56 protein-coding genes are annotated in these 54,532 nt (G+C 30.6%); 17 read left to right on the top strand and 39 right to left on the bottom strand.

The window, feature by feature from the left end; all coding sequences use genetic code 11:
* Nucleotides 1-145: 145 nt before the first annotated feature.
* From tsaB to Q0662_RS11310, 14 genes are all read right to left on the bottom strand, one after another.
* Nucleotides 146-832 carry a tRNA (adenosine(37)-N6)-threonylcarbamoyltransferase complex dimerization subunit type 1 TsaB gene (gene tsaB / locus Q0662_RS11375; RefSeq protein ID WP_298949850.1) on the bottom strand — a complete coding sequence of 229 codons (687 nt, stop codon included), beginning with the start codon at nt 830-832 and terminating at the stop codon, nt 146-148.
* A 92-nt stretch (nt 833-924) separates the two neighbouring features.
* Nucleotides 925-2,256, bottom strand: a complete 1,332-nt coding sequence (locus Q0662_RS11370; protein ID WP_298949847.1) for a TolC family protein — start codon at nt 2,254-2,256, stop codon at nt 925-927.
* A gap of 183 nt (nt 2,257-2,439) precedes the next feature.
* Nucleotides 2,440-2,661, bottom strand: coding sequence for a hypothetical protein (locus Q0662_RS11365; protein ID WP_298949845.1), 222 nt, complete (start codon nt 2,659-2,661; stop codon nt 2,440-2,442).
* The gene (locus Q0662_RS11360) at nt 2,654-3,217 is read right to left on the bottom strand and encodes a DUF420 domain-containing protein (protein WP_298949842.1); all 564 of its coding nucleotides are present in this window, start codon (nt 3,215-3,217) and stop codon (nt 2,654-2,656) included. Before Q0662_RS11360 ends, Q0662_RS11365 begins: the two co-directional genes overlap by 8 nt.
* On the bottom strand, nt 3,210-3,857 hold the full coding sequence (locus tag Q0662_RS11355) for an SCO family protein (protein WP_298949839.1): 648 nt from the start codon (nt 3,855-3,857) through the stop codon (nt 3,210-3,212). Before Q0662_RS11355 ends, Q0662_RS11360 begins: the two co-directional genes overlap by 8 nt.
* 6 nt (nt 3,858-3,863) lie before the next feature.
* The gene (locus Q0662_RS11350; protein ID WP_298949836.1) at nt 3,864-4,517 is read right to left on the bottom strand and encodes a hypothetical protein; all 654 of its coding nucleotides are present in this window, start codon (nt 4,515-4,517) and stop codon (nt 3,864-3,866) included.
* An 81-nt stretch (nt 4,518-4,598) separates the two neighbouring features.
* Nucleotides 4,599-4,937, bottom strand: coding sequence for a cytochrome C oxidase subunit IV family protein (locus Q0662_RS11345; protein ID WP_298949834.1), 339 nt, complete (start codon nt 4,935-4,937; stop codon nt 4,599-4,601).
* Between the two features lie 79 nt (nt 4,938-5,016).
* Entirely contained in the window at nt 5,017-5,997 is a 981-nt protein-coding gene (locus Q0662_RS11340; RefSeq protein ID WP_298949832.1) for a cytochrome c oxidase subunit 3, read from the bottom strand.
* Nucleotides 5,998-6,054: 57 nt separating this feature from the next.
* Nucleotides 6,055-6,639: a cytochrome c oxidase subunit 3 gene (locus Q0662_RS11335; protein ID WP_298949830.1), complete on the bottom strand. Its 585-nt coding sequence runs from the start codon at nt 6,637-6,639 to the stop codon at nt 6,055-6,057.
* Between the two features lie 10 nt (nt 6,640-6,649).
* Nucleotides 6,650-7,552: a heme o synthase gene (cyoE, locus tag Q0662_RS11330; protein WP_298949828.1), complete on the bottom strand. Its 903-nt coding sequence runs from the start codon at nt 7,550-7,552 to the stop codon at nt 6,650-6,652.
* A 530-nt stretch (nt 7,553-8,082) separates the two neighbouring features.
* The gene (locus tag Q0662_RS11325; RefSeq protein WP_298949827.1) at nt 8,083-8,655 is read right to left on the bottom strand and encodes an acyltransferase; all 573 of its coding nucleotides are present in this window, start codon (nt 8,653-8,655) and stop codon (nt 8,083-8,085) included.
* Nucleotides 8,656-8,657: 2 nt separating this feature from the next.
* The gene (gene deoC / locus Q0662_RS11320) at nt 8,658-9,407 is read right to left on the bottom strand and encodes a deoxyribose-phosphate aldolase (RefSeq protein WP_298949825.1); all 750 of its coding nucleotides are present in this window, start codon (nt 9,405-9,407) and stop codon (nt 8,658-8,660) included.
* Between the two features lie 80 nt (nt 9,408-9,487).
* Nucleotides 9,488-10,231, bottom strand: coding sequence for an energy transducer TonB (locus Q0662_RS11315; RefSeq protein WP_298949823.1), 744 nt, complete (start codon nt 10,229-10,231; stop codon nt 9,488-9,490).
* 281 nt (nt 10,232-10,512) lie between these two features.
* The gene (locus Q0662_RS11310; RefSeq protein WP_298949820.1) at nt 10,513-11,082 is read right to left on the bottom strand and encodes a DUF3109 family protein; all 570 of its coding nucleotides are present in this window, start codon (nt 11,080-11,082) and stop codon (nt 10,513-10,515) included.
* An 85-nt stretch (nt 11,083-11,167) separates the two neighbouring features.
* Between Q0662_RS11310 and Q0662_RS11305 the strand changes: the two genes are divergently transcribed.
* The 3 genes from Q0662_RS11305 (at nt 11,168) to Q0662_RS11295 (ending at nt 13,220) form a co-directional block, all read left to right on the top strand.
* A complete protein-coding gene (locus tag Q0662_RS11305; RefSeq protein ID WP_298949818.1) occupies nt 11,168-11,749 on the top strand; it encodes a MarC family protein in 582 nt (193 codons plus the stop codon).
* 1 nt (nt 11,750) lies between these two features.
* Nucleotides 11,751-12,356: an FAD-dependent oxidoreductase gene (locus tag Q0662_RS11300; RefSeq protein ID WP_298949816.1), complete on the top strand. Its 606-nt coding sequence runs from the start codon at nt 11,751-11,753 to the stop codon at nt 12,354-12,356.
* 135 nt (nt 12,357-12,491) lie between these two features.
* Nucleotides 12,492-13,220 (top strand): energy transducer TonB, encoded by a 729-nt coding sequence (locus Q0662_RS11295; RefSeq protein WP_298949814.1) that lies wholly within the window; start codon nt 12,492-12,494, stop codon nt 13,218-13,220.
* A gap of 37 nt (nt 13,221-13,257) precedes the next feature.
* Here the strand turns inward: Q0662_RS11295 and glmS are convergent, their stop codons facing one another.
* The 3 genes from glmS to Q0662_RS11280 are packed head-to-tail and all read right to left on the bottom strand — an operon-like array spanning nt 13,258 to nt 17,570.
* Nucleotides 13,258-15,114 carry a glutamine--fructose-6-phosphate transaminase (isomerizing) gene (glmS, locus tag Q0662_RS11290; protein WP_298949812.1) on the bottom strand — a complete coding sequence of 619 codons (1,857 nt, stop codon included), beginning with the start codon at nt 15,112-15,114 and terminating at the stop codon, nt 13,258-13,260.
* Between the two features lie 28 nt (nt 15,115-15,142).
* Complete coding sequence (locus tag Q0662_RS11285; protein ID WP_298949810.1) at nt 15,143-16,753, bottom strand: DUF4270 family protein; 1,611 nt, start codon at nt 16,751-16,753, stop codon at nt 15,143-15,145.
* Nucleotides 16,754-16,760: 7 nt separating this feature from the next.
* Complete coding sequence (locus Q0662_RS11280; RefSeq protein WP_298949808.1) at nt 16,761-17,570, bottom strand: glycogen/starch synthase; 810 nt, start codon at nt 17,568-17,570, stop codon at nt 16,761-16,763.
* 97 nt (nt 17,571-17,667) lie between these two features.
* Here Q0662_RS11280 and panC point away from each other — a divergent pair, with 97 nt between their 5' ends.
* From panC to radA, 4 genes are all read left to right on the top strand, one after another.
* A complete protein-coding gene (gene panC, locus Q0662_RS11275; RefSeq protein ID WP_298949806.1) occupies nt 17,668-18,513 on the top strand; it encodes a pantoate--beta-alanine ligase in 846 nt (281 codons plus the stop codon).
* 29 nt (nt 18,514-18,542) lie between these two features.
* On the top strand, nt 18,543-18,893 hold the full coding sequence (panD, locus tag Q0662_RS11270; RefSeq protein WP_159950221.1) for an aspartate 1-decarboxylase: 351 nt from the start codon (nt 18,543-18,545) through the stop codon (nt 18,891-18,893).
* 2 nt (nt 18,894-18,895) lie between these two features.
* A complete protein-coding gene (locus tag Q0662_RS11265; RefSeq protein WP_298949799.1) occupies nt 18,896-19,840 on the top strand; it encodes a lysylphosphatidylglycerol synthase transmembrane domain-containing protein in 945 nt (314 codons plus the stop codon).
* Nucleotides 19,841-20,169: 329 nt separating this feature from the next.
* Nucleotides 20,170-21,531 carry a DNA repair protein RadA gene (radA, locus tag Q0662_RS11260; RefSeq protein ID WP_298949797.1) on the top strand — a complete coding sequence of 454 codons (1,362 nt, stop codon included), beginning with the start codon at nt 20,170-20,172 and terminating at the stop codon, nt 21,529-21,531.
* A gap of 104 nt (nt 21,532-21,635) precedes the next feature.
* Here the strand turns inward: radA and Q0662_RS11255 are convergent, their stop codons facing one another.
* Nucleotides 21,636-22,382, bottom strand: coding sequence for a uroporphyrinogen-III synthase (locus Q0662_RS11255; protein ID WP_298949795.1), 747 nt, complete (start codon nt 22,380-22,382; stop codon nt 21,636-21,638).
* An 18-nt stretch (nt 22,383-22,400) separates the two neighbouring features.
* Nucleotides 22,401-23,042 carry a DUF4271 domain-containing protein gene (locus Q0662_RS12060; RefSeq protein ID WP_367181305.1) on the bottom strand — a complete coding sequence of 214 codons (642 nt, stop codon included), beginning with the start codon at nt 23,040-23,042 and terminating at the stop codon, nt 22,401-22,403.
* 80 nt (nt 23,043-23,122) lie between these two features.
* Between Q0662_RS12060 and Q0662_RS11250 the strand changes: the two genes are divergently transcribed.
* Genes Q0662_RS11250 through Q0662_RS11240 form a run of 3 tightly spaced genes read left to right on the top strand, consistent with a single transcriptional unit; the run spans nt 23,123 to nt 25,696 of the window.
* The gene (locus tag Q0662_RS11250; protein WP_298949793.1) at nt 23,123-23,848 is read left to right on the top strand and encodes a polyprenol monophosphomannose synthase; all 726 of its coding nucleotides are present in this window, start codon (nt 23,123-23,125) and stop codon (nt 23,846-23,848) included.
* Nucleotides 23,849-23,850: 2 nt separating this feature from the next.
* Nucleotides 23,851-25,188 carry a dihydroorotase gene (locus Q0662_RS11245; protein ID WP_298949792.1) on the top strand — a complete coding sequence of 446 codons (1,338 nt, stop codon included), beginning with the start codon at nt 23,851-23,853 and terminating at the stop codon, nt 25,186-25,188.
* 1 nt (nt 25,189) lies between these two features.
* Nucleotides 25,190-25,696: a DUF4296 domain-containing protein gene (locus Q0662_RS11240; RefSeq protein WP_298949790.1), complete on the top strand. Its 507-nt coding sequence runs from the start codon at nt 25,190-25,192 to the stop codon at nt 25,694-25,696.
* Here the strand turns inward: Q0662_RS11240 and Q0662_RS11235 are convergent, their stop codons facing one another.
* Nucleotides 25,697-26,695 (bottom strand): SDR family oxidoreductase, encoded by a 999-nt coding sequence (locus Q0662_RS11235; protein WP_298949788.1) that lies wholly within the window; start codon nt 26,693-26,695, stop codon nt 25,697-25,699.
* A gap of 169 nt (nt 26,696-26,864) precedes the next feature.
* Here Q0662_RS11235 and tyrS point away from each other — a divergent pair, with 169 nt between their 5' ends.
* On the top strand, nt 26,865-28,157 hold the full coding sequence (gene tyrS, locus Q0662_RS11230) for a tyrosine--tRNA ligase (protein ID WP_298949786.1): 1,293 nt from the start codon (nt 26,865-26,867) through the stop codon (nt 28,155-28,157).
* A 247-nt stretch (nt 28,158-28,404) separates the two neighbouring features.
* Here the strand turns inward: tyrS and Q0662_RS11225 are convergent, their stop codons facing one another.
* Both Q0662_RS11225 and Q0662_RS11220 read right to left on the bottom strand, forming a co-directional pair.
* Nucleotides 28,405-29,379, bottom strand: a complete 975-nt coding sequence (locus Q0662_RS11225; RefSeq protein WP_298949784.1) for an acyl transferase — start codon at nt 29,377-29,379, stop codon at nt 28,405-28,407.
* Nucleotides 29,380-29,618: 239 nt separating this feature from the next.
* Nucleotides 29,619-30,677 carry an isoaspartyl peptidase/L-asparaginase family protein gene (locus Q0662_RS11220; RefSeq protein ID WP_298949782.1) on the bottom strand — a complete coding sequence of 353 codons (1,059 nt, stop codon included), beginning with the start codon at nt 30,675-30,677 and terminating at the stop codon, nt 29,619-29,621.
* 111 nt (nt 30,678-30,788) lie between these two features.
* On the opposite strand from Q0662_RS11220, the gene Q0662_RS11215 reads away from it, so the two are divergent.
* Nucleotides 30,789-32,330, top strand: coding sequence for an aldehyde dehydrogenase family protein (locus tag Q0662_RS11215; protein ID WP_298949780.1), 1,542 nt, complete (start codon nt 30,789-30,791; stop codon nt 32,328-32,330).
* Nucleotides 32,331-32,391: 61 nt separating this feature from the next.
* Here the strand turns inward: Q0662_RS11215 and atpG are convergent, their stop codons facing one another.
* The 17 genes from atpG to trxA all read right to left on the bottom strand — a co-directional run bounded on the left by atpG (nt 32,392) and on the right by trxA (nt 46,294).
* Nucleotides 32,392-33,258, bottom strand: a complete 867-nt coding sequence (gene atpG, locus Q0662_RS11210) for an ATP synthase F1 subunit gamma (protein ID WP_298949778.1) — start codon at nt 33,256-33,258, stop codon at nt 32,392-32,394.
* A gap of 68 nt (nt 33,259-33,326) precedes the next feature.
* A complete protein-coding gene (gene atpA, locus Q0662_RS11205; protein WP_298949777.1) occupies nt 33,327-34,904 on the bottom strand; it encodes a F0F1 ATP synthase subunit alpha in 1,578 nt (525 codons plus the stop codon).
* 76 nt (nt 34,905-34,980) lie between these two features.
* Nucleotides 34,981-35,538, bottom strand: coding sequence for an ATP synthase F1 subunit delta (gene atpH, locus Q0662_RS11200; RefSeq protein ID WP_298949775.1), 558 nt, complete (start codon nt 35,536-35,538; stop codon nt 34,981-34,983).
* 6 nt (nt 35,539-35,544) lie between these two features.
* Complete coding sequence (locus Q0662_RS11195) at nt 35,545-36,042, bottom strand: F0F1 ATP synthase subunit B (RefSeq protein WP_298949773.1); 498 nt, start codon at nt 36,040-36,042, stop codon at nt 35,545-35,547.
* Between the two features lie 80 nt (nt 36,043-36,122).
* Nucleotides 36,123-36,311 (bottom strand): ATP synthase F0 subunit C, encoded by a 189-nt coding sequence (gene atpE, locus Q0662_RS11190; protein WP_053973883.1) that lies wholly within the window; start codon nt 36,309-36,311, stop codon nt 36,123-36,125.
* Between the two features lie 71 nt (nt 36,312-36,382).
* Entirely contained in the window at nt 36,383-37,513 is a 1,131-nt protein-coding gene (gene atpB / locus Q0662_RS11185) for a F0F1 ATP synthase subunit A (RefSeq protein ID WP_298949771.1), read from the bottom strand.
* A gap of 79 nt (nt 37,514-37,592) precedes the next feature.
* Nucleotides 37,593-37,982, bottom strand: coding sequence for a DUF6168 family protein (locus Q0662_RS12055; protein WP_367181304.1), 390 nt, complete (start codon nt 37,980-37,982; stop codon nt 37,593-37,595).
* Nucleotides 37,975-38,193: an AtpZ/AtpI family protein gene (locus Q0662_RS11180; RefSeq protein ID WP_298949769.1), complete on the bottom strand. Its 219-nt coding sequence runs from the start codon at nt 38,191-38,193 to the stop codon at nt 37,975-37,977. Before Q0662_RS11180 ends, Q0662_RS12055 begins: the two co-directional genes overlap by 8 nt.
* The gene (locus Q0662_RS11175; protein WP_298949767.1) at nt 38,159-38,584 is read right to left on the bottom strand and encodes a polymer-forming cytoskeletal protein; all 426 of its coding nucleotides are present in this window, start codon (nt 38,582-38,584) and stop codon (nt 38,159-38,161) included. Before Q0662_RS11175 ends, Q0662_RS11180 begins: the two co-directional genes overlap by 35 nt.
* A 2-nt stretch (nt 38,585-38,586) precedes the next feature.
* A complete protein-coding gene (locus Q0662_RS11170; RefSeq protein WP_298949765.1) occupies nt 38,587-40,818 on the bottom strand; it encodes a tetratricopeptide repeat protein in 2,232 nt (743 codons plus the stop codon).
* A gap of 89 nt (nt 40,819-40,907) precedes the next feature.
* Nucleotides 40,908-41,603, bottom strand: a complete 696-nt coding sequence (locus Q0662_RS11165) for an ABC transporter ATP-binding protein (RefSeq protein ID WP_298949763.1) — start codon at nt 41,601-41,603, stop codon at nt 40,908-40,910.
* Between the two features lie 11 nt (nt 41,604-41,614).
* The gene (locus Q0662_RS11160; RefSeq protein WP_298949761.1) at nt 41,615-43,081 is read right to left on the bottom strand and encodes a DUF5687 family protein; all 1,467 of its coding nucleotides are present in this window, start codon (nt 43,079-43,081) and stop codon (nt 41,615-41,617) included.
* A gap of 48 nt (nt 43,082-43,129) precedes the next feature.
* The gene (locus Q0662_RS11155) at nt 43,130-43,837 is read right to left on the bottom strand and encodes a hypothetical protein (protein WP_298949759.1); all 708 of its coding nucleotides are present in this window, start codon (nt 43,835-43,837) and stop codon (nt 43,130-43,132) included.
* A 10-nt stretch (nt 43,838-43,847) separates the two neighbouring features.
* Complete coding sequence (locus Q0662_RS11150) at nt 43,848-44,549, bottom strand: hypothetical protein (protein WP_298949757.1); 702 nt, start codon at nt 44,547-44,549, stop codon at nt 43,848-43,850.
* Nucleotides 44,546-45,205 (bottom strand): hypothetical protein, encoded by a 660-nt coding sequence (locus Q0662_RS11145; protein WP_298949755.1) that lies wholly within the window; start codon nt 45,203-45,205, stop codon nt 44,546-44,548. Before Q0662_RS11145 ends, Q0662_RS11150 begins: the two co-directional genes overlap by 4 nt.
* A gap of 1 nt (nt 45,206) precedes the next feature.
* Nucleotides 45,207-45,545 (bottom strand): PadR family transcriptional regulator, encoded by a 339-nt coding sequence (locus Q0662_RS11140; protein ID WP_298949753.1) that lies wholly within the window; start codon nt 45,543-45,545, stop codon nt 45,207-45,209.
* 389 nt (nt 45,546-45,934) lie between these two features.
* Entirely contained in the window at nt 45,935-46,294 is a 360-nt protein-coding gene (gene trxA, locus Q0662_RS11135) for a thioredoxin (RefSeq protein WP_298949751.1), read from the bottom strand.
* A gap of 149 nt (nt 46,295-46,443) precedes the next feature.
* Here trxA and Q0662_RS11130 point away from each other — a divergent pair, with 149 nt between their 5' ends.
* The 5 genes from Q0662_RS11130 to Q0662_RS11110 all read left to right on the top strand — a co-directional run bounded on the left by Q0662_RS11130 (nt 46,444) and on the right by Q0662_RS11110 (nt 54,300).
* Nucleotides 46,444-48,603 carry a prolyl oligopeptidase family serine peptidase gene (locus Q0662_RS11130; protein WP_298949749.1) on the top strand — a complete coding sequence of 720 codons (2,160 nt, stop codon included), beginning with the start codon at nt 46,444-46,446 and terminating at the stop codon, nt 48,601-48,603.
* Nucleotides 48,604-48,697: 94 nt separating this feature from the next.
* Complete coding sequence (locus Q0662_RS11125) at nt 48,698-50,770, top strand: M13 family metallopeptidase (RefSeq protein ID WP_298949747.1); 2,073 nt, start codon at nt 48,698-48,700, stop codon at nt 50,768-50,770.
* 285 nt (nt 50,771-51,055) lie between these two features.
* Complete coding sequence (locus Q0662_RS11120; RefSeq protein ID WP_298949745.1) at nt 51,056-51,976, top strand: ABC transporter ATP-binding protein; 921 nt, start codon at nt 51,056-51,058, stop codon at nt 51,974-51,976.
* A 604-nt stretch (nt 51,977-52,580) separates the two neighbouring features.
* On the top strand, nt 52,581-53,879 hold the full coding sequence (locus Q0662_RS11115) for a hypothetical protein (RefSeq protein ID WP_298949743.1): 1,299 nt from the start codon (nt 52,581-52,583) through the stop codon (nt 53,877-53,879).
* Between the two features lie 4 nt (nt 53,880-53,883).
* A complete protein-coding gene (locus Q0662_RS11110) occupies nt 53,884-54,300 on the top strand; it encodes a hypothetical protein (RefSeq protein ID WP_298949742.1) in 417 nt (138 codons plus the stop codon).
* Nucleotides 54,301-54,532: the final 232 nt, after the last annotated feature.

Here is a 54,532-nt window from a genome sequence, read left to right as displayed (position 1 = left end):
TTCTAAACGGCTTAAAAAAATAGTTTGAACGTATAAATTAAACCTAAAAAAAGGTCAACCTATTTCAGTATAATACACAAGGAAAGAGTAATTCAATAACCACTCAATTTACAGAATCTCAAAAAAAGGAAATAAAATATACAGTTTAAAAAACAGGTTTTTTCTTTTTTTCTGGCACAACCACAAAGTCTTTTAAATAAAAGGGTTCAAAATAAGCGACATCTTCAAAGTCGCTTTTATTGTACTTAAAAAAAGACAACTGTGCCATTTCTTTGGCAGATGGAAATTTATCGTCTATAAAAACAGCATTTTTATGAGTAATTATAGGTTTGCATTTTGGAGCGCCATCACCTAAAAAATAAACTTTGTGATCTTTTAAATATTCTAAAAATGAAGTATCTTCTATGATTTCTGCTTTTGTATCTCTAACTTTCTGGTTTTGGTGATTAAAAACAGCTGCATATACCTCCATTCTTCTTGCATCTAAAAGAGGTACCATAAAACCACGCTCTATAGTTATTGCATGAGATAAAGAAGTTAATGTATCAATAGAAATTAACGGCTTGTTTAAGGCAAAACAAAGCCCTTTTGCAGCAGAAACTCCAATTCTTAAGCCTGTATAAGAACCGGGGCCTTTACTTACGGCTATGGCGTCTATTGAAGTTGAATCTATATTGGCTTCATTTAAAATATTATTTATAAAAGGATGTAAAACTTCTGCATGAGAGTAATTGCCATTATTCAATTCCTGAATTGCGATAATAGCTCCGTTTTCTGAGATACTTACAGAACAGTTTTTTGTAGCGGTTTCTATGTTTAAAATAATTGCCAAAATATAATTTTTTACAAAGATACTATTTCCCAAAAAAGAAAGAGGCTGTCTAAACTTCATTAAAACAGCCTCTTTATTTATAAATGCTTTTTTTAGTCGAATACCAACTCACCAGAATAAAACTGTAATACTTTTGTTTTAAATACATAATCGTACTTAGAACGTATCATTGCAGCCTCTGCATTTACTAAGCGTGTTCTTACCAAGTCAAAATCAAACAACGTCATGGCTCCATAATTGTAACGTTCTTGTGCATTTTTAAAAGCCTCATTTTGTGCTTCTAAAGATATTTTTGCAGCTTCATAGGTTTTTAAAGCGGTTTTAACATCTAAAAAAGCTTGTTCTATAGTTTGTTTTAATTGTAACTTTTGGTTTTCTAATCTAGTTTCTGAAACCTCTTTATTAATGTAAGACTGTGCAACTCTGTTTTTTGTTTGAAAACGATTAAAGATGGGGATGCTAAGATTAAAACCAAAACCATAACCAAAATTATCTTCTAACTGAGAACCAAAATCTGGATTACTAGCGCCATTTGGTAAGTTTAAATTAAAACCATAATTGGTAGATAAACCTGCAGATGCTGTTAAAGTTGGGTAAAAACTACTTTTTGCAATTTCTATATTAAAATCTGAATTTTCTATATCTAACTTTGCTCTCGCAATTTGTGGCATAGAGGTTAAAGATTTTTGATAAACCACAGAAGAGTTTGTATACAATAAGTTTGCAGAAGGCTTAGCAACTTCAATAGGAGCTACATCAAAATTTTCTGCGGGTTCTTGTAATAATTGTGCTAAATTTAACAAAGCTAATTCTAATGCATTTTCTTGCGCTACCACATTTTGCAAGTCGTTTGCTGCTGTAGATTGGAAATTTAATAAATCTCCTTTTGCAATGGCACCTGCTTTAAACCTGGCATCTGCTGCTTCTATTTGCTTTTTACTAATTTCTGCTTGTATTTTGGCTACTTCTAGGTTTTCTTTTGCAAATAATACGTTTAAATAGGTATTTAAAACTCTTAAAGAAATATCGTTTTCTATTTGTTTTAAATCGTACAAACTTGTTTCTACACCCAACTGTGCTTGTTTGTATGTGTTTGTATTTCTAAAACCGTTAAAAAGGGTAATACCAGAACTCAAATTCATAGATCCTCCGAAAAAACTAGTGTTTACCCTATCTTGAGATACAGGGTCAAAACCAGTACCAAAGTTAAAGTTACCACCTGTGTTACCATTTAAATTTGGTAAGAAATTCCCTTTTGTAATGGCTACATTTTTTTTTGCTAATTCTAAACTTAACTTGTTCTGCTGTATAGTAATGTTCTTTTTTAAAGCTTCATCTACACATTCTTTAAGCGTCCATTGTTTTTGAGAATAAGTAGCAATTGATGTAATAAATGCTACAAATAAAAGAAGTTTGGTTTTCAAAATATTTAATTTTTATATTGTTTTGGTTGATGTTTTTTACTGTTATATCAACAAAAGAAAATTACTTAGCACTATAAAAACAGCTCATTTTTAATCAAAAAAATGAAGACTTTTACCTTTGTTCGTTTTTATAAGACGACCAAAACTAAAATTTGTTACAGTCTTTTTGAGCTTATTGGAATGTTAATTTTTAACTTTCTTATTATATCTGTAAATTGAATAGAACAAAACGCCAATTAATAAATAAGGAAATACCATTAAATACGTAATACCATTATTAACTCCTTCTGCCATAGAAACATCTCCATTTTCTAATACTGCCTTGCACATGGCACATTGAGAAAAAGTAGTCTTTGAAGAAAATACTATAAAAAATAAACCTAAAATTAGTTTCTTTTTAAGCATAATAAGGAGAAATCATTATATAAACTACAACACCTGTTACAGCTACATACAACCATATTGGAAAAGTTTTTTTAGCTATTTTTTTATGTGCTGGAAACTTACCCAGTTTTGCTCTCATATAGGTTATTAAAACAAAAGGTATAACTATTACAGATAATATAATATGAGTAATCAATATAAAATAATACACATATTTAACAATCCCTTGCCCACCAAAGGTTGTTGAGTCTGAAGTCATATGGTAAGCTATGTACATTACTAAGAACAATAAAGAACAAGCAATAGCTGTTGTATTTAATTGTTCGTGTAATTTTCTATTTCCCTTTTTTATAGCCACAACTGCAGCAATTAATAAAACTGCTGTAAGACCATTTATTGTTGCATAAATAGGCGGTAAAAAAGTTAGTGGTTCTACATTAAAACCTAACTTTCTTAAATTTATACCAAACAAACCTGCAACTGCTAGTGGAATTACTATAGAAAGTGCTGTAATTATTTTTTTATATTTTTTTTCTTGCGCTAAAATTTGTTCTGAATTTTTCTCGGTTTTACTCATCTAATAAAATTTTTATGTCTTCTTTTAATTCTTTTATTTGATCTGGAAAACCTTGTTCTTCTAAGGCTCTGTAGTACATTATTGGATTGCCAAACTGGTCTCTTCTAGATCTTATGTAACCCTTTTTATCTACCAAAGCAAATAGGCCAGAATGCTCAAAACCACCATGTGCTTTATCACCTTTACCTGCGTACAATTTAAAACCTTTGTTAGACAATTCATAAACTACATCATCACTTTTACCTGTTAGTAAATGCCAGTTTTTATGGGTAATTGCGTTGTTTTTTGCATACTCTTTTAAGGCTTTTGGTGTGTCTATTTCTGGTGTTATAGAAACAGAAGCGATTCCAAAATTTGGATTGCCAAAAAAATCATCTTGAATGGTTAACATTTTCTGATTCATTATTGGACAAATAGTTGGACAGGTTGCAAAAAAAAACTCAACAACATATACTTTACCAAAATAAGTTTTGTTGCTTATTGTTTTACCTTCTTGATTTACAAATTCAAAATCTGGTACTTTATTAAATGTTACCAAATCATTAGAATTTTTAAAACGATCTACAACTTTTGGTATTGTGTAAATACCAAACAAAAGAATAATAAACGCAATACCTACGTAAGAATATTTTTTTTTCATTTAACGTTATATTTGTCTATCTGCATCATTCTTTTTTAATGCCAATCTATACTCTGCTAAGAGTACTTTAACATCATCTTTCATTTTATCTTTTAAAATAGCTACAGAATTCATATCATACCCAAAAAGCAAACCGTCTTTTTGGTCTTTATCATCTGTTCTACCTCTTAAATTTACTTCTTTGTCTACTATAAATGCTTTAGTTGCTTGTAAATTATGTAAGCTTTCATTAATATTAAAACTTTCGTATAATGCGATAATTTCTTCCTCTGAACTTGCTACAAACTTCCATTTTACCATGTTTGTAAATGCACCAACTTCTTTTTTGAGTTGTTGTACCTCTGCTTCTTTATCTTTAGGATAAATAGCAATTACTTGAAAGTTCTTAAACCCGTAAAAAGGTTTATATATTTTTTGATTTAAATTAAATACACCCCCTTTTATATTGCTGATATCATCACCTAAAAAACAAACTACAGAGATATTATTTTTAAATTGCACTTTTTTACTACTGTCTATTAAAGCGATATCTGTAATATTTTTGGTTACAATAGGTAATTTTGCAAAGTTATTAATACCTGAAGATAATACTAGGTAAAACAACAACGGAAAAATAAATAACAAGAATAGTACTATTCTTTTTTTACTAATAAATTTCATATTTATAAATGTATTTTAACCTATTTTTAACAAATTAAATCCAAAAAAAAAGGTGGTTAAAACCACCTTTTTAAATATATCTTACCAGTTTACAAGTGGTGATAATGTGTCGTATAAATAACCTCCTTCTATTAATAATAAGGTTACAAGGTAGATGATTAGAAAAACGGCTGACCAAACAATTGAGCGTCTAAACCATTTTTTTTCTCCTTCTAAATGCATAAACACCCATGCAATACCATATGCTTTTGCTAAAGTTAATATGATAAAAATCCAATTTAACCAGCTTGTACCTGGACCATGTAAGTGTAATGCTTCTGGTTTAATAATACCTAAGTAAACCTCTACTAAAGTTATTATAGAAAGAATACCGAAGACTATCCAGATTCTTTTTGTATTTGATTCTTGTGCGTGTGCCATTTTTACTGTTTTTTATTGATTCCTGGTTTTACAGGAAAGTCATTTTATAGGAAACCATGAAATTTCATGGGAATTTTTTTTATACTAAGTAGAAGAAGGTAAATACAAATACCCAAACTAAATCTACAAAGTGCCAATATAAACCAACCTTTTCTACCATTTCGTAATGGCCTCTTCTTTCGTAAGTACCTAAAATTACATTAAAAAATATAATAATATTAATTACAATACCAGAAAGTACGTGAAAACCGTGAAAACCTGTGATAAAGAAAAAGAAATCTGCAAAAATGGTATTACCATATTCGTTTACTTCTAAATTAGCACCTTCTACAACTAATTTTGCTTTGGCTAATTCTGCTGCTCCTTTTTCTCTAGAAAGAATTGTTTTTTGCTTTTTATCTAAATCGATTAACTCTGTTCTAACTTGTATTGCAGGATTTGCTTTGTAGGCATTAACCACTTGGTCTACAGAATATGTAGAAACAGTTTCTCCACTTTCCCACCAAAGTCCGTTTGTTCGATTATGTGTTTCTAAAGCATCTGTTCTATCTCCTGTAACAAAATCTGCTAGTGCTATTTGCTTACCGTCTTTTACAAATTGCAACACTTTACCATCTGTAGTCTTAACTGCCCCATAAGTTCCGTTGATAAAAGTATTCCATTCCCACGCTTGTGAGCCTACGAAAATAATACCACCAATAATGGTTGCAAACATATACCATGCTACTTTATTTTTTTTCATTTGATGACCAGCATCTACCGCCAATACCATTGTTACAGATGAAAAGATTAGGATAAAAGTCATAATTGCAACGTAAATCATTGGGTAATCTCCATGTACAAAAGGTACGTGTGTAAAAACCTCATCTGCAATAGGCCAAGAGTCTATAAACTTAAAACGTGTTAAACCGTAAGCCGCTAAAAAACCAGAAAAGGTTAATGCATCAGATAGAATAAAAAACCACATCATCATTTTACCATAGCTAGCGCCAAATGGTCTTGCACCACCTCCACCCCAGGTTTCTTTTTTGTCAGTTGGTACAGCAATATTTGCTTCCATAAAAATTTTCTATTAATTGAATATTAAAAATAGTTGTGCAAAATTAATCATTTTTCATCACCTAATAAAATAGAAAAAGAAAAATAGATAAATCCATAGTACATCTACAAAATGCCAAAAGATTGCACCAAGTTCAAACCCTAGTAAATCATTTGGTTTATACTTATATTTAAAATGATTATAAATAACAATAAAAAGTACAATTACCCCAGCAATAAGGTGTAAAACGTGCATTAACGTTATACCAATTATAAATGATGTTGATACTGTACTGCCTGGGCCTGTAAAATACAAGCCTGCATTTTTAAGTTCGTTAAAGCCTACATATTGTTGCCAAATAAAAGCAATTCCTAAAATTAAGGTTACAATTACCAATACTAAAGAAATTTGTCTTTTATCTTGTTTTAAAAATCTTTGCGATAAAATAAGTGTTATACTACTTAATACAATAAGTATAGTACTCATATAAAATGCATCTGGTAAATCAAAAGTTACCCAGTCATCTCTTTTCATACTAATTACATAGGCACTAGTTAAGCCTGCAAAAAACATTACCATACTTATCATAGAAACCCATAACATAGGTTTTGCAGATTTTTTTCTAGCAACTGTTAATTCTTGTTGTAATGTTTGTTCTTCCATCTTAATTTTTTTAATGTAAAAATTTATCTATTACATAAATAACTTGTACAACAGTTATGTATAATACACTAGACAGCATTAATTTTCTTGCGTCTATATTTTGTTCACTTTTATATAATTTTACCCCATAATACAACATTACTAGTCCTAAAAAAGCAACTATTATCGCTGTTGCTGGATAAATGTAAAAATCTCCAGACACTTTTAATGCTGGTGCTATTGAGACCAATATCATTATAATGGTATAAAATATAATTTGTTTGATAGCGCCTTTGTCTTTTTTGCCCATTGGCAACATGTTAAAGCCTGCTTTTTTATACTCTTCATATTGTAACCACCCAATAGCCCAAAAATGCGGAAATTGCCAAAAAAATTGAATCATAAATAAAAAACCTGCCTCAATACCAAAATTGTTGGTAGCTGCAACCCAACCTAACATAAAAGGGATTGCGCCTGGTATTGCACCAACAAAAACAGTTAATGGGGTTATTGCCTTTAATGGTGTATATACACTTGTGTATAAAAATATAGATATGGCACCAAACAATGCAGATTTTGGGTTGATACTATATAAAATTGAAATGCCTAAAATTGTAAATGTAATGGCAACAAAAAGGGCAGTATTTACAGACATTCTGCCTGTTGGTAGCGGTCTATTTTTTGTACGCTGCATTATAGCATCTGTATCTTTTTCTATAATTTGATTGAATGCGTTAGAAGCACCCACCATAAAAAAACCACCTAAGGCTAATAAAAAAAGAATAAAATAATTTATGGTTTCTACTGCCAAAAGATATCCTGCAATAGAAGAAAATACAACGCTTAAAGACAGACCAACTTTGGTAAGTTGTTTAAAATCTGAAATAATAGTTTGCATAGATGTTTTCTTGTCTGAAATAACTGTTGTATTCATTTTACCACAATTAGCTTGCAAAGATATTTGATAATTATGAATTTACCATAGCTTTAATGTGCTTTTGTTAGCATACTTTTTATAAAAACATTTAGATAGAACCAATTTTAACATTTTCTAAGTAGAAAGTGTATATAAATAAAAAACCCACTCAATTAATTGAGTGGGAAAATTGCTATGAAAAAGAAAAAGTGTGACACTTTAAAAGTATCACACTACAAATATAATCATATATTATGATATTTTATCTTAAAATCATTAAAATTTTAAATATATAAGTGTATTTTTAACAAATATGCCGATATAGTAACAAAAAACAACATGTTTTTTCCTTTTCAAAAAGTGATTTTAAATACTTCTGGCAAAAATATTCTATAAATAAAACCTGCAAAAAAGTTTTTTTGTTTTAAAATTAAACTTCTATGGCTATAATGTTTAAGCCATTACACACATCATAAACAGAGAGTGTCTTTTTTTTGCAAAAAAGAGTGATGGAAGTAATAAAATTGGAAACATATACTTTTAGTCTCCTATAGTTTTATAACTGTATTATTTTTTAGTTGATATTTTTGTTGGCTTTCTTTACAAGTTGCAATACCATTTTCGTTAAAATGTAATCTATGCCCATATTGGCTCACCCAACCAATTTGTTTCGATGGATTGCCGACCACCAAAGCATAAGGCAATACTTCTTTAGTAACAACTGCTCCAGCACCTACAAATGCATATTTTCCAATATTATTACCACAAACAATGGTTGCATTGGCACCAATACTTGCTCCTTTTTCGACAATAGTTTCTAAATATTGGTCTTGTCTTTTTATAGCACTACGTGGATTAATTACGTTCGTAAATACCATAGAAGGGCCTAAAAAAACATTGTCTTTACAAATAACGCCTGTATAAATAGAAACATTGTTTTGCACTTTTACATTTTTGCCCAAAGTTACTTTTGGAGATACCACCACGTTTTGCCCAATATTACAGCTTTCGCCAATTATGGCATGAGACATTATGTGACTAAAATGCCATATTTTAGTGTCTTTACCAATGGTGCAATCTGCGTCTATAACAGCAGTTTTGTGTGCAAAAAAGTCTTTCAAAATTAGTAATATATTGGGTTTGTATTGGGTTGTTTGCTAATTATTTTTTTTGATGATGATGTGCCAATTCTATCTACACCTAAGGCAATCATTTTTAAAGCAGTTTCGTAGTCTTTAACACCACCAGCAGCTTTTACTTGTAATGGTTTTACGTTTTTAGAAATTAGTTTAATGCGCTCTAAAGTAGCTCCATTTGGTAAATTATTAGCCGTTTTAAAAAAACCTGTAGACGATTTTACAAATACATTTTTTGCATTTTCTTCTCCAAAATTTTGTAAAACTATTCTTTTTATCAATTGTGAAATTACAATTATTTCTTTGTTTGTAAGTGCTGCAACTTCAATAATCCATTTTACAACTTTATTGTTTTTTAGACATAGTTTTGTGCCTTGGATCACTTCTTCTGTAATAAGCTTTACATTTCCTTTTTTAAAGGCTTGGTAATTTATTACAAAATCTAACTCGTCTGCCCCTAAATCTATTGCTTTTTGTGCTTCTTCTAATTTTTCTGATAATCTATAGGTGCCTTCATAAAAACCAATAACGGTACCAATTAATACATCGGATTTTGCATCTAATAACAGTTTTTTTACTGTTGGTATGTATTTAGCACGAATCATAACCAACTTATAATTATAAGTTATAGCTTCTTCTACAAGTGTTATTACGTTTTGTAAATTTTCTTGTTCAGAAATATGGGCTTGTACAGCTGTTTTTAAATAAGTTGCGTCTAAAAATTGACAAATTCTCATTTTACAAAAGTAACAAAATCTACTATGCAAGTAAAAAAAAGCCCAACCAAATGGTTGCGCTTTATAATTTATTGTGTTCTTTATTGAACACTAAATGCAATAGGGAGTGTATATCTAACTTTTACAGGCTGATTTCTTTGTTTACCAGGTGTAAATTGGGGTAACTTTTTTATTAATCTATTCGTTTCTTTTTCTAAACGTTGGTGGGGTGCTCTAATTTGAATGTCTATTACGTTTCCTTTGTCATCTATAATAAACTGCGTTTGTATTTTGTATTTGCCTGCATTTAAACCTATTTCATTGGCTAATTCTACATCAAAATTTCTTTGGACAAATTGTTTCATCTTTTTATCAAAACAACGTTTGTTTTCTTCTTTTGACAAACCTTCACATCCTTTAAAAACAGGTGCATCTTCTATCATCATAAAAGGCACATCACCATCTGTAGGCACATCATCTTCTGGAATCTCTACAGTTACCAATTCATCTGGAGTTAGAATTACTGGCTCATCATCTTTAGTATTTATAAGGGTTTCTGGTAAATGGTTTTCTGCCTTTACCACTTCTTCTGGTATAAATACTTTTGGTTGTAGTACTTCTGGAGTGGTAACCACTTTTTTCTCTTTCTGAAACAAAATAGTTTCATCGGGTATCATGTAAATTGTAGTGCTATTTTTTGTATTTAAAACAGCAATCGTTTTTTGAGGAGTCTCGTGCTCTAAAGTTATGTACACTATAAAGAGCACTAATACAAGACCTAACTGGGTAAAAATGTTAGAGAACTTTTCTAATTGTTTGGTTGGTAGTTTTTTTAGGTTTTTCATAATTAGAAAGTTTTAATGTTAAGACTTTACTAAAACAAAGTTTGTGCCATAAAAAAAACATCACTAAAAAGTGATGCTTTTTTTAATTAAGACATTAATCTTAACTAATTTTTCTAATTCATTTCGTAATTTCCCCCGAAATTGTAATCAAATTTACAAACTTTATCTCTAATTAAAATTTAAAAATGTATAAATGGTACTAAATAAGGTATAAGTGGTATTATGATTTAAAAAACAGTTCTCATAAAAGTTTAGGACCTAAAATAATATTGAAATTTTATTTATTTTAAATGCTTTTCTGCAACTTTTTCTAATTCAGCATACCAATTTTCTCCAAACTTTCTAATTAAAGCTTGTTTTACAAATTTATAAACAGGTACTTGTAGCTCTTTCCCTAAAGAACAAGCGTCATCACAAATTTCCCACTTATGGTAATTTACAGCAGCAAACTCGGTATAATCTTTAACTCTTACAGGGTATAAATGGCAAGAAACTGGTTTTTTCCAATCAATCTCACCTTGGTTATAGGCTTCTTCAATAGCACAAAGCGCTGTGTTTTTGTCATCAAAAATAACATAAGCACAATCTGCGCCTTTTATTAGAGGGGTTTCTAACTCTCCCCATTCACTGGTTACCCAAGTACCTTCTTTTTCTATAACAGCAATTCCTTCTTTTCTTAAAAAAGGTTTTACCTTCGGATATATTTTTTCTAGAATTTTAGTTTCCTCTTTATCTAAAGGTGCACCAGCTTCACCATCTATGCAGCAAGCCCCTTTGCACGCAGATAAATTGCAGACAAAATCTTTTTCTATAATATCTTCTGAAACTATTGTTTTTCCTAACTGAAACATGTAGCAAAAATAGTATATTTTTTTTCTTTAACTTTACAGAAAGCTAAAGTTAGTTGGCTAATTTTGCAAAAAAATAGAAACATATATGGAATTTAATCTAAAACAAATTTTAACTGCATTTATGGTCTTGTTTGCAGTAATAGATATTATAGGGAACATACCTATTATTATAGATTTACGAAAAAAAGTAGGTCATATTCAATCTGAAAAGGCTTCTATAATTGCTGGTATTATTATGGTATTTTTTCTATTTTTAGGAAAAAGCTTGTTAAGTTTTATAGGGATAGATGTAAACTCTTTTGCTGTTGCAGGTTCGTTTATCTTATTTTTTATTGCTTTAGAAATGATTTTAGGTATTACACTTTATAAAGACGATGCAGATTCTGGAACTATAACCGCTACTGTTTTTCCATTAGCATTTCCTTTAATAGCGGGTCCTGGTAGTTTAACAACTTTGCTATCTTTAAGAGCAGAATTTGCCATAGAAAATATTATTGTAGCTGTTTTTTTAAATGTACTCGTTATTTACATGGTATTAAAAACATCGTCTAAAATAGAGCGTTTGATTGGTGCTACAGGTATACAAATAATTAGAAAAGTTTTTGGTGTCATTTTACTAGCTATAGCTGTAAAATTATTTGCAGCCAATATAAAAATGTTGTTTTAATATGAGTTTTGATGTGTTAATTATTGGTGGTGGAGTTTCTGGAATGCAGTGTGCCTTGGTTTTAGGTTCTGCAAAAGAAAAAGCCTTTGCAACCGATAAAAAAATTGGAATATTTATGCACCAAAAAGCATCTCATTTACAAAATGCGTTGTTTAATAACGTGTTAGGGTTAAGCCCTGGTAAATTGGGGAGTACTATTCTTAAAGAAGGTAAAAAACAATTAACAGACCTGTATCCTCATATTAATCAAATGAATACAGAAAAAGTACTGTCTATAGAAAGTACTGACAATGGCTATAAAGTTACTTCAAACAAAAACACCTATTTCTCTAAAAATATTGTTGTTGCATTAAACTACTCTAAGCCTTTTACTATTAAAGGTTTAGAAGAATATGTGATTCCACATAAAAAAGCCAACATATCAAAAAATAGAATTCAGTTACAAAACAAAAATCACGTTATAAAAAGTGGTTTATATTGTTGTGGTACTATTGCTGGCTGGCGTAGTCAATTTGCAATTGCAGCTGGAAGTGGTGCTAGTGTTGCTACAGATATTTTAACTTTATGGAACAATAATATACATACCAAAGTGCATGATAAAGTATGATGAAAGTCATATTTTAAACCTACACTTAGTTTTACTTTTATAGTGTCTTAAAAACTTTATTGACGTATCAGATAAAGATATTGACAAGACTATTTTTAAATAGTTTATTTTTTTAGAACCTATAAAACGTATATCATGCAAATTAAAAAAAACCCAAAGTTTCAAATAGAAAACTTTAGCAAGATTTTTTTCGAGTTAGGGTTAGTACTTACGCTATTTATAATTTACAGTTTGGTAGAGCATAAAACTTACGAGAATAACGAGGTGCAAAGTTTAGGCGAATTTTCGATGACAGAAGATATCAAGGAAGACATACCAATTGTACAAATTAAAACAGCACCACCACCAAAACAAACACCATCAATAGTAGAAAAAATAAAGGTTGTAGAAGACGAATTAAAAGTAGAAGAAACCGTTATCGAATCTACAGAAACTGATGAAACTGATGCTGTAGTTGTTGATGTAAGAGAGATTGTAGAAATAGAAGAAGAGGAAGAGATAGAAGAAGATATTCCTTTTTTAATGATAGAAAGTGTACCTGTTTATCCTGGATGTAAAGGAAATAATAAACAGTTAAGAGATTGTTTTACAAAAAAAATAACTCAATTTTTTGGTAAAAAATTTGATGTAAACTTATCTCAAGAATTAGGGTTAAGCAATGGTAAAAAACGTTTGTATGTTGTTTTTAGAATAGATAAAAAGGGACATGTTGTTGATGTAAAAGCAAGAGCACCACATCCTGTTTTAGAAAAAGAAGTAAAACAAATTATAAGTTCTTTACCAAAAATGACTCCTGGTAAACAAAGAGACAAACCGGTAGCAGTTAGTTACAGTTTACCTATTACTTTTTTAGTAAAAGAGTAATTAAAAAAACCAGCTTTTTAAGCTGGTTTTTTTTTAGTTATTCCACTGTAACAGATTTGGCTAAATTTCTAGGTTGATCTACATTTTTACCTAACATTACAGCTATGTGATAAGATAACAACTGCAAAGGTATGGTTGTTAAGAGTGGTGTTAAAGCTTCCTCTGTTTCTGGTATTTCTATAACATGATCTGCTATTTCTTTAACTTGTGTGTCTCCTTCTGTAACAATAGCAATAATTTTACCTGCTCTAGACTTAATTTCTTGTATGTTACTAACCACTTTTTCGTAATGACCTTTGTTAGTTGCAATTACAAATATTGGCATGTTTTCATCTATCAATGCAATAGGCCCATGTTTCATCTCTGCAGCTGGGTAACCTTCTGCATGTATATAAGAAATCTCTTTTAACTTTAAAGCGCCTTCTAAAGCTACAGGAAAGTTAAAACCTCTACCTAAATACAAACAGTTTTTTGCATTTTTATAAACGGATGCAATTTCTTTCACTTTATCATCTATCGTTAAAAGTGCTTCTATTTTTTTAGGAACTAACTGCATTTTCTGCAGGTACATTCTAAAAGCAGAATTTGATAAAGTGCCTTTTGTTTTTGCTAATTTTAAAGAAATTAGAGATAAAACAGTTATTTGGGTTGTAAAAGCTTTGGTAGAAGCAACACCAATTTCTGGTCCTGCATGTGTGTAAGCTCCTGCATGCGTTTCTCTTGCAATAGAAGATCCAACAACATTACAAATACCAAAAACAAAAGCGCCTTTAGACTTTGCTAGTTTTATGGCAGCTAAAGTATCTGCAGTTTCTCCAGATTGTGAAATAGCAATTACAACATCTTTAGATGTAATAATTGGGTTTCTATATCTAAATTCAGAAGCATATTCTACTTCTACAGGTATACGTGCCATATCTTCTATAAGATACTCGCCTACCAACCCTGCATGCCAAGAAGTACCACAGGCAACAACTATTATTCTATCTGCATTTAAAAACTTCTGAATATGATCATCTATACCAGACATTTTAATAATGCCTTCACCTGGTAACATTCTTCCTCTATAAGTATCTATTATCGCTTTTGGTTGCTCATAAATTTCTTTTAACATGAAGTGATCGTAACCCCCTTTTTCTATTTGATCTAAACTAATTTGTAGTTCTTGTATTTTTGCGTCAACTAAAGAGTCGTCTTTTATTTTTCTAACCTTAATACCTTTGTCTAGTTTGATAATAGCCATTTCTTCATCTTCTAGATAAATAGCTTCTTTGGTATATTCTATAAATGGTGATGCATCTGAAGCTACAAAAAACTCTGCATTATTTTCTCCAACACCAATTGCAATTGGGCTTCCTAATCTTGCAACAACCAATTCGTTTGGTTTTGTTTTATCAAAAACAGCAATTGCATAAGCGCCAATAACATTATTTAATGCTACTTGAACTGCTTTACCTAACTTGCATTGTTCCTGTTTTTTTAATTCTTCTATTAAGTTTACAAGTACTTCGGTATCTGTATCGCTTTTAAAAGTATAACCTCTAGATATTAATTCTTTTTTTAAGGTATCGTAATTTTCTATTATACCATTGTGTACAATAACCAAATTACTAGATTCAGAAAAGTGAGGGTGAGAGTTTACATCATTTGGTACACCATGTGTTGCCCAGCGTGTATGACCCATACCTATTTTACCTACTTTTCTTTCCTTTTCTTTATTTGTAATAACCTCTAAATCAGAAACTTTTCCTTTGGTTTTAGACAAGTGGATGTTATTGCCATCATACATCATGATTCCTGCACTATCATACCCTCTATATTCTAGTCTCTTTAAGCCATTTATTACTATTGGATATGCATCTCTAAAACCTATGTATCCTGTAATTCCACACATAAAAATTAATATTTATAATTTTGGTTGATTAATTTGATGGTTTTTCTGTGTAAGAAATTTTTAATTTAGCTCTTCTTGTTTCTCCGTTTGCAGCTTTATCGCCATTTAAAAGAGAGACTGCTTTTGGGTTCCAACTAAAATTTCTAAAAATAGTGTCGTTTATTTGTGTATCTGAAGTATTAAAAACTTTTAATCTTAAAGGAGGGTTGTAAGTAGTTTCCCCACTTAGCAAGTCTGACACATAATCTGTTATTCTAAAATTGTAACGATCTACTTTACCACTTTCTCTAATTAAATTGCCTCCAAAAAAAGCCGTTTCTGTATAAACATCTTTTACAAAGCTTTGTATTGAGTTTCCATTAGCATCGATACCTTTTTTGTATAAAAATAATTTGTTTGGTACGTCTGTAGTATCTATGTCTTTATTTATGTAAAAAGTTAATGAAGCGTCGTTTATTAACCAATTTTTAGCTTTTAAATCTGCCAATTCATTTCCATTTAAAACCTCTACCTTAGCTTCAGAGCCAGCTGCACCTTGCAAACGAACTTCGTTTGTAATAGGATAGGTTCTATTGGTCATTTCAAATTTATTGTTTGCTATACCACCTAACTGAAAGGTATGATTTACTTTTATAACAGTATCTATTTCAGTACTATTTGCTTTAAAATAAGTATTTGTATAATAGACCTCTATGGATGATGTAGATGCCTGTGTATTAGAGTTTCTTAAATTAAAAGAAATTAAAGCGCCTCCTTTTTCTCCAGAAGCATGGTTTATTTCTTTTGCCTCTATTTTAATACCTCTAAAATAATCGTTAAATGCTTGTTGAGATTCAAAATTTGATGACCCATAATTATCTACAAATACTTGTTTTGCAAAACTCTTTTTTAAAGGAATAATTGCCATTGGTCTTGAAATTTCAGAAGTTACACCAGAAGTATATTTTATGGTATCTGTTTCAAACAAGTCTCCTAAACTATTTCTTCTTTTAATGATAACTAAAGTATCATTAGCGGTTGGAGTAAAATCAATATCAGCAAACTCATTTAAAGGGTTGGGTTTTACATCATAATCTGTATCTGAAAGAAAAACGTTGGTTTTTGAAGGGTCTGCAGGGTTTAATCTATTTAAATAAGTGTCTAACTCATAAATATTTAATGTAAATGGCAAGTCTTTATTGCCAACAATAGAATCTAAAGTATAAACTGGTCTGTCTGTATTTGATTCTAAAGTTGCGTAATATGGCAATCTTAAATAAGCTGTATCTATTGTGGTTTCAAAAGCTAAATTATCAGGATTGCTATATGGTGAAACTTCTAAGCTGGTATTTATAAGAACTTGTGAAATAATAGAAGCTTCTATATTCTCAAAATCATCATTTATATAAGTACCAAGCAAATATTGCCCTTGAAAACCAAAAAATGGTGTTGCTGTTAATGTTAAACCATCTGCTCTAACATTATCTACTGGTGCATTAGAAACTACAATATCTAAAATTGTGTCTTTGGTTATAAATTTTGTATTACTTACTACCCCACTTTTAATATCTGTAAAGTCTTCTTCGCAAGAAATAACAGCAGATAAAACGAATATTAATACACCTAAAAAGGCGCTTTTTCTAAGAATTTTTTTCACCATAAACCAATTAATTTTCCGACACTAAGTCAGCATAAAAATTTAAATAATTTTCTTTTAGATTTTCTTCTTGAAATCCTAAAAAAGGAATTTCTTTTTCTTCTACAAAAGAAGTTAATTCTTCAGAAACATCTTCACTACCATAAATAATTGCATCAGAATTTTCTATGGCACTTTTTAATATATTAGTATGGTTAGGTATTTGTATTGTTGCTGCTTTTTTTGCTTCATTTAAATCGAAAGTAACTTTATCTGCCAAAGCTTTATTTAAACAACCTTCAAAACCATTATTATAAATAGAAGTTACAATTTTACTCTCTGTAAAAAGTGGTTCTTCATTATAAAACTCTTTTAAATAAAGAGGTAATAAAGACGCCATCCAACCATGAACATGAATAATATCTGGTGCCCAATTTAATTTTTTTACCGTTTCTATAACGCCTTTTGCAAAGAAAATAGCACGCTCATCATTATCTTCAAAAAGAGTATCATCTTCATCTGTAAAAACGGCTTTTCTTTTAAAGTATTCTTCGTTATCTATAAAATAAACTTGCATTCTTTCTTTTGGTATCGAAGCCACTTTTATAATTAACGGCATATCCATATCATTTACAACAAGGTTCATTCCAGAAAGACGAATTACTTCATGTAATTGATGTCTTCTTTCATTAATAACGCCAAATCTTGGCATAAAAATTCTGGTTTGTACTCCTTTAGAATGCGCGTTTTTTGCAGCATTAAATGCGGTTGACGATAATTCTGTTTCTGGTAAGTAAGGTACTACTTCAGACGAAACAAATAATATTCTCTTGTCCTTCATTAAATCAAACTCTTTTGTGAGATTGGCAAAAATACAAATTAATATGCAAATATCGTGTTAAAATGGTAAGTTTGCACGCAATATCAATTTTTCAAACATGAATATTTTTTCTACAAAGAAAGATTTAACAGGTTGTATTTTAAGTTATAAGGCAAAAAATAAATCTATTGGTTTTGTTCCAACAATGGGGGCTTTGCATCAAGGGCATTTATCTTTAATATCTACTGCAAAAAAGAAAAATGATGTTGTTGTGGTAAGTATTTTTGTAAATCCAACCCAATTTGATAATGTAGAAGATTTAAAAAAATATCCTAAAACACTAGAAAATGATATTAAATTACTAGATACAATTTCTTGTGATATCGTTTTTACGCCTTCTGTAGAAGAAATTTATGCAGAAAACATTGTTTCCAACAAATTTAATTTTGATGGTTTAGAAAACCAAATGGAAGGAAAATTTAGGACTGGACATTTTGATGGTGTAGCCACAATTGTAAAAACGCTCTTCGAAATTGTACAACCAAACCGGGCATATTTTGGGCAAAAAGATTTTCAGCAATTGCAAATCATTAAAAAAATGGTCAAAAAAAATAGACTTCCTGTAAAAATAAAAGGATGTTCTATTTTTAGAGAAGAAGACGGTTTGGCAATGAGTTCTAGAAATATTCGTCTATCTAAAAAACAAAGAGAAGCAGCTCCTTTTATTTACAAAACTTTAAAAAAGGTACAAAGAAAAATTGGTGCAAAAAATATTACTGAAATTAACGAATGGGTAGAAAATGAGTTTAAAAAACAACCTTTATTAGAATTAGAATATTTTACCATTGCTGAAGAAAAAACATTAGAAACAGTAGAAAAGATAGAATCTGACAAAAAATATCGTGCTTTTATGGCAGTATTTGCAGGAAAAATTAGATTGATTGACAACATTCGCTTAAAATAATAATAATAAAAAAAGAGTATTTTTGCAACATGTTAGTACAAGTAGTAAAATCTAAAATCCACCGTGTAAAAGTTACAGGTGCAGATTTAAATTATATAGGAAGCATTACCATAGATGAAGATTTAATGGATGCAGCCAACATTATAGAAGGAGAACGCGTTCAAATTGTAAACAACAATAATGGCGAGCGTTTAGAAACATACGCCATTCCAGGACCAAGAGGTAGTGGAGAAATTACCCTAAATGGTGCTGCAGCAAGAAGAGTTGCTGTTGGCGATGTGTTGATTTTAATAGTGTATGGGTTTATGGATTTTGAAGAGGCTAAAACATTTAAACCATCATTGGTATTTCCGAACGAAAAAGACAATACCCTTACCTAATTTTGAACATTAAAAAAACTTTAAAAACAATTTTACCTCTCTTATTGGGAGGTTTTTTAGTTTGGTATTCTTTGTCTAAAATCTCTTTAGAAACTTTAGGAAATTATTTTAAGGAAGCCAATTATGGTTGGATTTTATTAGGCCTTTTCTTTGGAATTTTAAGTCATTTATCTAGAGCTTACAGGTGGAAATTTATACTAGAACCTTTAGGTTTTAAGCCCAAATTTACCAATAGTGTTTTGGCTGTTTTAGTTGGGTATTTAGTTAATTTAGCATTGCCAAGAGCTGGAGAAATCTCTAGAGCCACAGTAATGACACAATATGAAGAAATTCCTTTTGAAAAAGGATTTGGAACCATTGTAGCAGAACGTATTGCAGATTTAATTATGATGCTTTCCATTATTGCCATTACGCTTTTTGTGCAATTTGATTTTATTTACGAACTCCTAACCAAAAATTTCGATCCCACAAAAATGATTATTGGATCAATAATTCTAGTAATTGGTTTTTTTATTTTTACCTCTTTTGTAAAAAAAGCAAAATCTGGTTTTTTATTAAAAATTAAAACCTTTATAACAGGTTTAATCGAAGGTGTGACAAGCATTTTTAAAATGAAAAACAAGTGGGCTTTTATTTTTCACACCGTTTTTATTTGGATAATGTATGTCGCCATGTTTTGGGCAACAATCCCTGCAATTAAAGGTTTAGAGGTTCCTTTTGGTGGTATTTTAATAGGTTTTATTGCTGGCGGCTTTTCTATTGCTGCTACAAATGGCGGAATTGGTTTATACCCAATTGCAGTAGCAGGTGCATTGGCTTTATTTAACATCCCTACAGAACCTGCAACCGCCTTTGGTTGGATTATGTGGACAGCACAAACAGCAATGATTGTCGTTTTTGGTGGTTTGGCATTTTTATTATTACCAATTTACAATAAGGAAAAATAATTTTTGGGCGTTTCTTTATCCTGAAAGCGTTCAGGATCAAGTCGCGCTTTCACTACTCGCTTTTTTATTTTATCAAATAAAAAGAGCTCAAACAAGTCGTTCAATCGCTAACGCAACTATTTGCCAGCTTATAAAAATTCCGAATTACTTTTTTTTATTTAAGAGCTAAAACCTTTTCAATTTACAAGACCCTTAAGATTTTTAAAACCTGAAGGATCAATTATTTTTTTATAAATAAATTATTACAATATCAAGTTATAAAAAATAGCTATTTATAATCTAACTTTACTTTGTAACTTTACAGCTTTCAAACTTTGCAACTAAATAAAATGGCTAAAACCAAAACAACTTTTTTCTGTCAAAACTGTGGTACCCAACACGCAAAATGGATTGGGCAATGTGGTGCCTGTAAAGAGTGGAATACTATTGTAGAAGAAGTGATTCAGACAGCAGAAAAACGCGTTTGGAAACAAGCTAAAACAGCAAAGCAAACTATAAACAAACCGTTAAAAATTGCAGACATTGTTCTAAATCCAGAAGAACGGGTTGTTACCAATAACAACGAATTAGACACAGTTTTAGGTGGTGGTTTGGTAAAAGGCTCTGTAACACTTTTAGGTGGTGAACCTGGTATAGGAAAATCTACCTTACTACTACAAGTTGCTTTAAATATCAGTCAAAAAGTGCTGTATGTTTCTGGTGAAGAAAGTCAGTCTCAAATTAAAATGCGTGCAGAACGTTTGGCTGCCCAAAATTCTAATTGTTTAATTTTAACAGAAACCAATACCCAACAAATATTTAAAAACATAGAAGAAACCGAACCCGAAGTTTTGGTTATAGATTCTATACAAACCTTACATACCAATTCTATTGAAGCTTCTCCTGGAAGCATTTCTCAAATTAGAGAAACCTCTGCAGAATTGATTAAATTTGCCAAAGAAACTGCAACACCTGTCTTGTTAATTGGTCATATTAATAAAGAAGGAAACATTGCTGGTCCTAAAATTTTAGAACACATGGTAGACGTGGTTTTACAATTTGAAGGCGATAGAAATCACACCTATAGAATTTTAAGAAGCCAGAAAAACAGATTTGGTTCTACTTCAGAATTAGGAATTTACGAAATGCTTTCTAATGGTTTGAGAGAAATTACAAATCCATCAGAAATACTAATTTCTAAAAAAGATGCAGATTTAAGCGGAACAGCAATTGCATCAACCTTAGAGGGAGTTAGACCTTTAATGATAGAAATTCAAGCCTTGGTTTCTACAGCAGTTTATGGCACACCACAACGTTCTACCACAGGTTACAATCTAAAAAGATTAAATATGTTATTGGCTGTTTTAGAAAAACGAGCTGGTTTTAAATTAGGTGCAAAAGATGTATTTTTAAACATTACTGGAGGGATTAACGTAGATGATCCTGCCATAGATTTAGCTGTTGTTGCAGCTATTTTATCATCCAACCAAGACATTGCAATTAACCCCAATGTATGTTTTGCTGCAGAGGTTGGTTTGGCAGGAGAAATTAGACCTGTTTCTAAAATAGACCAACGTATTACAGAAGCAGAAAAGTTGGGTTATAAAAGTTTTGTAGCCTCTAAATACAATAAGATTTCTTCTAAAAATCATGGAATTAAATTGATTTTAGTTGGTAAGATTGAAGAAGCATTTGCTACTTTATTTGCTTAAATTTAAATTTATCTAAAAATTAATCAACTTTAAAAAGCTTTTTTTAAGACAAAAAAACCGAACATTACTGTTCGGTTTTGATTTAAAATATTGTAAAAGAGTTGTTATTTCTTATTTGCTTCTTTAATATATTTTTCTAATGCCATTGTCATAGAAGGCGTTTCTGGCGCTGGCGCTTTTATATCACATTTAAACCCAGCTGCTGTAACCGCACTTACTGTAGAGTTACCAAAAGCGGCAATTCTAGTATTGTTCTGTTTAAAGTCTGGAAAATTTTGTAATAAAGATTCGATACCAGAAGGGCTAAAAAACACTAAAATATCGTAAAAAACATCTTCTAAATCCGATAAATCGCTTACTACAGTTCTATACAAATCTAAACGAGTCCATTTTACACCTAATGCATTTAACTCATCTGGAATTAATGGTTTTAATTTGTTAGAAGATGGTAATAAAAAGTTTTCTGTTTTATGTTTTTTAATCAACTTTGTTAACTCAGGAAACGTTCTGTTACCAACATAAATCTTACGCTTTCTGTACACTACGTATTTTTGTAGGTAATAAGCAACAGCTTCTGACTGGCAAAAATATTTCATATCATCTGGCACTTTAAAACGCATTTCTTCTGCAATTTTAAAGAAATAATCTACAGCATTTCTACTTGTTAAAATAATAGCAGTAAAGTTTTTAAGATCCACTTTTTGAGATCTTACCTCTTTTACAGGAATCCCTTCTACATGAATAAAAGATCTAAAGTCTATTTTTACTTTCTGTTTGCTAGACAATTCAAAATAAGGGGAAGTTTCTGTTTTAGGCTCAGGTTGCGATACTAAAATAGTTTTCACTTTCATACGCTTTTGTTTTTTAATTTAAAGTATCAATTTAAATAATAAAAATAGCGGTGCTATTTCGAGGGCGCAAATATACAAAATAAAATAAAACAACTTGCTAAAAATCAGCTTTTTGTTAATTACAATATGAGCTATAAAACGAATTACTAACAAAAAAAGCGTGCTATAAAGTAAGACACTCGCTTTTAAAGCACTATAGACAGTTAAAATATATACAATAAACAATACAAAACTGATGGTATAAAGGTAACTAGTTTTAGAAATTGTATAAAACAGTAGCTGTTTTTGGATTAGAAAAAGCCTAACCAATAAAAATTCTAGAAACTTTTTAAGCAGAAAATAACTTAAAACAATTGTAAAAACGATTAAAAAAGAAGAGAAAGTAGTATCAAAAAGGTAACTTTTTGTATCTAACAAAAAGCTAATTGTTAAAGATACGGTTATTGTAGAAAATAAAAATAACAAAAGGTTAAAACCATTAAAAAAAGAAGGGTTATCGTCTGCTTCGGTAGTTATAAAATTCTTATTAAATAAAACAAAAACAAAACCTTTTAAACGTTCTTTATTTAAGGATTTTAATAACACAATTAAAATCAATAATAAAAGTATTATTAATATAATCCAATTTCTATTAATTACTATTTTTTCTAATGCTTGCACTTCTGTTTTCTTGGTAAGATTAACACAAAATTAGTAATTAAAAAATGTATATTTGTACTATATCACATGAAATTTAATTTATGTCAGACGCGTTAGTCATCATTCCTACTTACAACGAAAAAGAAAACATAGAAGCCATCGTTAGAGCTGTTTTTAGTGAAGAAAAAGAATTCCATATTTTAGTTGTAGACGATAATTCTCCTGATGGAACTGGCACTATTGTAGAAAACTTAACAAAAGAATTTCCAAACCAACTTTTTTTAGAAAAAAGAAAAGAAAAAAATGGTTTAGGTACTGCTTACATTCATGGTTTTAAATGGGCTTTGTCAAAAAAATATGACTACATGATCGAGATGGATGCTGATTTTTCTCACAATCCAAAAGATTTGGTAAGATTGTATAATGCCTGTGCAAAAGAGGGTGGAGATGTTTCTGTAGGTTCTAGATATGTAAACAACCAAGTAAACGTAGTAAATTGGGATATTAAAAGGTTGTTACTTTCATATTTTGCATCAAAATACGTACGTATTATAACTAGAATACCCATTTTTGACACTACTGCTGGTTTTGTTTGCTGGAAACGTAAAGTTTTAGAAACCATTAACTTAGATAAAATAAAGTTTATTGGTTATGCATTTCAAATAGAAATGAAATTTAAAGCTTGGAAACATAAATTTAATATAAAAGAAGTCTCTGTAATTTTTACAGATAGAGACTTAGGAGCCTCTAAAATGAATGGAAATATTGTTTCTGAGGCGCTTTTTGGAGTGATAAAAATGAGATTAAAAGGATTACCAAAAGATTAAAAATGATGACTTATCTTATAAAAAACGCTAAAATAGTTAACGAAAATAAAACCTTTACAGGAGATGTTTTAATAGAAAACGAAATTATCAAGCAAGTTTCTAAAGAAATTCAGCTAGATAAAAATGTGACAACAATAAACGCAAATGGTAAGTATTTAATACCTGGTTTTATAGACGATCAAGTTCATTTTAGGGAGCCTGGTTTAACGCATAAAGCAAACATTGCTACAGAAAGTAGAGCGGCTGTAGCTGGTGGTATTACCACTTTTATAGAACAACCCAATACAGTACCACAAGCAACCACACAAGAGTTGTTAGAAAATAAATTTAGTATTGCTAGTAAAGATTCTTATACCAATTACTCTTTTATGTTTGGTGGCACCAATAATAATTTAGAGGAGTTATTAAAAACAGACCCGCAAAAAGTGGCTGGAATTAAGTTGTTTTTAGGTTCTTCTACAGGAAATATGTTGGTAGATGATGTAGAAGTTTTAGAAAAGATTTTCTCATCAACCAAAATGATTATTTCTGTACATTGTGAAGACGAAGCAACCATCAGAAAAAATACAGCAGAATTTAAAAAGAAATATGGAGATGATATTCCTATTAAATATCACCCAATTATTAGAAGCGAAGAAGCTTGCTATATATCTTCCTCTAAAGCCATAGAATTAGCCAAAAAAACAGGCGCTCGTTTGCATATTTTCCATATTTCTACAGAAAAGGAAACACACCTTTTTAGAAACGATATTCCACTAGAAGAAAAACAAATTACAGCAGAAGTTTGTGTACATCACCTTTGGTTTAACGACCAAGATTATGATGAAAAAGGAACTTTTATAAAATGGAATCCTGCTGTTAAAACAGAAAAAGACAGGCAAGGTTTATGGAAAGCTTTATTAGATGATAGAATTGATGTTTTAGCTACAGACCATGCACCACATACTTTAGAGGAAAAAAACAATGTGTATACAAAAGCACCAAGTGGTGGCCCATTAGTACAGCATGTTGTTCCAGCTATTTTAGAAAAAGTAAAAGAGGGCGTTATTACGATTGAAAAAGCAGTAGAAAAAATGAGTCATAATCCTGCAAAATTATTTCAAATTAAAAAACGTGGTTTTATTAAAGAAGGTTATTATGCAGATTTGGTTTTAATAGACCCTAACAAACCACAAACTGTAACTAAAGAAAATGTTTTGTATAAATGTGGTTGGTCTCCTTTTGAAGGTACTACTTTTTCTGCAAGCATTACACATACTTTTGTAAATGGTAATTTAATATATGATAATGGGGTTTTTAATGATGATATTAAAGGTAAAAGGCTAACATTTAATAGATAAAATGAAACATATTTTCATTATTTTTTGTGCTGTTTTAATTTTTTCTTGCACAAGTAATACCATTTTAGAAAAACCAAAAGATCTTATACCAAAAGATAGTATGCAATTGTTACTGCAAGAAATGGTGATTGCTGGTAGTGCAAAATTTATTAAAAATAAAAATCTTGAAAAAAATATTAATTACATGCCTCTTGTATATCAAAAATTTAAAATTGATAGCGCTAGGTTTCAAAACAGTAATTTGTATTATATGTCTAAAATAGATATGTATCAAAAAATATTAGAAAGCGCCAAAGAAAGCATAGAAAAGCAAGGAAAACTATACAAACAAAAACAAACCAGATTAGATTCTATAAAAAAAGACTCTATTGACAAAGTTAGAATACTTGAAAGAAGGTTAGATAGTATTAAAATTATCAACGATTCTTTAAAACAACAAAGTGTTAAATTATTAGATACCATTAACATCAATATTTTAGACAAAAAAGAAGTCTTACAAAGACAGTAATTATTTTGAATAATTTTTACAAACGTCTTTAATCACAGTATCTACTTTTTCAAATTGATAGTTTAATGCCTCTTTTATTTTTTGAGAAGAATATTTAGAAACCGAATGTGCACTTCTTGCAGAATACTTGCTTAACAAAGGTTGTACTCCCGAAATTTTAGCTACTAAAGAAGAAGACCTCCACAAAATAGTAGTTTGCCAAGGTTTAATTTTTTTAAAAGGTCTTTTTTTACCAAAACCATCTGCAATGGCAAACAACACGTCTTTATATGTTTTGTTTTCTGAAACTAGAATAAAACGTTGGTTTTTTATGGTAGAGTCCGTTAATAAAATCATGGTTTTTACTACATCTTTTACACCCACAAAACCTGTAATACCTTCTGTAAAATATTTAAAACCATTATAAACCTGACTAAATAATTTACCAGAACCAGATTGCCAAAAACCACTTCCTAAAATAACCCCTGGATTTACAATAACCACCTCAACACCTTCTTGACTTGCTCGCCAAACCTCCATTTCTGCGCCAAATTTTGTAATGGAATACCCACTGTTATCTAATTCCTTATTCCACTCATTTTCTTCGGTAATCAATTGGCCGTTTATAGATTCTCCCACAGAAGCAATAGAACCTACAAAACACAATTTATCTATTTTAGCATCAATAGAAAGGTTTACAATTATTGCTGTACCATGTATATTTATTTTACGCATTTCTATATAATCTTTCGGATTAAAAGAAATAAACGCTGCACAGTGGTACACTTTTTTTACACCTACAAAAGCAGGTATCATTGCAGGTACTTCTGTAATATCTGCTTTAAACCAGTCTATTTTATCTATTAAAGTAACATCGTCTGTATAATAAGAAAATACCTTTTTTACACTTTCTATTTTATCTTTAGAACGATAAATAGCGCGGACTTTTTCATCATTTTTTAATAAATGATACAATAAATGTGCACCCACTAAACCTGTTCCACCAGTTACTAAAATCATACTGCTAAGTTATGGTTTTTTGATTGATAAGTTTATCTTTGTACTGTTAAAACAAGTTATGTTCTAACTTGAATAACAATGTCAGATTGAGCTTGTCGAAATCGATTATTAAAATTCGACAAGATCAATTTGACATTCGTATTTTAAATTCAATTAATTAAAATTTATAATGAATAATTTTATAGAAGAATTACAATGGAGAGGAATGTTGCATGACAGTATGCCAACTACAGAACAGCACTTGTTAGAAAAAATAAGAAGTGCGTATGTAGGTTTTGATCCAACTTCAGACTCTTTACATATAGGAAATTTAGTGCCTATTATGTTGTTGGCACATTTTCAAAGATGTGGGCATAAACCTATTGCTTTGGTAGGTGGTGCAACAGGTATGATTGGAGATCCTTCTGGTAAATCTGCAGAACGTAACTTATTAGACGAAAAAACGTTAAGACACAACCAAGAAGCTATAAAAGGGCAATTAAGTCATTTTTTAGATTTTACTTCCGATGCAAAAAATGCAGCTGTTTTGGTAAATAATTACGATTGGATGAAAGATTTCTCTTTCCTTGAATTTATTCGTGATGTTGGTAAACACATTACTGTAAATTACATGATGGCAAAAGATTCTGTAAAAAACAGAATTGGTTCAGAGTCTAAAGAAGGGATGTCTTTTACAGAGTTTACCTATCAATTAGTACAAGGTTATGATTTTTTACATTTGTACCAAAATAATGGCGCTACTTTACAAATGGGTGGGTCAGATCAATGGGGAAATATTACAACAGGTACAGAATTAATTAGAAGAATTGGTGGTGGAAAAGGGTATGCAATTACCTGCCCATTAATTACAAAGTCTGATGGTTCTAAATTTGGAAAATCTGAAGGAGGAAATGTTTGGTTAGATGCCAACAGAACATCACCTTACAAATTTTACCAATATTGGTTAAATACTTCTGATGAAGACGCAGAAAAATATATTAAAATATTTACTTTTTTAAAGAAAGAAACCATACAAACTTTAATTGCAGAACATAAAGAAGCACCACATGCGCGTATTTTACAAAAACGTTTAGGAGAAGAAGTTACTTTATTAGTACATGGCAAAGAGGCTTATGAAAATGCAATTAAAGCATCTGCAATTTTATTCGGAAAAAGTACGGCAAGCGATTTAAAATCTCTAGACGAACAAACATTTTTAGATGTTTTTGATGGTGTGCCACAAGCCACTGTTTCTTTAGGTGATATTGCACAAGGGTTGGATATGATTGGAGCTTTGGCTGCAAAAACTAACTTTTTAAAGTCGAATGGAGAAGCTAGAAGGGCCTTAAAAGAAAATGCAATTTCTGTTAACAAAGAAAAGGTAAAAGAAGATTTTACAATCACAAAAGAAGATTTAATAGCTAATAAATATGTGTTGTTACAACGTGGTAAAAAAACGTATTATTTATTAGTGGTAGAATAAGATAATTTTTAAATATTCCAAAAGACCTTTCAGGTTTTAAAAACCTGAAAGGTCTTTTGGGTAAAGAAAAACAACTTACTCTTTAATAATATTCAACCAGTTGGCATCTGCCTTTTTTAGTTGTAATTTTGTGCTTTTAAACTTGCAGTTATTACAAATAATAAATGATTGCTAATTTTTTCATCTAGTTGGTTTTTAATTTTGTCGATGAAGATTTTTAAAGTTAACAACTTTTCTCCTTTTTATTTTACAGTACCATTAAGTTACAGCCTCTAATATCTGAGTTGTCAAAACGCCCAACAATTTCAAATTTGCCGTTTGTATAGGTTTTACCTAAATCTTGGGTAGCAATAAAACTGCAAGAGTTGTAATTTGCTAAATCAATCACATTAATTCCGCCGTTTTTTTCTGTAGTATTTATGGTTAAGGCGTCTTCTGTATCTCTGATTAAAATTTGCATCCAAGGCGGGGTTTCAAAAACGCCATTTCCTTTAGAATAAGCCTGACTTAATAATTCTGTCATGCCATATTCTGAGTGAATTTTATCAACAGAAAAACCATTTTTTAAAATTGTATGCAACTCTTCTCTTATGATTTCTTTTCTTCTTCCTTTCATACCGCCAGTTTCCATAATTATGGTGTTTTTTAGATTGAATTGTTGCTTCTCAATTAAATCTAACAAGGCAAAAGAAACTCCAATTAAGAGTACTTTTTGTTCTTTTTTGTCTAATTCTATTAGTTTTTTAGCTAATTCATCTAAATTGTTCAAATAAAAACCGCTTTCTATATTTTTAGATTTTCTTATCAAATCATCTACCATAAAAACCAAAGAAGACCCTTTACGCTCTAAATAATTGGGCAATAAAGCTAATACCGCATAGTCTTCTATATTGCCATAAAAATGTTCAAAGCCCTTAAAATAACTTTGTTTATAAATATTAATATCTGTTACAAAATGTTTGCTAGTAACACTACCTGTTGTGCCAGAACTTGTAAAAACTTCATCAATTTCATCTAAAGAAGAAAGTACTTTTCTGCTTTTAAAAAATTGAATGGGTAAAAAAGGAATATCTTTTACTTGGTTGATCTCTGAAGGATGTTTGTATAACAAATCGCAAAAAGACCTGTAAACCTTGTTGTTTTTAAATTGATGCTTAAAAATGGCTAAGGCAGTTTTGTTAAAGTCTTCTTGAGATTGTATGTTAAATATTTTTGCTTGCATAAACTTTTACAAAAATAACATTATTGCACGCAACCTTTCACTAATTTTTTATCTAATAAAAAAGAACTAAAATATAAAAACTGTTTTTACCCATAAAAAAAATGAATAAATACATCTTTTTAACAGTGTTTTTTTTTCTTGTGGTTGTAATAGCCAAAATCTAGTTCAAAAAAACTATAAATAATTGCATCAAAATTTACTAAAGTGAAATTACAATCTATTCCAGCAAAATGGTTAGATTATTCCTTATAGATCTTTACAACCAATTCGCCCTTATCATTCATAGAAGATCTGTACATTCCTGCAGTATTAAATTCAAAAGACATATTTCCGTTTTTGTCTAATGCTACAACACCACCTGTACCCCCTAATTTTGTCAATTTATTTTGCATTACATCTGTGGTAGCTTCTTTTAAAGTTTTTTGTTGGTATTCCATCTGCGCAGAAATATCATAAGCAACTTGACTTCTAATAAAATATTCTCCCCAACCAGTAGACGAAACACCACAAGTTAAATTATTTGCATAGGTACCAGAACCAATAATAGGTGCATCTCCAATTCTTCCCCAACGTTTATTGGTCATTCCTCCTGTTGATGTTCCTGCAGCAATATTTCCGTATTTATCTAGGGCTACACAACCTACTGTTCCAAATTTCGAGTTTTTAATATCGGCATCATAAAAGGCGGCTTTTTTATCATCATGATCTATCAGCTTTTTAGCTCTATTTTTTATTCTTTGTAAAGATTTATAACGGTTTTCTGTATAAAAATAACTAGGGTCTACAATTTCTAAGCCTTTTTCTTTAGCAAAAATAGAAGCTCCTTTGCCAGATAACATTACGTGATCTGAATCTGTCATCACTTTTATGGCTAATTCAATAGGACTTTTTACATTGGTAACTCCAGCAACAGCCCCTGCATTTAAAGTTTTACCATCCATAAAAGAAGCATCTAACTCATTGGTTTCTTCGTGTGTAAAAACAGCCCCTTTACCTGCGTTAAATAATGGAGAATTCTCCATAACCTGAATCGTTTTCATCACTGCTTCTTGACTGGTACCTCCATTTTTTAAAATGGTATGCCCTGTTTTTATAGCTTCTTCTAATTTTGCTACATAAGCAGTTTCTTTGTCATCTGACATGTTTTTCTTTAAAATAGTGCCAGCACCACCATGAATTATAATGGCAAAATCATTCACTTTTTTAGTTATTTTTATTTCTTTAGCGTCTTTTGTCTTTTCTATTTTACATCCGAAAGAAATTAATAAAATTGAAGCAATGTAGAGTAGTTTTTTCATATCTTTTGTTTAATATTAAACAGATGTTAATCTTTTTGTTTAATTTATAAGTATGTAAAATTATTCGTAAATTCGAACTTCTAAATTAAACAACAAAAACCACTCAGCAAAATGAATAATTTTGGAATACAAGAAACCTTGCAACAATTAGGTATAAAAGACATAAATAATGGAACATCTACGGGTTCTAATAATTTTTCTAACGGAGAAATTATAGAAAGTTTTTCGCCTGTAGATGGTAAATTGATAGCAAAGGTAAAAACAACCACCAAAGAAGATTATGAACAAGTGATGGAGGCTGCTGGTAAAGCATTTTTATCTTTTAGGGATATGCCTGCTCCACAAAGAGGCGAGATTGTGCGTCAATTTGGTAATAAGTTGAGAGATTTAAAAGAGCCTTTAGGCAAATTAGTTTCTTACGAAATGGGGAAATCTTTGCAAGAAGGCTATGGTGAGGTTCAAGAAATGATTGATATCTGCGACTTTGCAGTAGGTTTGTCTCGTCAGCTAAATGGACAAACAATTCCGTCTGAAAGACCAGGTCATGTTATGAGAGAACAATGGCATCCAATAGGAGTTGTTGGTATTATTTCTGCCTTTAATTTTCCAGTGGCAGTTTGGGCTTGGAACACAGCTTTAGCATGGATTTGTGGTGATGTTTGTGTTTGGAAAGCCTCTGAAAAAACCCCTTTGTGTGCAGTAGCTTGCCAAAATATTATTGCAACAATTTTAAAAGAAAACAACTTGCCAGAAGGAATTTCTTGCATTATAAATGGCGATTATAAAGTAGGTGAAATGATGACGAGTGATACTAGAGTTCCATTAATTTCTGCTACAGGGTCTTCTAGAATGGGACGAATTGTGGGCGCAAAAGTAGCCCAACGTTTTGGAAAATCTCTATTAGAATTGGGTGGTAATAATGCCATTATAATTACACCAACAGCCGATTTAAAAGTGGTGGTTCCTGGTGCTGTTTTTGGTGCTGTGGGTACTTGTGGCCAAAGATGTACCTCTACAAGAAGGTTAATTATACACGAATCTGTATATGATAAAGTACGTGACGCTATTGTTGGTGCTTACAAACAAATAAAAATTGGGAATCCTTTAGATGAAAATAATCATGTAGGTCCGTTAATTGATAAAGATGCTGTAAACACCTATTTAAAAGCCATAGAAAAGGCAAAAGAAGAAGGTGGAACTGTTTTAGTTGATGGTGGTGTTTTAAATGGAGATGGATACAATTCTGGCTGTTATGTAAAACCAGCAATTATAGAAGCCGAAAATCATTTTGAAATTGTACAACACGAAACGTTTGCTCCTATTTTATATGTGATGAAATATTCTGGGAACATAGAAAATGCCATTGCAAAACAAAATGGTGTTGCCCAAGGTTTATCGTCTGCAATTATGACCAATGAATTAAAAGAAGCCGAAAAATTCTTGTCTTATGCAGGTTCAGATTGTGGAATTGCCAATGTAAATATTGGTACTTCTGGAGCAGAAATTGGTGGTGCTTTTGGGGGCGAAAAAGAAACTGGTGGTGGACGAGAGTCTGGCTCTGATGCTTGGAAGGTTTATATGAGAAGGCAAACAAATACAATAAATTATTCTGATGAACTGCCTTTAGCACAAGGTATTAAGTTCGATTTGTAAGAAAAAAAAGAGGCTGAAAATTCAGTCTCTTTTTTTATATTATAGCTTAATTTTAATTTTTTTAATTATTCAAAGCTTCTGCTCCACCAACAATCTCTAAGATTTCGTTAGTAATTGCAGCTTGTCTTGCTTTGTTATACGTTAATAACAATTCGTCTCTTAATTCTGTTGCATTGTCTGTTGCTTTGTGCATTGCAGTCATACGAGCACCATGTTCTGAGGCAAAACTGTCTCTTAACGCTTTGTATAATTGTGTTTTTAAAGACTTTGGTATTAAAGCTTCTACGATTTCTACTTTAGAAGGCTCAAAGATATAATCAGAATTTACTGCTGTTGCATCACCACCTTCAATTGGTTTAATGGGTAGGAATTGTTCTACTTGAGGAATCTGAGTCGCAGCATTTTTAAATTGGTTGTATATAATTTCAATTCTATCATACGTGCCATCTACATACATTCCCATCAACTTTTCTGCTACAGCTGCTGTATTATCAAAAGTTAAATCATCGTATAAATCGTTTCTTGTAGCTACAAGGTTATGTCCTTTAGATAAAACGTCTGCTCCTTTTTTACCAATAGAGAATATTTCTACAGAAGTATTTACATATTTTTCTTTAATTGTTTTTACAACTTCTTTGGTAATTGAAGAGTTAAAACCACCACATAGACCTCTGTTAGATGTAACAACTACTAATAATACTTTAGAAACCTCTCTTTGCTCAGAATATGCACCACCAGCATCACTATCTAAAGTTGCACTTAAATTTTGCAACAATTCTGTTAATTTAGATGAATAAGGCCTCATTGCTACAATTGCATCTTGTGCTTTTTTTAATTTTGCAGCAGACACCATTTTCATAGCAGATGTAATCTGCATTGTAGATTTGATAGAGGTAATTCTATTACGTATTTCTTTTAAGTTTGCCATTCTTCAGTTGTTAGTTATTAGTCTTTAGTTTTTAGTACTAGTGTCTAAAAGCTATAAGCTAACGTCTATTATGCAAAATGCTTCGTTATTTCTGCAGCTGCTGCCTCTAATGTTGCAGTAGCTTCGTCTGTTAATTTACCAGATTTTAAAACATCTAACGTATCTCTATGTTTTGTGTTTAAGTAATCAATATATTCTTTTTCGAACTTTTTAACTTTGTCTACAGGTACATCTTTTAACAAGTTTTTAGAACCTGCATAGATAATTGCAACTTGGTCTTCTACAGCAAAAGGATCGTTTTGTGCTTGTTTTAAAATTTCAACATTACGTTGTCCTTTAGAAATTACACTCATGGTTGCAGCATCTAAATCTGAACCAAACTTAGCAAATGCTTCTAATTCTCTAAATTGTGCCTGGTCTAATTTTAAAGTACCAGATACTTTTTTCATTGATTTAATTTGAGCGTTACCACCAACACGTGATACAGAAATCCCTACATTAATTGCTGGACGTACACCAGAGTTAAATAAATCTCCATCTAAGAAAATTTGACCATCTGTAATAGAAATTACGTTTGTTGGTATATAGGCAGATACGTCACCTGCTTGTGTTTCGATAATTGGTAGTGCAGTTAAAGAACCTCCACCTTTTACAATTCCTTTAATAGAATCTGGTAAATCGTTCATTTCGCTTGCAATTTTATCGTCATTAATAACTTTTGCAGCTCTTTCTAATAATCTAGAGTGTAAGTAAAATACATCTCCTGGATATGCCTCACGTCCTGGAGGTCTTCTTAATAATAAAGAAATTTCACGGTATGCGACTGCTTGTTTAGATAAATCATCATAAATAATTAAAGCTGGTCTACCTGTATCTCTAAAATATTCTCCAATTGCAGCTCCAGCAAATGGTGCATATACTTGCATTGCTGCAGGATCTGATGCATTGGCAGCTACAATAGTTGTGTAAGCTAAAGCGCCTTTTTCTTCTAACATGTTTGCAATAGCAGCAACTGTAGATGCTTTTTGCCCAACTGCAACATAGATACAATATACTGGCTCTCCAGCATCAAAAAATTCTTTTTGATTTAAAATTGTATCAATAGCTACTGTTGATTTACCTGTTTGACGATCTCCAATAATCAACTCACGCTGACCTCTACCTACAGGAATCATTGCATCAATAGATTTAATACCTGTTTGTAATGGTTCTGTTACAGGCTCTCTGTAGATTACACCAGGGGCTCTTCTTTCTAATGGCATCTCGTATGTAGTACCAGTAATTGGTCCTTTACCATCTATAGGACTACCTAATGTATCTACAACTCTACCTACAATACCTTCACCTGCTCTTAAAGAAGCAATACGTTCTGTACGTTTTACTGTAGAACCTTCTTTTATAGAAGTAGAAGCACCTAATAATACAACACCTGCATTGTCTTCTTCTAAGTTTAATACAATACCTTCTAAGCCGTTTTCGAATTCTACTAATTCTCCATACTGTACATTAGAAAGACCATAAACACGAGCAATACCATCACCTACTTGTAAAACGGTTCCTACTTCGTTTAAAGTAGCTTTTGCTTCGAAATTTGTTAACTGTTGCTTTAAAATTGCTGATACTTCAGCTGGTTTAATACTTGCCATTTTTAATTGCTTTAAGCTTTTTGCCATATGCTTTAGGCTAAAGCTTACTGCTTAGAGCCTAATGCGTATTGCTTAATTATATTTTTGGAACGTAATGACTGTTGTCAAATTCCTTTTTCAATTCGTTTAAATAATTAGAGATACTTGCATCATACTGCACATCTCCAACACGTAAAATAAAACCTCCTAAAATTGCTGGGTTTATTTTGTTTTCTAAGTTTGCTTTGTCTCCTGTTAAAGAAACAATTTTATCTAAAACTTGTTGCTCTACTTCTTTTGTTAAAGGTACTGCTGTTGTTACAGTGGCTACTTGTGTATGCTTTAAATGATCGTATACAATAGCGTATTGTTTTGCAACACTATCTAGCATCGTTATTCTTTTATTATCTTCTAATAAATGAAATAAACCCAATGTGATGTTATTTACTTTACCATCAAACAATGCGTTTAAAACATTCATTTTATCTGAAGACTTTACAATAGGGCTTTTTAACATTACTTCTAACTCACTATTTTCTGCAATAATAGAAGTAATTAAAGACATATCTGTATTTACTGCAGCTTCTGATTTAGAATCTGTTGCAAGATTTAAAATTGCTTTTGCGTAACGTAATGCTGCTCTTGCGTCTTTCATTTCTTTTTAGTTTAAAGTAACATCTTTTAAGATTCCTTCTACCAACTCTAATTGGTCTTTCTTATTAGATAATTCTTTTTTAATTACAGATTCTGCAATACCTATAGATAATTCTGCTACGTTTTTCTTTAACGCTGCTAACGCTGCTTGTTTTTCTTGTTGGATTGAAGCTTGTGCTGTTTCTATTAACTTGGTAGTTACTTCTTTTGCATCTTGTTTTGCATCTGCAATAATTTTATCGCTAATTTCTCTAGCTTCTTTCATCATTGCTTCTCTTTCAGCTCTAGCTTCTTTTGCTAATCTTTCGTTATCTGCAGTTAAATTTTGCATTTCTTTACGTGCATTATCTGCGGCGGCTAAAGCGTTTTCAATACCAGATTCTCTTTCTTCTAAAGAGTTTAATATTGGTTTCCAAGCAAATTTCTTTAACAGCACTAATAAAACAATAAGAATAACCAATTGTAGTGCAAATAAACCTACTGAAAAATCATTAAAAATATCCATAATATTATTTTTTGTTGTCTAATTTTAAAAAACACATCTATAACCAACCGTTATAGATGCATTTTTGTTTCTGTATCAGATTATTTACCTAAAAGTAAAGCACCAAACGCTAAACCTTCTAATAATGCTCCAATAATGATCATCGCTGTTTGGATCTTACCTGCTGCTTCTGGTTGACGCGCAATACCTTCCATTGCTTTACCACCAATTTGACCAAGTCCGATTCCTCCTCCGATTACGATTAATCCTGCTCCAATTAAATTGTACATACTAATTGATTTTAAATATATTAATTAAACAAACTCTAATTCTAATTTATTATTATCTAGATTACTCTAGTTTAATGGTGCTCATGTTCTTCTACAGCCATTCCAATAAACAATGCGGATAGCATTGTGAAAATAAATGCCTGTAAAAAAGCTACTAATACCTCTATAACCGTTAAAAATAAGGTTAAGAAAAATGAGATTCCTGTCGCACCAACAGTTCCAAATTCAGCTTTTAATAATAACATCAAAGCGGCAATACCCATCACAACAGAGTGACCCGCTGTAATATTGGCAAATAAACGTACCAATAAAGAAAATGGCTTTATTAATAAATATCCTGCTAATTCTAATACAGCAAGTATTGGTCTTAACAATTTTGGTACTCCTGGCATCCATAAAGTATGCATCCAAAAATCTTTACTACCATTGCTTATGTATATTATTAAAGTGAAAATTGCTAAACAAACTGTGATTGCGATTTGACCTGTAACATTAAAACCTATAGGAGTTAATCCCATTAAATTTAGTATCCATATGAAAAAAAACACCGTTAATAAATAAGGCATAAACTTTTTATATTTTTTTTCACCAATATTTGGTCTCGCTATTTCGTCTCTAACGTATAAAACAAGGGGTTCTAAAGCACGCCCCAAACCTGTGGGTATTGCTTTAGATTTATATTGTTTTGCTAATTTAGAAAACCCAAAGAAAATTAAAAAGGCCGCTATTAAAATTCCAACAACACTTTTAGTAATAGAAAAATCTAAAATTTTGTGAGCGTTTTTTGCATGGTGTGTTTCATCAAAAGATACTTGAGTAGCCCCATTATCTAGTTCGTATATCTTAGAGTGGATTTTAGCTAGTTTTAAACCATCTTTCTCTACGATTACATGACCATCATCATTATGATGAAATTCAGAAGACATAAAAGTTACTAAACCTTTACTAGTCCATACAATTACTGGTAATGAAAAACCAACATGTTTTCTTTCTCCAGCATCTGAAGTGTAGGAAAACAAAGAAAAATCATGAGAATCTGCTAAATGATGTTTAATGTAGTCATTAATTTCTTGCTTCGTATTTACACGACCACCATCGTTTTGGTTGTCTGTTTTGTTAGATTCTGAAGCAAAACTAAGCGTTGTAAAAAGGCTTATTGCTACTATTGTAAGAAACTTGATAGATTTTTGTGCAATCTTCATTATAAAAATACGCTTTCTAAATTCGGCGCAAAGGTATGCAATAATTCAAAAATACAAACCTTTTTTTTTTAATTATTTACTATTCTTTTAACTTGAGTATTTTTAAAACAAAAATTATTTCTGTTAATAAAAAAATAAATAGTGGTATAATTAGGGCTCCTTTTTCTGGTAGATTAAAGGTTTCTCTTGTAAATATAGGGTTATAAAAAAATATAGAAAACAAAACTAACTTTATAAGTAGGATGCCTAAATAGATAAAACCTAGTTGAGGAAAAAGTTTATCAACAGTAGAAACTACTCTTAAATTTATACAAACGATACCCGAAAATAAGGCATGAAAAAGATATATTTTTTCTAGGGAAAAGGAAAGGTTTGCACTTAAATTCTCTAAAAGAAACTGGTGTGTATAAAAACCTGTTAAAAATAAAACACCAAAAACTATAATATAGGTAAAAATATCTTTATTCATTAATTTTATTGGCTTGTTTAACTAACAAATACATGGTTAAAAAGATAGCCAAAAGTGTCATTGTTTCTGTTAAAAAAGTTAATTTAAAAACACCATCTAACCATTTGCCTAATAAAAAACCTAAATAAATGGTTACCCCCATTTGTAAACCAGCACCAGATAGTGCAATGGCTTTGTTAAGCGGTTTTTTCTGAGGCTTTTTTTGTTTCATTATCTTTATTTAATTCTTTTAATGCACCTTTCATTGCACAAGTTGCATTAAACGTTGCGCCTGGTTCTATAGATAATTTACCAATGGTTACATCTCCAGAAATATTTGCAGTGGATTTAATAGTTAAAGTATTTGCTACAGATAATTGTCCAGAAAATTTACCTTCTATATCTGCATTTGTAGATTCTACATTCCCTTTAATAATACCTTCTGAACCAATAATTACACGTCCTTTGGTTTTTAAAGTACCTTCTAGAGTGCCGTCTATTCTAAAATCTCCTTCAGAATTTATATCTCCAACAAATGTGGTGGTTTTTGCAATTACATTTCTTTCCATGGTTCTTGGTTTATTTTTTTGCATTTCTTCTTTTTTTTCTTTTTTACTAAACATAACTATTTACTTAATTGTTTAAGAATTTCTGTTGCCATTTTTCCTTCTTCTGTATTTCCATAGTTAACTGCAACAAATTCTAAGGCTTTTGAATAGGTTTTTTTATCTAGGTATTTTCCTATTGCGTAGGCTTTTAAAAGTTCAAATTTAGGTTTTAATTTTGAACTTGCAAGTGTGGGTAGTAAATCATTCACTTTTACAAGTACCTCTTTGTAATTTTTTTCTTTCTTATAAATGTAATATAATTCTTTATAGGTTTTTTCTACTTCTGTAACCCCTTGATCTTCTTCTATCTTTTTATTTGGATTTTTAATGATTTGCGCAAAAACAGTTTTTGGATAATCGGTAAGAATGGTGTTTTTATAACTGTTTGCTTTATTTGTTTCTCTTAGACTTTTATGTATTTGATACAAATGCCAATTTATAGGCAATACTAATTCTTTTCTAGGGTTTAAACTGGCTACTCTTTCTAAACGATTTACAGCTAAGTTAAGGTCTTTAAATTGTTCTTTGTATATTAAACCTAATTCGTATAAAGCCTGATTTCTATCTATTTTTAAAGTGTCTATATTTTCTTTATTTGTAGGAATTTTATCTAAATAACTTGCTAAGTCGTATCTTAAATCTTTGGTTTGTACCACTGCAGAATCTTTTTCTGTACTACCAAAGTTAACCGTAGAAGACCAACGCCATTTGTCTGCTAATTTTCTATCTCCCCAAATTTTTCTAAATTCGGTTTTACCAAAACCTATAGATTGATTGTTATAAAAATACCACTTCCCTTTGTTTGTTGCTTGCAAAGAACTTGTGTTATTGGCACCAAAAGCAATTTGATTCAACCTTAATTGTGCATCTTCTTTATCTTTCTTTTTAATACGATCTATATAGTTTTGAAAAAATTCTTCTTGTCCTTTTTTGGGCAAAGAGACTATCTTTAAAATACTATCGTTTTTAGCTACTAAATTTTCGAATTTAATCAAAGAAGCTAAATTTCTATGTTTTCTTTTTACTCTTCGTATTCTTAAATCTAAGGTATCTGTAGTTACTTTTAAAACACTATCATAGTAAGAACTAGCAACTAGATAATTAGAATTTTTAAAGTAGAGATTCCCTAAGTTTTCGTAGGTAAAACTTTTTTGTTTGTCTGAACCGTTTTTTGCTCTTAAAGATTTGTTGTAAAACTCTTTTGCCTGTCTAATACTATCGTACTTTTGATGGGTTAAACCTACTTGGTAATATAGCTGATCTAAGTAAGGTCTGTTTTCTCTTTTTTCTATCAGCTTTCTTAATCTTTTTAAAACCGAAGAAGATACAGAATCATTTGAAGCATTTTTTGCCAATTCTATAACCGAATGTATTTTGTATTTGTAAGGTGCCTTTTTAAAATTGCTGAGCTTGTTAAAAACAATAGTTGCTGAATCTTTTTTGTTTTCTTTCGCATAAATTTGCCCTAAAACAAACATATTTCTTGCAGCCTGAGCTTTATTTTCTTGTGTTCTTGTGGCTAATTGTAAATGTTTTTTTACTTTTTGAAGACTGTCTGCTTTCATGTAAGCCATAGCCAAAGCTGTGTGCCCATTTTCTTTTAACTCGTTAGATAAATCAGATTCTAAAGTATCTTTTACATCTAAAAGTAACTTCATAGATTCTATAGCAAACTCTTCATTATCCATTCTAATGTTTGCTTTAGCACGCCAAATTTTGGTTTCTGCTATTAAGTTTGCATTTGGATAATTGGCAATTACATAATTAAAGGCTTCTATTGCCGGTATAAAACGTTGCGAATAATAACGAGATTTTCCCAACAATAAATAAGCATCATCTATTTGACGGTTTCTCTCTAATCCATTGATATTCATGCCGTGCTTTTGAATCGATTTAACGGCTTTTTCTTCGGCAATATCAAAAGGTGTAGATGCTTTTTTGGTTTCTTCTTGTTCTGCCGGCCTACCAAAACCTGCACCTGGGCCATTACTTTTAAAAACGGGTACTGCAATTTTACGGTCATCAAACTCTATAGGTTCTATAACCAATTGTTGAAACCAATCGTCTTTATAACTATCTCTAATACCTTGTAACCCTTTTTCAAAGGCCTCTTCTCCATTAAAAAGAATGTTGAATTTGGTGGTTAAAACATGATAGTTTCTATTAATAACAGTATCTTTTCTTGTGCTACAAGCGTGTAATACTCCTAAAAGAAGAGTAAAAACTAGTATTTTTTTAATGTGCTTCATAAAACTAAAAACTCTTACTTACAACTAATTTCTTTTGAAAATAGTATAAATAAGAGTGTAAAAATAGTAATAAATTAAGAATAACGACTTTATAGCGCAAAATAGCTTTCTAATTCTTTTAAAGTTTCTGTTGATGTTTGGATGTCTTTTACTACTTGACCTTTGTCTAAAACCACAATACGCTCACAAACCTCGGTTACATGAGTTAAATCATGACTAGAAATTAGTACCGTAATTTCTCTGTTTTCAGTTAATTTTTTTATAATTTCCTTTAAACGGATTTGTGTTGTTGGATCTAAGTTTGCAAAAGGTTCATCTAAAATTACTACCTGCGGATTTCCCATCATTGCAGCAGCAATACCTGCTTTTTTCTGATTTCCTTTACTTAAATCTCTTAAATATTTTTTCTTTCCTATAATTTCCCCATTAAAAAACTCATCAAACTGTGCTAAAAAACTGGTTACGTCTGCTTTGTTCATACCACGTAAATCGCCTATAAAATCGAAATATTCTTCTGGTGTTAAGTAACCAATTAAAAAAGATTCGTCTATAAAAGAACCTGTAAAGTTTTTCCATTCTTCACTTTTACTTACCACAATATCATGATTGGTAATTGCGCCAGATGTTGGTCTAATTAAATCTAATAAAATATTAAAATAAGTGGTTTTTCCTGCGCCGTTATTTCCAACTAATCCAAAACTTTGCCCTGTAGGAATCTCTAATGCAGCTATATTTAAAACTTCTGCTTTTCCGTATTTTTTTGAAATTTCTGTAGTTTGTATCATAGTTTTGTGTTTTAATTTTCTTGTTTAAAAGCGTGAATCATTATGTACTTAGAAGCATGATATTTTTTGGTTATTACCAACATTAATTTTTTATGCAATGCAATGCCAATAAAACCTAAAACCGCCAAAGTAATTGTAGCTGTCTCAAAACCTATTTGCCAATTTAATAAGGCAAAAAGACCCATTGGAATAACCATTAAAGGGATACCAATTAACCATTGTACAGCGCCTGTGCCTTGATAATTAAAAGCAGCTTTTTCATCTAAATTTATTCTTTTTCTATTAAAAGAACCTCCATACATAATTACATGTGTATTTACACCCACATTGTAAATTGCAGCAGCAAAATGTACCAGTAGAATTTTCCAGCCAAAGTAAACATAAGGTATCCCTAAAACGAATAAAATAATTACACTTGCACACATTAAAGTAAATTTAGAGGTTAAATAACGTTCGTACTTAAAATTCTGACTCATTAGCATGTTGTAATAAACACTATCCCAAGCAGGTATAAATTGACCAAAATTTATTAAAAAAGCACCTGTTGAAAAAATACCTACAAAAGCAAATAAAAATTCTTTGTCTGCATACAGGGGTTGTGGATAAAAGAATAAACCATATAATAAACCTATAATAAGAATAAATAAAGAGGATTTTGTTCTCTTATTTCTTGTGATTAATCGCAGATCGTTTTTCATAAACGGAGCCAAATCTCCAAACCTGTTTAACCAAGATAAATCTGATGAATTTGCTTCTTTTACTTTAATTGCAATGGCCTCATCTAAGTATACTTGACTTCTTAATTGTTTGTAGTTTAACTGATATAAAACCACAAGTAAAATAATACTAACTAAACTGTAAATAGGATTCTGATAAATAAAGTCGAAACCTTGCCCAACATAACCTGCTAGATTGAAAATTTCGTAACGCTGAACCAAAAATCCACCTAATAAAATGGCTATCATAAACCCAAAAGCAATATTATTTTTATTGACTAAGAAATTTAAAAAGTTGATACTTTGTACAAGTAAAATCATTAAAAATAACCATCCTAAAACACCATTTGTATCATAACCTTCTTTTATCAATACCACTGAAAAAGGAATGTAAAAAAACAAACTCATAATATTAAAAAATGAAAATGATGATTTTACCAATACGTAATTGACAATGGTTTTCTTTTTAATAGGTAAAAGTAACAATGGTTTAATATTCATTACTGGAAGTTTCTGCATGAGGTACCGAAAAATCAAATCGCCAGTAATGGCAAATAATAAAAATGAATTGACCACAACTAAAGGGTCTTTTTCTGGATACATTTCTTTTATCGCAAAAAAGCCACCAAATCCCATCCCTAAAAATATGAGTATAAAATACACAGCAAAAAACCCAATTAAAATTTTAGCACCCATACTTTTACCAAAAGCAGCAGATCTAAAAAATTGTTTCCATTCTAACTTTAAAAAATGTGAAATCATACGTTGGTTATTTTGTTCTAGTAATGTGTAGTTTAAATGTAAAATTTGTTACAAATTTTTTACTAATTTATATTCTGGGTATGTTTCTTGTAACAATTCTTGGGCTTTTTGAGGTAAAACATAATTTGAAACGTAAAAAATAATACATAAAAATGTTATTACTGATGAAATTAGTAAGTGCCAATAGACATTCAAGTTAGAAAATTCAAACCTAGTTAAATTGATGAAATTGAATAAATTGATAAATGTAAAACCTGTAAAACCGTTTTTAGTAGTTCCAAGCATTGCTTCTAAAAGAAATATTTTTTCATCTTTTTTTTCTTTTTGTTTGTGCTCTTTTCTTATCCTGTTAACTGCAATCATCTCAAATGTTATTAATATTAAAAGTGTTGCTAAAAAAAGATACTCTGAATATGGAATCTGAAAAGCAAAAAAGAAACCAAGAAAAATAAGCATTGTTGTTACTACTTTAGGTAGTGTAAACCATTCTTTTGTAAAGCGCCAAATAATTTTCCAATAACGCTTGTTCATTTGTTTTTGTTTGGCTTCAATAACATCCATAAAACCAAAAATGCCAAATTTTTTAAACGATTTATCTCTGGCTTGTTCAAAGGTAATTTTTGGGTATTCTTCACAAATTTGCTCAATATCGTTGGCCAAATGATCTACCAATTCTGTTTGTACATCATAATGATATACATAATGTTGTCTTGTAAATTTGTATAGGTTTTCTATTTGTATTTCTGATAATTTCATCAATAAAAAATTAAACGAATTTATATTCTGGGTATGTTTCTTCTAGTAACTGTTCTGCTTTTTTGGGAATTATCACTAAAGTTACATATCCAAAAATAACCAAAATAGTTAGTAAAATAGCTGAAAAAACACGCCTAAAATCGCCCATTGCTAAAAAGTCTTTTGTATTGTTGGGTAAGAAAAAATCAAACATATAAAAAAATATAATTACAGAATTACCAATTCCATTCATATGAATTACATCTTTAAACATCCACTTTTTTTGCGTTATTTTAAATTGTTGTTTTGCTTTTCTTTTATTGTCGATTAAAACAATTAATTCTAAAACAATTACAACACCATAAATGGTTGCGTATATATAATACCCATTTTGCAATTCTTGAATTTTATAAAAGGCAAAAAGTAGAAAAAAAGTCAATATTATTTTTGGCAAACGAAACCACTCTTTGGCAAACTTAAAAATAACCTTAAAGTACTTTTTTGTCATTTGCCTTTGCTTCTTTTCTACAACATCCATAAAACCAAAAATGCCAAATTTTTTAAACGATTTATCTCTAGCTTGTTCAAAGGTAATTCTTGGATGTTCCTCCCAAATTTGCTCTATATCATTAGCCAAGTGATCTACCAATTCTGTTTGCACATCATAATGTTCTACATAATGTTGTCTTGTAAATTTGTATAGGTTTTCTATTTGTATTTCTGATAATTTCATGTCTTTGAAATTTGATATTTTGTAACTACTTCTTTGTGTTTTTTGAAGAAGTGATGACAAATGTACACTACTGTAAAACCAGCACAAACAAAGCCTGTAAACACAGGGTTCATTTCACCATTTTCTTTAAAAACACTTCCAACAAAAACGGCTAACACTAAAAATATTGTTCCAAAAAATTGGGTTTTTAAAATAAAACTATAGGTTGTTTTTTGTTTAAGTTGAATTATTTTAAAAATAATAAAGCCTATATAAATTAGCATAGAAAATGTAAAACCCAATAAAAATCCATTTATAGAATTTGCAAAGCCTTTAGAAACTTGTATTGGTATTACTTTTAAAAATGCAACTGGTAAAATATATGCAGCTAAATATAAAAAGTAGAAGTATTTAAACTGCTTTACTGCTTTGTTTACAACAATTTTAGAATTGGAATACAACATACCAAAAAAGAAACTAGAGGTTTCTCTAAAATGTTTTTCCCAACGTATTTTAACTCTTGCAAAAGCCTCTTCAAATGTATTGCCTTTTTGCATAAAATTTTCAACATCAGAAATTATATGATCTAAAATTTCATCTTTTAAATCTATAAAATCGAAGTTTTTAGATGCTAAATAGTCTTGTACATTTTCTATTTCTTTTGTTGTTAATTCCATACTAATCGAAGCTAAATTTAGGGTTTACCAAATGCTGCATGGTTTTTAAAAACTCCTGCATTTCTTCTAACTTGTTGGCAGTTTCTTTAGTGCCACTTTCGGTTAATTTGTAATATTTTCTTAGTCGATTTCCCACTTTTGCAACCTCTACATCTAACAAACCATCTGCTTCTAACTTGTGTAAAGCTGGGTACAAAGCACCTTCTGTAATTTTTAGTTCGCCTTTTGTGAGTTCTTTTACTTTTTGGGTAATTTCGTATCCATACATTTTATCGTTGGTTGCTAACAACTTTAAAATAATGGTTTGTAAAGAACCTTTGTATAATTTCTGATTTCCCATTTTGTTGATGTGTAATCGATTAATTGTTGAAATGTGTAATTGTTTTCCTGTAACTTCGAGTAATTTCGATTTTTTTTTAATCGAAATTGTATCGAGAAGTCTTATGTGTTCTCGATACAAATTTGTTAAGCTACGCTTACTATCTTCAATAAAAATGTATTTTTATTTCAATAATTTTTCAAAATCACTCAAGGTGACATTTTAAATTTGTCTATGCAACTCGCATCAAATATACATAATTTTTTGATGCATAGAAATCTTATGTATTAATATTTAACAAAAAAATCCTGAAAAGTTAACTCTTCAGGATTTTTTATAAATAAGATTCCTGCCTACGCAAGAATGACAATCTTGAGTATTTTCCCCTTTGGAGGATTAAAGGTTTTTTTTTACTTCTTCACTTTTAAAACATCAGCAATTACCCTTTCTAACTCCGCTTTTGGTAAGGCTCCATTTGCCATTTGTGGCTGCTCATCTACTGGGCAAAACAACATAGAAGGTATACTTCTAATACCAAATGCTGCAGATAATTCTTGTTCTGCTTCAGTATCAATTTTATAGATATTTATTTTACCATCATATTTTTCTGAAAGTTGCTCTAAAATGGGTGCTAACATTTTACATGGCCCACACCAATCTGCATAAAAATCTATTAATGCTGGTTTGTCTCCTTCAAATTTCCATTCCTTATTTTCTTCAAAGTTAAATACCTTTTTTAAAAAGCTATCTTTTGTTAAATTTTCTGTCATAATAAATAATTTTCACAAAAATAGTCGTTTTTATTTGCTTCAAATTGCAAATCAACATCAATATGAAATTACAAACGTTAAAAAATGTTAAATAACTGACAATATGTTAAATAACATCTAATTTTGATATAAATCAAATTTTATTACTCATGAAAATAAAAATCATTTTACCTGTTCTTACAGCAAGTGTTATTTTAGCATCTTGTTCTAAAGAAATGAAACAAAGAAATATAGACGTGAATTATCCTGAAACTATAAAAAAACCAGTTGTAGACACCTTATTTGGAACTGCTGTAACAGACAATTACAGATGGTTAGAAGACGACAGAAGTACAGAAACAGAAGCTTGGGTAAAAGCAGAAAACGAAGTTACTTTTAATTACTTAAGCAAAATTCCTTACAGAGAACAATTAAAATCTCGTTTGTCTGAATTATGGAATTATGAGAAGGTTGGTAGCCCTTTTAAAGAAGGTGATTACACGTATTTTTATAAAAATGACGGTTTACAAAACCAATATGTGGTTTATCGTAAAAAAGAGGATGGTGATGCAGAAGTTTTCTTAGATCCAAATACATTTTCTGATGACGGTACAACCTCTTTAGGTTCGTTAAGTTTCTCTGAAGATGGAAAAACAGCTGCATACGCTATTTCTGAAGGTGGTTCTGATTGGAGAAAAATAATTGTAATGGATGTCCGTTCCAAAACCATTAAAGAAGATACTTTGGTTGATGTAAAATTCTCAGGAATTTCTTGGTACAAAAACGAAGGTTTTTACTATTCTAGTTACGACAAACCGAAAGGAAGTGAATTGTCTGCCAAAACAGATCAACACAAATTGTATTATCACAAATTAGGTACATCTCAAAAAAATGATGCAGTTATTTTTGGCGGAATTCCATCAGAAAAACACAGGTATGTTAGAGGTTATGTAACAGAAGATAACCGGTACTTAGTTATTACCGCCTCTGTTTCTACTTCTGGAAACAAGTTATTCATCAAAGATCTATCAAAATCAAATAGCAAATTAGTTACAATTTTAAGTGATGTTAAAAGTGATACCTATATCATTGCCAATAGAGAAAGTAAACTCTATTTAGTTACCAATTTAGATGCACCCAATCAAAAAGTAGTTACAGTTGATGCTACTAATCCTACCCCAAAAAACTGGCAAGATTTTATACCGGAAACAGAAAATGTATTAAGTCCTTCAACTGGTGCAGGTTATTTCTTTGCAGAATATATGGTAGATGCAGTTTCTAAAGTATTACAATATGATTTTGATGGAAAATTAATTAGAGAAGTAAAATTACCAGGAGTAGGCTCTGCTGGAGGTTTTGGAGGAAAAACAAAGGCAACTGAATTGTACTTTTCGTTTACCAATTACAACACCCCAAGTTCTTTGTATAAATTTAACCCAAAAAAAGGTACATACAAATCATACTGGAAACCTTCAGTTGATTTTAAAGCTGACGCTTACACAAGTAAACAAGTGTTTTATACCTCTAAAGACGGCACAAAAGTTCCGATGATTATCACCCATAAAAAAGGGGTAAAATTAAATGGTAAAAATCCAACGATTTTATATGGTTATGGAGGTTTTAATATCAGTCTAACACCAAGTTTTAGTATTGCCAATGCTGTTTGGATGGAACAAGGGGGTATATACGCAGTTCCTAATTTACGTGGTGGTGGAGAATATGGTAAAAAATGGCATGATGCAGGTACACAACTTAAAAAGCAAAATGTTTTTGACGATTTTATTGCAGCTGCAGAATATCTAATTCAAGAAAAATACACATCCTCAGAATATTTAGCTATTAGAGGTGGCTCAAATGGAGGCTTATTAGTTGGTGCAACAATGACGCAAAGACCAAAGTTAATGAAAGTAGCATTACCAGCTGTGGGTGTTTTAGACATGTTGCGTTATCACACATTTACAGCAGGTGCAGGTTGGGCTTACGATTATGGCACAGCAAATGATAGCAAAGAAATGTTTAATTATTTAAAAGGATATTCACCTGTACACAACGTAAAAAAAGGTACAAAATACCCAGCAACTTTAGTAACCACAGGAGATCATGATGATAGAGTTGTGCCAGCACACAGTTTTAAGTTTGCAGCAGAGCTTCAAGAAAAACAAGCTGGCAAAAATCCTGTTTTAATTAGAATAGAAACCAATGCGGGCCACGGAGCAGGTACACCCGTTGCTAAAAGCATAGAACAATATGCCGATATTTTTGGTTTTACTTTATACAATATGGGTTTTAAAAAATTACCAAATCCGCCAAAAAATAAAATAAAAGGTTAAAATTTGTAACAAATACAAATAAAGTTAACCAATTATAAGGCATTTAAAATGCTAGAAAAAGAGTGAAATAAATATTCAAATCAAAAACAGTCAAATGAAAACAATTAAAAAAGTTTTTTTTACAACTGCAATTGCCACATTAACTTTTGTTGGATGTAAAGAAGAAAAATCAGCAGAAACTGCAGGCATCGTTTTAGAAAACATGGATACTTCAGTAAAACCAACAGACGATTTTTTTAAACACGTAAACGGAAACTGGTTAAAAAACACAAAAATTCCAGACGATAGAACTTCTTGGGGTGGTTTTGGCGAGTTGCGTAAAAAAACAGATGCAGATGTTTTAAATATCCTAAACCAAGCCATTGCAGAAAGAGATTTTCCAAAAGTTAAAGATGCCAAAGGAAACGAAATAGATTCTGACCAAGAAAAAGCAGTAAACTATTACCAAACTATTATGGATACTGTTGCCAGAAACAAACAAGGCAAAGCACCAGTATTGCCTTTTTTAACAAAAGTAGACGAAATTAAAACCAAAAAAGATGTAGAAAATTACATAACGAACATGGCCCCTTATGGCGGAGGTGGTTTTTACGGTTTTGGTGTTTTTAACGATTTAAAAAACAGTAGCCAATATGCAGGTTATTTAGGCGCTGGTTCTTTAGGGATGACTAGAGATTATTATGTAGATGCTAAAGTAGCAGATAAGCTAGCAAAATACGAAGAGTTTGTAGCTAAAATGTTACAAGAGTTTGGTGATGATGCAGCTACAGCCAAAAAGAACGCAGCAACCATTGTTGCTTTCGAAAAAAGTTTGGCAGAACCAATGATGACCAAAGAAGAAAGAAGAGATACCCGTAAAATGTACAACCCAATGACGGTTGCACAACTTACAAAATTGGCTCCAGCAATCAATTGGAAAGCACATTTAACAGGTATTGGTGTAGCAGATTTAGACAATGTTATTGTTACAGACCCTGGTTATTTTAAAGCCATGAGTTCTATTTTTAACAATCGTTCTGTGGCAGACATTAAATTATTATTACGTTGGAACACCATTAACAGTGCTTTAAGTAGTTTATCTACAGATTTAGAAAAAGCAAATTGGGAGTTTTACAGCAAAGAAATGAGTGGTGCTAAAAAACAACGCCCAAGAGACGAACGTGCTTTAGGTAATTTAAATGGTGCTATTGGCGAAGCTTTAGGAAAATTATATGTAGAAAAAATGTTTCCGCCAGAAGCCAAAGCCAAAGCCAAAGAAATGATAGACAATGTAATGCTAGGTTTCGAAAAACGAATTGCTCAATTACCTTGGATGAGTGAAGAAACAAAAACAAAAGCCTTAGAAAAATTACACAAATTAACCGTTAAAATTGCCTACCCAGATGTTTGGAAGGACTATTCAGAATTACAAGTAAAAGGTTTAGAAGAAGGTGGTTCTTATTTTGAAAACGCTATAAATGTTACCAAATGGAACTACAATAAGAATATGGCAAAATTAGGAAAAGAAGTAGACAGAACAGAATGGGGTATGTCTCCACAAACTGTAAATGCTTACTTTAATCCTGTAAATAACGAAATTGTTTTTCCAGCAGCAATTTTACAACCTCCTTTTTACAACTATAAAGCAGACGAAGCTGTAAATTATGGTGGAATTGGAGCAGTTATTGGTCATGAAATTTCTCATAGTTTTGATGATTCTGGAGCACGTTTTGATGGTGACGGAAATCTAAAAAACTGGTGGACAGACAAAGATGCAGAAGAATTTAAAAAAGCAGGTAAAAAACTAATCGATCAATTTAGTACAATTGTTGCTATAGACAGTATGAAATTGAATGGAGAATTTACACTGGGAGAAAATATTGGAGATTTAGGGGGTGTACAAGCAGCTTACGAAGGTTTACAAATCTTTTTAGATAAAAACGGTAGACCTGGTAAAATAGATAATTACACACCAGAACAACGTTTTTTCCTATCTTGGGGTACCATTTGGAGAACCAAAATGCGTGATGAAGCACTAAAAAACAGAATTATGACAGACTCACACGCTCCTGGAATGTACAGAGCTTACATGCCTCTTAAAAATGTAGACGCATTTTACCAAGCATTTAACGTACAACCTGGAGATAAAATGTACTTAAAACCAGAAGACAGAGTAAGAATCTGGTAAAAACACATTGTCTTTAAGTATTTATCAATATACTTTAGAAATTAGCAAAAACCGATGCGAAAGTGTCGGTTTTTCTTGTCTTAGCTTTTATACATTTGGGCGTTCCCTTTCAGGTCGCGCTTTACGCTGTATCTTTTTGTAAAAACAAAAAGGATGCCGCTACAATCGCTAACGCAGGCTTACTTGGCAACGTCCTGTCATTCCTGCGAAGGCAGGAATCCATACAAACGCAATTTATAGATTCCTGCCTTCGCAGGAATGACAAAGAAACCTTACTTTTGCTACATGCTAAAAGTCGAAAACATCTCTTTCAATTACACCAAAAACAAACCTGTTTTACAAAACTTTACATTCTCTGTAAAGCAAGGAGAACACTTATGTATTATGGGCGAAAGTGGTTGTGGAAAATCGACACTTTTAAAAACAATTTATGGTTTACTAGACTTGCAAAAAGGAACTATTTTTTGGCATGATGAACAAGTTTTAGGTCCAGAATTTAATTTGGTACCCGGTTTTGAAAAATTTAAATATGTAGCACAAGATTTCGATTTGATGCCCTACATTTCTGTATCCGAAAACATCAAAAAACACCTTTCAAGATTTTATCCAGAAGAAAGCGAAAAACGTACGCAAGAACTCCTAGAAGTTATAGAAATGACTGCCTTTAAAAACACCAAAGTAAAAAACTTAAGTGGTGGCCAAAAACAACGCGTTGCTATAGCTAGAGCTTTGGCAAAAGAACCCCAATTATTGCTGCTAGACGAACCTTTTGGACAAATAGACAACTTTAAAAAAAATGGTTTAAGGCGTAAGTTATTTAGTTATTTAAAAGAAGAAAATATTGCTTGTATTGTGGCTACTCACGATAAAAATGATGCGCTTTCCTTTGCAGACAAATTACTTGTTATTAAAAAAAGTAACATTTTGGTACACAATGCTCCAAAAGAAGTTTACAACCATCCAAACTCAACATATGTGGCGGCTTTGTTTGATGATGTTAATGAAATAACCATAAACGGAAAAACGGTTTTGTTATATCCGCACCAAATTAAAATTGCAGAAACATCAGACTTAAAAGCAACAGTAAAAAACACTTATTTTAAAGGTTCTTATTGGTTAATAGAAGCTGATTTTGATGGGCAAATAGTCTTTTTTAATCATTTTTCAGACATCAAAAAAGGAGAAGAAGTTTTACTGTCTTTATAACTTATTAGAATGTGCTGCTATACATTTTGTTTGAGTATAAATTTATTTAAACAACGTCATATTTAAGTAAACATTACTTCTTCACCAATATTCGCTTAATTTCATTCAATTTCATAAGCGCTTCAATAAATGTTAAGATATCTATATTTGGAGCTAAAATTTCTTTTGCTAGCTTTTTCATTTTTTAAACCTTCTTTTTTTGTGTAAAAAACACCAAAATATAAAACCTTGATTATCATTTATTTAAAAACTTTGTATCCCTGAATTCAGGGATAAATATCCCTGGATTCAGGGATGCCAAAATATCCCTGAATTCAGGGATTGACAACATCGTTTTTAGGGTTTATTTTTACAAGAGAAAAGATAACCCACTTTATAAACGGGATATAACAACTTTTTATTTGTTTATAAAGAGTTGTGCAACATAAAACCAAAATTACGGTCGAAAAAGGGTTGACCTCCCAAAATCGGAAAATGTGAAAGTTGAAACCGAAGTAAAATAAAAAGTAAAACGAGCTACGAAAATCGAAAGAGTAGAAAATTATTATAAATCTGAAAAAGTCTTTCAATAAAAAATAAAAAGCTTTTTCCAAAAAAAATTAAAATGAAACATTTATTAAAAATAACATTCGTTATATTTACATTAATTTTCTTGTCTTGCAGTCAAGAAAATGAGCACGAATTAATAACGGAAAGTACTCTTATTGATAGTGAGTTAAAAAAGGATTTCAAAGATTTTGCTTTAATTATATCTGAATCTTTAAAAGATGAAAATGTAATAAATTATATACTTACAGAATCATCTAAAAGGTTTGATGGAGATTATGATATCTTATTAGCAAAAGATTTTTCTAAAAATAATTTTGCTAAATCAGAAAAAGAAAATGTTAATTTAAAAACATTACTTGAAAACAATTTAAATAAAGGGAAACTTAAAAGTAAAAATGCTAAATCTAAAAATTTAGATACTTATTTTAGTGAACTATTGGAAAAATACCCTACTATACAAATTTCTGTTCCAAATTATAGTTCTTCAAATACTTTAAGAAAAGGTTCATCAGTAATAAAACCATTAGTAGCTTATGCTAATGATAATGAAGAGTCTATAACTGCATTTGATGAATTTGGTAATTCTCAAAAATTAACAAATGATAATATTCCAACAAGACCAGTTATTGTAATTTCAAAAAGTGAAAGAGTTGTAGCATTAAATGATAGTGAACAATCTGAATTGTCTTATTACCACAGAAATTTTCCTTGCTTTCAAGAAATGTCAATAGAAAGTAGAGAAACTAACAATGATTTAAGGTATTATAGATTATATAGAGATGATTGTGGAATATATGCAGGTGGTGGTTCTGGAAGTGGTTCTGGCGGAACTACTAACACAATTGACAGAGATAATAATAGCAATGAAGACAATTTGTTTAGAGTTAGATTTAATAGTATGAAAGATAAAAGAAAGTATGAATCTTGGTGGTATGGAGATGCTGAAGTAATGGTTAAAGTTGTCTTTGCTAAAAATAGTTCTGGAGTGTCATTATTTGAAACTACTACAAAAATGATTAATCACGGTTTTATTAAAACTAAATGGTGGGGTGAATCATTTACTAAAGATAATAACGTAAATATTCCTATTGTATATTGGGAAACAAGTATTTACGGTGATAGAATGAAGTATATGTTTTACGAAATAGATGATAGAGGAAAAACTGGTAAAGTTGAAACTTCAATTACTACAAAATTAGATGACAATACAAGTACAACAGTAAAAGGTAGTTTCGACAAAAAAGAAAAAGATTTATTTATGGGGGATGTAATTGTGAATTATAAATCAAAAACTAAAGGAGAAGGAACTAAATTCAATACAGGGTCATTTTCTTGTTGGATTAATCAAAAATAAAAATATGAAAAAATTAATATTTATATGTTATCTATTTTTAGCTACATTAAATTCATTTGGGCAATTTAAAATTAGTGCTTATACTGAAAACTATTTTGGTTTAGAATTAAATTTATCAAAAAAGATAAGTACAGAATTAAGATTTAAAGCAAATAATATTGGAGAGGAATTTAGAAATGAAACAATTGTTTTTTATGACCTTTTTAATAAAAGCTATTATCAATTTAAACTAGGATTAGGAGTTGATTATAGATTATTTGAACCTGATGGTTTAGACAGTTTTATTTTTCCTTTTCAATTTGAAATAAAACCTTTTGAAAAATATAAATTTATATCTTTTGTATTTGAACCCTCAATTGTTTCAGAGCTGGAATCTAACACCTACTTTAGAAGCCTAATTGGAATAAAAATAGAGTTATAAAAATTACGTTGCACAACACCGTATAAAAAAAATTGCTATTAAAAGCCAACTTATGAAAGTTCTCGCAAACTTTCTAGTTGGCTTTTATTTGTTAACTTAACTGCTTAAACCACGCAACTTTCCTTATACAAACACGTTAGTAAAAACTAAAAAACTGTACTTTCCTGAAATAGGTTGACTAAAAATTCATCAATTAATGATAGTCACTTATGAAAAATCAAAATGAACACTG

Origin of the sequence: uncultured Polaribacter sp., assembly GCF_947503855.1 — a bacterium.
Lineage (GTDB): Bacteria > Bacteroidota > Bacteroidia > Flavobacteriales > Flavobacteriaceae > Polaribacter.
The sequence above is the reverse complement of the archived record's forward strand: the minus strand, read 5'-3'. Positions and strand labels throughout refer to the sequence as shown.

Bases quoted from the DNA above. Each gene is read 5' to 3' on its own strand.
- Q0662_RS11365 (WP_298949845.1), bottom strand. From the start codon at position 2,661: ATGCTTAAAAAGAAACTAATTTTAGGTTTATTTTTTATAGTATTTTCT.
- Q0662_RS11360 (WP_298949842.1), bottom strand. From the start codon at position 3,217: ATGAGTAAAACCGAGAAAAATTCAGAACAAATTTTAGCGCAAGAAAAA.
- Q0662_RS11355 (WP_298949839.1), bottom strand. From the start codon at position 3,857: ATGAAAAAAAAATATTCTTACGTAGGTATTGCGTTTATTATTCTTTTG.
- Q0662_RS11350 (WP_298949836.1), bottom strand. From the start codon at position 4,517: ATGAAATTTATTAGTAAAAAAAGAATAGTACTATTCTTGTTATTTATT.
- Q0662_RS11345 (WP_298949834.1), bottom strand. From the start codon at position 4,937: ATGGCACACGCACAAGAATCAAATACAAAAAGAATCTGGATAGTCTTC.
- Q0662_RS11340 (WP_298949832.1), bottom strand. From the start codon at position 5,997: ATGGAAGCAAATATTGCTGTACCAACTGACAAAAAAGAAACCTGGGGT.
- Q0662_RS11335 (WP_298949830.1), bottom strand. From the start codon at position 6,639: ATGGAAGAACAAACATTACAACAAGAATTAACAGTTGCTAGAAAAAAA.
- cyoE (WP_298949828.1), bottom strand. From the start codon at position 7,552: ATGAATACAACAGTTATTTCAGACAAGAAAACATCTATGCAAACTATT.
- deoC (WP_298949825.1), bottom strand. From the start codon at position 9,407: ATGAGAATTTGTCAATTTTTAGACGCAACTTATTTAAAAACAGCTGTA.
- Q0662_RS11315 (WP_298949823.1), bottom strand. From the start codon at position 10,231: ATGAAAAACCTAAAAAAACTACCAACCAAACAATTAGAAAAGTTCTCT.
- Q0662_RS11310 (WP_298949820.1), bottom strand. From the start codon at position 11,082: ATGTTTCAGTTAGGAAAAACAATAGTTTCAGAAGATATTATAGAAAAA.
- Q0662_RS11305 (WP_298949818.1), top strand. From the start codon at position 11,168: ATGGAATTTAATCTAAAACAAATTTTAACTGCATTTATGGTCTTGTTT.
- Q0662_RS11300 (WP_298949816.1), top strand. From the start codon at position 11,751: ATGAGTTTTGATGTGTTAATTATTGGTGGTGGAGTTTCTGGAATGCAG.
- Q0662_RS11295 (WP_298949814.1), top strand. From the start codon at position 12,492: ATGCAAATTAAAAAAAACCCAAAGTTTCAAATAGAAAACTTTAGCAAG.
- glmS (WP_298949812.1), bottom strand. From the start codon at position 15,114: ATGTGTGGAATTACAGGATACATAGGTTTTAGAGATGCATATCCAATA.
- Q0662_RS11285 (WP_298949810.1), bottom strand. From the start codon at position 16,753: ATGGTGAAAAAAATTCTTAGAAAAAGCGCCTTTTTAGGTGTATTAATA.
- Q0662_RS11280 (WP_298949808.1), bottom strand. From the start codon at position 17,570: ATGAAGGACAAGAGAATATTATTTGTTTCGTCTGAAGTAGTACCTTAC.
- panC (WP_298949806.1), top strand. From the start codon at position 17,668: ATGAATATTTTTTCTACAAAGAAAGATTTAACAGGTTGTATTTTAAGT.
- panD (WP_159950221.1), top strand. From the start codon at position 18,543: ATGTTAGTACAAGTAGTAAAATCTAAAATCCACCGTGTAAAAGTTACA.
- radA (WP_298949797.1), top strand. From the start codon at position 20,170: ATGGCTAAAACCAAAACAACTTTTTTCTGTCAAAACTGTGGTACCCAA.
- Q0662_RS11255 (WP_298949795.1), bottom strand. From the start codon at position 22,382: ATGAAAGTGAAAACTATTTTAGTATCGCAACCTGAGCCTAAAACAGAA.
- Q0662_RS11250 (WP_298949793.1), top strand. From the start codon at position 23,123: ATGTCAGACGCGTTAGTCATCATTCCTACTTACAACGAAAAAGAAAAC.
- Q0662_RS11245 (WP_298949792.1), top strand. From the start codon at position 23,851: ATGATGACTTATCTTATAAAAAACGCTAAAATAGTTAACGAAAATAAA.
- Q0662_RS11240 (WP_298949790.1), top strand. From the start codon at position 25,190: ATGAAACATATTTTCATTATTTTTTGTGCTGTTTTAATTTTTTCTTGC.
- Q0662_RS11235 (WP_298949788.1), bottom strand. From the start codon at position 26,695: ATGATTTTAGTAACTGGTGGAACAGGTTTAGTGGGTGCACATTTATTG.
- tyrS (WP_298949786.1), top strand. From the start codon at position 26,865: ATGAATAATTTTATAGAAGAATTACAATGGAGAGGAATGTTGCATGAC.
- Q0662_RS11225 (WP_298949784.1), bottom strand. From the start codon at position 29,379: ATGCAAGCAAAAATATTTAACATACAATCTCAAGAAGACTTTAACAAA.
- Q0662_RS11220 (WP_298949782.1), bottom strand. From the start codon at position 30,677: ATGAAAAAACTACTCTACATTGCTTCAATTTTATTAATTTCTTTCGGA.
- Q0662_RS11215 (WP_298949780.1), top strand. From the start codon at position 30,789: ATGAATAATTTTGGAATACAAGAAACCTTGCAACAATTAGGTATAAAA.
- atpG (WP_298949778.1), bottom strand. From the start codon at position 33,258: ATGGCAAACTTAAAAGAAATACGTAATAGAATTACCTCTATCAAATCT.
- atpA (WP_298949777.1), bottom strand. From the start codon at position 34,904: ATGGCAAGTATTAAACCAGCTGAAGTATCAGCAATTTTAAAGCAACAG.
- atpH (WP_298949775.1), bottom strand. From the start codon at position 35,538: ATGAAAGACGCAAGAGCAGCATTACGTTACGCAAAAGCAATTTTAAAT.
- Q0662_RS11195 (WP_298949773.1), bottom strand. From the start codon at position 36,042: ATGGATATTTTTAATGATTTTTCAGTAGGTTTATTTGCACTACAATTG.
- atpE (WP_053973883.1), bottom strand. From the start codon at position 36,311: ATGTACAATTTAATTGGAGCAGGATTAATCGTAATCGGAGGAGGAATC.
- atpB (WP_298949771.1), bottom strand. From the start codon at position 37,513: ATGAAGATTGCACAAAAATCTATCAAGTTTCTTACAATAGTAGCAATA.
- Q0662_RS12055 (WP_367181304.1), bottom strand. From the start codon at position 37,982: ATGAATAAAGATATTTTTACCTATATTATAGTTTTTGGTGTTTTATTT.
- Q0662_RS11180 (WP_298949769.1), bottom strand. From the start codon at position 38,193: ATGAAACAAAAAAAGCCTCAGAAAAAACCGCTTAACAAAGCCATTGCA.
- Q0662_RS11175 (WP_298949767.1), bottom strand. From the start codon at position 38,584: ATGTTTAGTAAAAAAGAAAAAAAAGAAGAAATGCAAAAAAATAAACCA.
- Q0662_RS11170 (WP_298949765.1), bottom strand. From the start codon at position 40,818: ATGAAGCACATTAAAAAAATACTAGTTTTTACTCTTCTTTTAGGAGTA.
- Q0662_RS11165 (WP_298949763.1), bottom strand. From the start codon at position 41,603: ATGATACAAACTACAGAAATTTCAAAAAAATACGGAAAAGCAGAAGTT.
- Q0662_RS11160 (WP_298949761.1), bottom strand. From the start codon at position 43,081: ATGATTTCACATTTTTTAAAGTTAGAATGGAAACAATTTTTTAGATCT.
- Q0662_RS11155 (WP_298949759.1), bottom strand. From the start codon at position 43,837: ATGAAATTATCAGAAATACAAATAGAAAACCTATACAAATTTACAAGA.
- Q0662_RS11150 (WP_298949757.1), bottom strand. From the start codon at position 44,549: ATGAAATTATCAGAAATACAAATAGAAAACCTATACAAATTTACAAGA.
- Q0662_RS11145 (WP_298949755.1), bottom strand. From the start codon at position 45,205: ATGGAATTAACAACAAAAGAAATAGAAAATGTACAAGACTATTTAGCA.
- Q0662_RS11140 (WP_298949753.1), bottom strand. From the start codon at position 45,545: ATGGGAAATCAGAAATTATACAAAGGTTCTTTACAAACCATTATTTTA.
- trxA (WP_298949751.1), bottom strand. From the start codon at position 46,294: ATGACAGAAAATTTAACAAAAGATAGCTTTTTAAAAAAGGTATTTAAC.
- Q0662_RS11130 (WP_298949749.1), top strand. From the start codon at position 46,444: ATGAAAATAAAAATCATTTTACCTGTTCTTACAGCAAGTGTTATTTTA.
- Q0662_RS11125 (WP_298949747.1), top strand. From the start codon at position 48,698: ATGAAAACAATTAAAAAAGTTTTTTTTACAACTGCAATTGCCACATTA.
- Q0662_RS11120 (WP_298949745.1), top strand. From the start codon at position 51,056: ATGCTAAAAGTCGAAAACATCTCTTTCAATTACACCAAAAACAAACCT.
- Q0662_RS11115 (WP_298949743.1), top strand. From the start codon at position 52,581: ATGAAACATTTATTAAAAATAACATTCGTTATATTTACATTAATTTTC.
- Q0662_RS11110 (WP_298949742.1), top strand. From the start codon at position 53,884: ATGAAAAAATTAATATTTATATGTTATCTATTTTTAGCTACATTAAAT.